General features: G+C 54.6%; 50 protein-coding genes (2 of these 50 cut by a window edge). 34 read left to right on the top strand and 16 right to left on the bottom strand.

All coding sequences use genetic code 11. The features are described from left to right. Together rplT and ACAW74_RS26670 are read left to right on the top strand one after the other, a co-directional pair. A protein-coding gene (gene rplT, locus ACAW74_RS26675) for a 50S ribosomal protein L20 (RefSeq protein WP_041258284.1) crosses the window boundary here: on the top strand, positions 1–66 show its 3' portion. It extends 276 nt beyond the left edge of the window; the window shows 66 of its 342 coding nt (coding positions 277–342); its start codon lies off the left edge, out of view; it ends in the stop codon at positions 64–66. 153 nt (positions 67–219) lie between these two features. Continuing rightward, on the top strand, positions 220–2,748 hold the full coding sequence (locus tag ACAW74_RS26670) for a fibronectin type III domain-containing protein (protein WP_370701316.1): 2,529 nt from the start codon (positions 220–222) through the stop codon (positions 2,746–2,748). A 22-nt stretch (positions 2,749–2,770) separates the two neighbouring features. Here the strand turns inward: ACAW74_RS26670 and ACAW74_RS26665 are convergent, their stop codons facing one another. Continuing rightward, a complete protein-coding gene (locus ACAW74_RS26665; protein ID WP_370701315.1) occupies positions 2,771–3,217 on the bottom strand; it encodes a nuclease A inhibitor family protein in 447 nt (148 codons plus the stop codon). 126 nt (positions 3,218–3,343) lie between these two features. On the opposite strand from ACAW74_RS26665, the gene ACAW74_RS26660 reads away from it, so the two are divergent. Then, positions 3,344–3,889 carry a hypothetical protein gene (locus tag ACAW74_RS26660; protein ID WP_370701314.1) on the top strand — a complete coding sequence of 182 codons (546 nt, stop codon included), beginning with the start codon at positions 3,344–3,346 and terminating at the stop codon, positions 3,887–3,889. 268 nt (positions 3,890–4,157) lie between these two features. After that, positions 4,158–6,095: a molecular chaperone DnaK gene (gene dnaK, locus ACAW74_RS26655; RefSeq protein WP_370701313.1), complete on the top strand. Its 1,938-nt coding sequence runs from the start codon at positions 4,158–4,160 to the stop codon at positions 6,093–6,095. 120 nt (positions 6,096–6,215) lie between these two features. Here dnaK and ACAW74_RS26650 read toward each other — a convergent pair whose 3' ends face one another. Both ACAW74_RS26650 and dnaG read right to left on the bottom strand, forming a co-directional pair. Then, positions 6,216–7,868, bottom strand: a complete 1,653-nt coding sequence (locus tag ACAW74_RS26650; protein WP_370701312.1) for an alpha-L-fucosidase — start codon at positions 7,866–7,868, stop codon at positions 6,216–6,218. A gap of 61 nt (positions 7,869–7,929) precedes the next feature. After that, positions 7,930–10,032: a DNA primase gene (gene dnaG, locus ACAW74_RS26645; RefSeq protein WP_370701311.1), complete on the bottom strand. Its 2,103-nt coding sequence runs from the start codon at positions 10,030–10,032 to the stop codon at positions 7,930–7,932. 278 nt (positions 10,033–10,310) lie between these two features. Here dnaG and ACAW74_RS26640 point away from each other — a divergent pair, with 278 nt between their 5' ends. The 3 genes from ACAW74_RS26640 (at position 10,311) to ACAW74_RS26630 (ending at position 12,264) form a co-directional block, all read left to right on the top strand. Continuing rightward, positions 10,311–10,835, top strand: coding sequence for a hypothetical protein (locus ACAW74_RS26640; protein WP_370701310.1), 525 nt, complete (start codon positions 10,311–10,313; stop codon positions 10,833–10,835). Between the two features lie 264 nt (positions 10,836–11,099). Beyond that, complete coding sequence (locus tag ACAW74_RS26635) at positions 11,100–11,549, top strand: hypothetical protein (protein WP_370701309.1); 450 nt, start codon at positions 11,100–11,102, stop codon at positions 11,547–11,549. A 277-nt stretch (positions 11,550–11,826) separates the two neighbouring features. Continuing rightward, positions 11,827–12,264: a DUF4259 domain-containing protein gene (locus ACAW74_RS26630; RefSeq protein ID WP_370701308.1), complete on the top strand. Its 438-nt coding sequence runs from the start codon at positions 11,827–11,829 to the stop codon at positions 12,262–12,264. A gap of 320 nt (positions 12,265–12,584) precedes the next feature. On the opposite strand, the gene ACAW74_RS26625 is transcribed toward ACAW74_RS26630, so the two are convergent. Continuing rightward, complete coding sequence (locus tag ACAW74_RS26625; protein ID WP_370701307.1) at positions 12,585–14,849, bottom strand: S9 family peptidase; 2,265 nt, start codon at positions 14,847–14,849, stop codon at positions 12,585–12,587. Positions 14,850–14,981: 132 nt separating this feature from the next. On the opposite strand from ACAW74_RS26625, the gene ACAW74_RS26620 reads away from it, so the two are divergent. Continuing rightward, a complete protein-coding gene (locus ACAW74_RS26620) occupies positions 14,982–15,689 on the top strand; it encodes a porin family protein (RefSeq protein WP_370701306.1) in 708 nt (235 codons plus the stop codon). Between the two features lie 77 nt (positions 15,690–15,766). Here ACAW74_RS26620 and ACAW74_RS26615 read toward each other — a convergent pair whose 3' ends face one another. Continuing rightward, entirely contained in the window at positions 15,767–16,789 is a 1,023-nt protein-coding gene (locus tag ACAW74_RS26615) for a hypothetical protein (RefSeq protein ID WP_370701305.1), read from the bottom strand. A gap of 117 nt (positions 16,790–16,906) precedes the next feature. Here ACAW74_RS26615 and ACAW74_RS26610 point away from each other — a divergent pair, with 117 nt between their 5' ends. The 3 genes from ACAW74_RS26610 (at position 16,907) to ACAW74_RS26600 (ending at position 19,213) form a co-directional block, all read left to right on the top strand. Then, positions 16,907–17,236, top strand: coding sequence for a low molecular weight protein tyrosine phosphatase family protein (locus ACAW74_RS26610; protein WP_370701304.1), 330 nt, complete (start codon positions 16,907–16,909; stop codon positions 17,234–17,236). A 13-nt stretch (positions 17,237–17,249) separates the two neighbouring features. After that, positions 17,250–17,756, top strand: a complete 507-nt coding sequence (locus ACAW74_RS26605; protein ID WP_370701303.1) for a GNAT family N-acetyltransferase — start codon at positions 17,250–17,252, stop codon at positions 17,754–17,756. 62 nt (positions 17,757–17,818) lie between these two features. Further along, a complete protein-coding gene (locus ACAW74_RS26600) occupies positions 17,819–19,213 on the top strand; it encodes a glycoside hydrolase family 140 protein (protein WP_370701302.1) in 1,395 nt (464 codons plus the stop codon). A gap of 97 nt (positions 19,214–19,310) precedes the next feature. Here the strand turns inward: ACAW74_RS26600 and creD are convergent, their stop codons facing one another. The 6 genes from creD to ACAW74_RS26570 all read right to left on the bottom strand — a co-directional run bounded on the left by creD (position 19,311) and on the right by ACAW74_RS26570 (position 25,496). Then, on the bottom strand, positions 19,311–20,693 hold the full coding sequence (gene creD / locus ACAW74_RS26595) for a cell envelope integrity protein CreD (protein WP_370701301.1): 1,383 nt from the start codon (positions 20,691–20,693) through the stop codon (positions 19,311–19,313). 90 nt (positions 20,694–20,783) lie between these two features. Further along, entirely contained in the window at positions 20,784–21,077 is a 294-nt protein-coding gene (locus ACAW74_RS26590; RefSeq protein WP_370701300.1) for a hypothetical protein, read from the bottom strand. Positions 21,078–21,091: 14 nt separating this feature from the next. Beyond that, entirely contained in the window at positions 21,092–22,048 is a 957-nt protein-coding gene (locus ACAW74_RS26585) for an ATP-grasp domain-containing protein (protein ID WP_370701299.1), read from the bottom strand. Next, on the bottom strand, positions 22,045–22,848 hold the full coding sequence (locus ACAW74_RS26580) for a hypothetical protein (RefSeq protein WP_370701298.1): 804 nt from the start codon (positions 22,846–22,848) through the stop codon (positions 22,045–22,047). The genes ACAW74_RS26585 and ACAW74_RS26580 overlap by 4 nt, the downstream gene beginning before the upstream one ends. A 66-nt stretch (positions 22,849–22,914) precedes the next feature. Beyond that, positions 22,915–24,783: a M6 family metalloprotease domain-containing protein gene (locus ACAW74_RS26575; protein WP_370701297.1), complete on the bottom strand. Its 1,869-nt coding sequence runs from the start codon at positions 24,781–24,783 to the stop codon at positions 22,915–22,917. A 176-nt stretch (positions 24,784–24,959) separates the two neighbouring features. Continuing rightward, positions 24,960–25,496: a DUF2306 domain-containing protein gene (locus tag ACAW74_RS26570; protein WP_370701296.1), complete on the bottom strand. Its 537-nt coding sequence runs from the start codon at positions 25,494–25,496 to the stop codon at positions 24,960–24,962. Between the two features lie 172 nt (positions 25,497–25,668). Between ACAW74_RS26570 and ACAW74_RS26565 the strand changes: the two genes are divergently transcribed. Next, positions 25,669–26,883, top strand: coding sequence for a helix-turn-helix domain-containing protein (locus ACAW74_RS26565; RefSeq protein WP_370701295.1), 1,215 nt, complete (start codon positions 25,669–25,671; stop codon positions 26,881–26,883). 100 nt (positions 26,884–26,983) lie between these two features. Continuing rightward, the gene (locus ACAW74_RS26560) at positions 26,984–28,177 is read left to right on the top strand and encodes an acyltransferase family protein (RefSeq protein WP_370701294.1); all 1,194 of its coding nucleotides are present in this window, start codon (positions 26,984–26,986) and stop codon (positions 28,175–28,177) included. 105 nt (positions 28,178–28,282) lie between these two features. Here the strand turns inward: ACAW74_RS26560 and ACAW74_RS26555 are convergent, their stop codons facing one another. Continuing rightward, positions 28,283–31,390, bottom strand: a complete 3,108-nt coding sequence (locus ACAW74_RS26555; RefSeq protein ID WP_370701293.1) for a cyclic nucleotide-binding domain-containing protein — start codon at positions 31,388–31,390, stop codon at positions 28,283–28,285. Between the two features lie 116 nt (positions 31,391–31,506). On the opposite strand from ACAW74_RS26555, the gene ACAW74_RS26550 reads away from it, so the two are divergent. From ACAW74_RS26550 to ACAW74_RS26530, 5 genes are all read left to right on the top strand, one after another. Further along, positions 31,507–32,355, top strand: a complete 849-nt coding sequence (locus ACAW74_RS26550; RefSeq protein ID WP_370701292.1) for a hypothetical protein — start codon at positions 31,507–31,509, stop codon at positions 32,353–32,355. A 149-nt stretch (positions 32,356–32,504) separates the two neighbouring features. Then, entirely contained in the window at positions 32,505–34,679 is a 2,175-nt protein-coding gene (locus tag ACAW74_RS26545) for a sensor histidine kinase (RefSeq protein WP_370701291.1), read from the top strand. A gap of 139 nt (positions 34,680–34,818) precedes the next feature. Next, positions 34,819–36,231, top strand: coding sequence for an ATP-binding protein (locus ACAW74_RS26540; RefSeq protein WP_370701290.1), 1,413 nt, complete (start codon positions 34,819–34,821; stop codon positions 36,229–36,231). Positions 36,232–36,363: 132 nt separating this feature from the next. Continuing rightward, on the top strand, positions 36,364–36,744 hold the full coding sequence (locus tag ACAW74_RS26535; RefSeq protein WP_015333329.1) for a response regulator: 381 nt from the start codon (positions 36,364–36,366) through the stop codon (positions 36,742–36,744). A gap of 121 nt (positions 36,745–36,865) precedes the next feature. After that, a complete protein-coding gene (locus tag ACAW74_RS26530) occupies positions 36,866–37,885 on the top strand; it encodes a zinc-binding alcohol dehydrogenase family protein (RefSeq protein WP_370701289.1) in 1,020 nt (339 codons plus the stop codon). Between the two features lie 132 nt (positions 37,886–38,017). Here the strand turns inward: ACAW74_RS26530 and ACAW74_RS26525 are convergent, their stop codons facing one another. Continuing rightward, the gene (locus tag ACAW74_RS26525) at positions 38,018–39,235 is read right to left on the bottom strand and encodes a PQQ-dependent sugar dehydrogenase (protein WP_370701288.1); all 1,218 of its coding nucleotides are present in this window, start codon (positions 39,233–39,235) and stop codon (positions 38,018–38,020) included. A gap of 300 nt (positions 39,236–39,535) precedes the next feature. Between ACAW74_RS26525 and ACAW74_RS26520 the strand changes: the two genes are divergently transcribed. Both ACAW74_RS26520 and ACAW74_RS26515 read left to right on the top strand, forming a co-directional pair. Then, positions 39,536–40,210: a response regulator transcription factor gene (locus ACAW74_RS26520; RefSeq protein ID WP_370701287.1), complete on the top strand. Its 675-nt coding sequence runs from the start codon at positions 39,536–39,538 to the stop codon at positions 40,208–40,210. 70 nt (positions 40,211–40,280) lie between these two features. After that, on the top strand, positions 40,281–41,090 hold the full coding sequence (locus ACAW74_RS26515) for a hypothetical protein (protein WP_370701286.1): 810 nt from the start codon (positions 40,281–40,283) through the stop codon (positions 41,088–41,090). A gap of 131 nt (positions 41,091–41,221) precedes the next feature. Here the strand turns inward: ACAW74_RS26515 and ACAW74_RS26510 are convergent, their stop codons facing one another. The 3 genes from ACAW74_RS26510 to ACAW74_RS26500 form a co-directional block, all read right to left on the bottom strand. Then, on the bottom strand, positions 41,222–41,959 hold the full coding sequence (locus tag ACAW74_RS26510) for an SDR family oxidoreductase (RefSeq protein ID WP_370701318.1): 738 nt from the start codon (positions 41,957–41,959) through the stop codon (positions 41,222–41,224). A 66-nt stretch (positions 41,960–42,025) separates the two neighbouring features. Next, positions 42,026–42,913: a helix-turn-helix domain-containing protein gene (locus tag ACAW74_RS26505; protein WP_370701285.1), complete on the bottom strand. Its 888-nt coding sequence runs from the start codon at positions 42,911–42,913 to the stop codon at positions 42,026–42,028. A gap of 90 nt (positions 42,914–43,003) precedes the next feature. Beyond that, positions 43,004–43,234, bottom strand: coding sequence for an aldo/keto reductase (locus ACAW74_RS26500; RefSeq protein WP_370701284.1), 231 nt, complete (start codon positions 43,232–43,234; stop codon positions 43,004–43,006). A 156-nt stretch (positions 43,235–43,390) separates the two neighbouring features. Between ACAW74_RS26500 and ACAW74_RS26495 the strand changes: the two genes are divergently transcribed. The 14 genes from ACAW74_RS26495 to ACAW74_RS26430 all read left to right on the top strand — a co-directional run. Then, positions 43,391–44,335 carry a helix-turn-helix domain-containing protein gene (locus tag ACAW74_RS26495; RefSeq protein WP_370701283.1) on the top strand — a complete coding sequence of 315 codons (945 nt, stop codon included), beginning with the start codon at positions 43,391–43,393 and terminating at the stop codon, positions 44,333–44,335. Between the two features lie 36 nt (positions 44,336–44,371). Further along, the gene (locus ACAW74_RS26490) at positions 44,372–46,390 is read left to right on the top strand and encodes a M13 family metallopeptidase (RefSeq protein WP_370701282.1); all 2,019 of its coding nucleotides are present in this window, start codon (positions 44,372–44,374) and stop codon (positions 46,388–46,390) included. A gap of 126 nt (positions 46,391–46,516) precedes the next feature. Continuing rightward, a complete protein-coding gene (locus tag ACAW74_RS26485) occupies positions 46,517–47,374 on the top strand; it encodes an SDR family NAD(P)-dependent oxidoreductase (RefSeq protein WP_370701281.1) in 858 nt (285 codons plus the stop codon). Positions 47,375–47,474: 100 nt separating this feature from the next. Then, entirely contained in the window at positions 47,475–48,395 is a 921-nt protein-coding gene (locus ACAW74_RS26480; protein WP_370701280.1) for a helix-turn-helix domain-containing protein, read from the top strand. A 243-nt stretch (positions 48,396–48,638) separates the two neighbouring features. After that, entirely contained in the window at positions 48,639–49,418 is a 780-nt protein-coding gene (locus ACAW74_RS26475; RefSeq protein ID WP_370701279.1) for a LytR/AlgR family response regulator transcription factor, read from the top strand. A 318-nt stretch (positions 49,419–49,736) separates the two neighbouring features. After that, positions 49,737–50,240, top strand: coding sequence for a RidA family protein (locus ACAW74_RS26470; RefSeq protein ID WP_370701278.1), 504 nt, complete (start codon positions 49,737–49,739; stop codon positions 50,238–50,240). A 43-nt stretch (positions 50,241–50,283) separates the two neighbouring features. Further along, a complete protein-coding gene (locus tag ACAW74_RS26465; protein WP_370701277.1) occupies positions 50,284–51,528 on the top strand; it encodes an acetyltransferase domain-containing protein in 1,245 nt (414 codons plus the stop codon). A gap of 737 nt (positions 51,529–52,265) precedes the next feature. After that, positions 52,266–53,003, top strand: coding sequence for a hypothetical protein (locus ACAW74_RS26460; RefSeq protein WP_370701276.1), 738 nt, complete (start codon positions 52,266–52,268; stop codon positions 53,001–53,003). A gap of 1,008 nt (positions 53,004–54,011) precedes the next feature. After that, entirely contained in the window at positions 54,012–54,554 is a 543-nt protein-coding gene (locus ACAW74_RS26455) for a GNAT family N-acetyltransferase (protein ID WP_370701275.1), read from the top strand. Continuing rightward, the gene (locus ACAW74_RS26450) at positions 54,551–55,111 is read left to right on the top strand and encodes a cupin domain-containing protein (RefSeq protein ID WP_370701274.1); all 561 of its coding nucleotides are present in this window, start codon (positions 54,551–54,553) and stop codon (positions 55,109–55,111) included. Before ACAW74_RS26455 ends, ACAW74_RS26450 begins: the two co-directional genes overlap by 4 nt. A 410-nt stretch (positions 55,112–55,521) precedes the next feature. Then, positions 55,522–55,926 (top strand): hypothetical protein, encoded by a 405-nt coding sequence (locus ACAW74_RS26445; protein ID WP_370701273.1) that lies wholly within the window; start codon positions 55,522–55,524, stop codon positions 55,924–55,926. 18 nt (positions 55,927–55,944) lie between these two features. Next, complete coding sequence (locus ACAW74_RS26440; RefSeq protein ID WP_370701272.1) at positions 55,945–56,481, top strand: YybH family protein; 537 nt, start codon at positions 55,945–55,947, stop codon at positions 56,479–56,481. Between the two features lie 20 nt (positions 56,482–56,501). Further along, on the top strand, positions 56,502–57,014 hold the full coding sequence (locus ACAW74_RS26435; protein ID WP_370701271.1) for a YybH family protein: 513 nt from the start codon (positions 56,502–56,504) through the stop codon (positions 57,012–57,014). Between the two features lie 28 nt (positions 57,015–57,042). After that, positions 57,043–57,671, top strand: the 5' end (the start) of a protein-coding gene (locus ACAW74_RS26430; RefSeq protein WP_370701270.1) for a histidine kinase dimerization/phosphoacceptor domain -containing protein. The gene runs 2,557 nt beyond the window's last position; only the first 629 of its 3,186 coding nucleotides appear in the window; it begins with the start codon at positions 57,043–57,045; its stop codon lies beyond the right edge, outside the window.

Raw genomic sequence — 57,671 nt, 5'->3', positions numbered from 1 at the left:
GTACTGGCCGATCTGGCTATGAACCACCCCGAAGCCTTCAAAGCCGTGGTGGATCAGATTAAATAAACAGACTCCCTTTTGTGAAAACGCCCCGGCTACATCAGTCGGGGCGTTTTTTTGTTTAGCAGAAAAAGGCCCCTGTAGTGCTGTAATCGATATGTATTTTGTTCTTCGAAAACAATTATCTTACTTGGTACACATTCACTCAAATTAGTAACCATGTTTAGGGTATTGCGGAAGCCAATTCTGTTTCTCCTCTTTGCAGCTATAGGAGTAGGTTTATCCCATACAGCCTTCTCAACTTGCTCTAACCCTGTTGCGCTTCAGGAATCGCGCCAAACATTCAACAGTATCTGGCTTAGTTTTCCGGCAGTGTCTGGTGCTACTGGTTATCAACTTGACTGGAAAGTTGCTACCGCCAGTACTTGGACATCCGTTTCACTGGTCACGACTGCTTCTAATCTCGTTGAGTACAACCTGGCGGCATTAACCTACCAGGCAACCTATCAGTGGCGGGTGCGAACTGTATGCACCGAAGGCATGTCAGCTTATTCTGTCACGCGCACGTTTACAGTATCGTGTCCTGTTCCCGATTCACTTCAACAGGCTGTGTCTCCGACAGCGGCCCAATTTTACTGGTCGGCACCGTCAGGGCTAAATCAATTTAGCTTGAACTGGCGACCTGTCGGTACGCCTACTTGGAGTACTGTGGCTGATATTGCCTCTTCGCCTTTCTCACTAACCGGCCTGACTCCGAATACAGGCTATGAGTGGCAACTGGTGAGTCAGTGTGCTGACGGAACAGTGTCTAGCGCTACAGTAGTCCGTTCATTCACCACATCTTGTTCTGTGCCGACCGAGTTGAGCGTTAGCTACGCAACGGCTTCTGCTGCCTCTGTGTATTGGCGACAGTTTTTAGGAATCAATATTCAGTTTCAGGCGCGTTATCGTCCAGTGGGGTCAACCCAGAACTGGATAGAAACAATAATTACCCCAAACTCATCTATAAATTTCACCGGCCTAGTAAACGGAACCACTTATGAGTGGGGCGTTCAGACGCTGTGCAGTGGAGTACCGTCGGGCTATATAAACGGACCACCCTTTACAACGGGATGTTACACACCCAAGCATGTAAATGTGCCTCAGATTACGGCCACCTCTGCAATTTTTACATGGGGCAACTATGGGAGTGGCGTGCAGTACGAATTGCAGTGGCGACTATCAGGACAAACCACTTGGCCGAATAGCAAACTAGTAGCAGGTTCTACGTATACACTCACTGGTCTGACACAAGGGACATCGTATGACTATCGGTTACGAATGGTTTGTGAAGATGGGAGCAACTCAGCTTTTACCACCACAAACAGCTTTCAGACGCAGAGCGCAGGCGGTAACTGCACTAATATTGACTCGTATTGGGAAATCGACCAGACTGGGACGGCTGTAGTTCTGGCATTTGGGGTCTCAGGAGCAACTTCAGCGAATGTGCGATGGCGAGAAGTCGGGAATCCGGCCTGGAATTCGTTGACTGTTGTTACGCCTTACACAACAAACGGAACGGAAACGGCTTTTGCCTCACTAACAGGTCTGACGGTAGGTGCTGCCTACGAATGGCAGGTTCAGGCAGTTTGTTCGCAAACGGCCACTTCCTCTTACACGCCAATTCGCTCATTTACTGCTTCGTGCGAAGCAGTAAACTATCAATATGAACAAGCAGTTTCGCTTAGTCAGGTTGGGCTGTGGTGGAGAGCAATTGGCGGTATCGCTTACCGGGTGCAATGGCGACCCTACAATACAACCCCTGTTGCCTGGACAACCATCAGCGTGGACGCGATCGAGGCTACAGGTATGAATTCCGTCGTACTGTCTAACCTGCAATCAGGTACACGTTACGAGTGGCGGATTCAAACGCTTTGTTCTGTTACGAATGCGTCTATTTACACGTCGCCGCGCTCCTTCTCCACGGCTTGTGCTTCTCCCAATTTCGTTTCAAAACTCTCTGTAACATCAGGGGCTGCTAAAATTGGATGGGATATGCCTATTGGTTGGGTGGCACCTTCTATCCCTCAATTTCGCGTTCGGTGGCGCCCTTCGGCGGGTGGTGACTGGACAGTGAGTACGTTGGTTAGCGGATTTGACTATGTCATACAGCCATTGTTGAATACAGGCTACGATGTTCAGGTTCAACAGGTTTGTAACGGACAGCCCGGTGACCCGACAAGTACCATTCTACTGCCTTACTGTTGGGCACCCGGCCCCGGCTACCCATACGGCAATATACCGTCTCCGCAAAGCAGCGCTATCAGTGCCAATACCGCCAGTTTGAGCTGGTATGAATTTGGCCTAGGGGCGCGTTATGAGGTGCAATGGCGCGTTCAGGGCGCTACTGCATGGCCTAACAGCACGACATCTGCTGTTGGCGTGTTATCACTCACAGGCTTAACGCCGAGCACTGCATATGAGTGGCGCGTCCGAACCTTATGCATAGACAATGGTGTATCTGACTTTACAACTACCTACAACTTCACGACAACTGCCTGCACAATCCTTCGAACCGTGAAGAACGGCGCATGGCTTGACCCCAGCGTGTGGTCCTGTAACCGAGTTCCTACCAGTACAGATTCAGTTGAAATCGCACATCGCTTGACCGTTGAGGGAACCCAAAATGCAGTTGCCAAGCAAATTCAATACAAAAATGAGGGTAAGGTGAGCGTGAGCCTCGGGTCTAAGCTCCAACTTAGCCAATAATGTTAAGATAGAAGAAGCTTCGCTACGTCTCCACCACCTTCGTTTTCAGACCTACGCGGGGTCCTTCGGCGGGTCTGCCAAGCAGGTAGACGTCGATCTCGGTATCGCCCACGCGGAATACCTGCCGGTTGGTGAGGTATTTCTCCAGCGCTTCTTTCAGTTGCTGAAACTGCTGGGCATGCGCTTTTTCGTCGTCGCCAAACCAGTCTTCAACCGTCGTAACGGGGGCCCAGAAGTCGGCCTCGGGCATCTCTTCCACATAGACGGATGGGGATAGCATAAGCCAGTCTTTGATATGGCTGGCCGTGAGCGGCTCGGCCATTTTCAGGTACGTATCGACGACTTCAATGGGCTCGTCGGATTCGCTTGGATAGAGCAGGTCGGTCAGGAGGGGCGTTACCTGCGTAGCGAAATCGGAGGCCGGTTTTTGGTCGTTGGGTATGTTACTATCGGCTGGTTGGTTCGTCATAGCAGTTGGTTAAACAGTAAGAATTAAAAAAGGTTGGGTACGTTAGGGCTGGCTTGATACCGCCCGAAACTTCTCTACATTTATCCGCTTAACCAAACCGAACGAACACATAATCCTTACTATCTCATGTTTGAAACCCTAATGAACCTGGTACAGCAGAACGCCGGCTCTGCGATCGTGAATAACCCCGCCATCCCGAATCAGCACAACAACACAGCCATGGAAACGGTGGTGCAAAGTATGCTGGGCGGCCTCACGCAACAGGCGCAGGGCGGTGGCCTGGGCAACCTGCTCGGCATGGTCGTGAATGGCGGCGGCAACATTCAGGACAACCCCGTCACCCACGGCGTACAGGAAAACGTACAGCAGGGCCTGATGGAAAAGCTGGGCATTTCGCCGCAGGTGGCTATGTCGATTGCCGGGGCACTGGTGCCGGTTGTGTTGAGCAAACTGATGAACAAAGCCGCTGACCCTAACGACAGCAGCGTAGATGGCAACACCATTCTGGGAGCCGCAACGGGTCAGCAGGGTACCGACTGGATGGGCATGGCTTCATCGGCTATGGCCGACGGCAAACTGGATATGAACGACCTGATGCGCGTAGCCGGTAGCCAAATGGGCGGTGGCGGCGGCCTCGGCGGCATGCTGGGCGGTCTCTTTGGCGGCAAATAAGCCATTCAGAAACATTACGGAAACGCCGGAGGAAACCCCTCCGGCGTTTTTTGTTGTAGGGTTGTCAGTACCACCTGCCAACTCGTGCATTGACTGGCCCACTAAGGCAAAAAACGCTGCCAATCTGGCATAAAAAAAGGCAAACAAACGAGCTGGCATTTGGCTTGATAGAGAGTGTGCAGACTGTCGAACTAAACGCTTGCAGGAATGATTCGGGTGTTGGTGTCGTCAGCAGACTGAACCTGTTCAACCCGAACGACAATACATTATGGGAAAGATTATTGGCATTGACTTAGGCACAACCAACTCGTGCGTGGCCGTTATGGAAGGTAACGAGCCGGTGGTAATTCCGAACAGCGAAGGCCGTCGCACAACGCCCTCAGTGGTGGCGTTTATGGACAACGGCAACGGCGAACGGAAAGTGGGCGATCCCGCCAAACGCCAGGCCATCACGAACCCGCAGAACACGATCTACTCGATCAAGCGGTTCATGGGTAAACGGTATAACGAAGTACAAAACGAGCTCGGTCAGATCTCGTACAACGTGGAGCGCGGTCCTAACGACACGCCCCGTGTAAAGATCGGTGACCGGCAATACACGCCTCAGGAGCTTTCAGCGCTGATTCTGCAAAAAATGAAGCAGACGGCCGAAGATTATCTGGGCCAAACTGTAACGGAAGCCGTTATCACGGTGCCCGCTTATTTTAACGACGCCGAACGGCAGGCCACTAAAGAGGCGGGCCAGATTGCCGGTCTCGATGTAAAACGGATTATCAACGAACCCACCGCTGCGGCGTTGGCCTACGGTCTCGACAAGACCGATAAGGACATGAAGATCGCCGTATTTGACCTGGGTGGCGGTACGTTCGATATCTCGATTCTGGAATTGGGTGATGGCGTATTCGAAGTAAAATCGACCGACGGTGACACGCACTTGGGTGGTGACGACTTTGATCAGGTAATCATCAACTGGTTGGCGCAGGAGTTCCTGAACGACGAGCGCATCGACTTGCGGAAAGATCCGATGGCACTCCAGCGCCTGAAAGAAGCCGCCGAAAAAGCAAAGATCGAGCTATCGAGCTCATCGTCGACGGAAATCAACCTGCCGTACATCATGCCGGTCGATGGTATTCCGAAGCACTTGGTTCGGACGCTGACCCGCGCGAAGTTTGAGCAACTGGCCGATTCGCTGATTCAGCGGAGCCTGGAGCCTTGCCGCCGTGCGCTGAAAAACTCAGGCCTGAGCGCCAGCCAGATCGACGAAGTGATCCTGGTGGGTGGTTCAACGCGGATTCCGAAAGTACAGGAAGAAGTAGAGAAACTCTTCGGCAAGAAACCGTCGAAAGCCGTTAACCCCGATGAAGCCGTAGCTATTGGCGCTGCTATTCAGGGTGGTGTCTTGACGGGTGAGGTGAAAGACGTGTTGCTGCTCGACGTGATTCCCCTGTCGCTGGGTATCGAAACGATGGGCGGCGTATTCACCAAAATGGTGGAATCGAACACGACGATCCCGAGCAAGAAAACGGAAACGTTCTCGACGGCATCCGATAACCAGCCAAGTGTAGAAATCAACGTGTTGCAGGGCGAGCGGCCGATGGCTGGTCAGAACCGCCAGTTGGGCCGGTTTATCCTGAGCGACATCCCGCCCGCACCGCGTGGTGTGCCCCAAATTGAGGTGACCTTCGACGTAGATGCCAACGGTATCCTCAACGTAACGGCCCGCGACAAAGGCACGGGTAAAGAGCAGAAAATTCGGATCGAAGCATCGAGCGGTTTGACCGACGCCGAGATCAACCGGATGCGTGAAGAGGCGAAAGCCAACGAAGCCGCCGATAAACTCGAGAAAGAGAAAATTGAGAAGGTCAACCAAGCCGACTCGATGATCTTCCAGACCGAGAAGCAACTGAAAGACTACGGCGACAAACTGTCGGCCGGTAATAAGCAGGCGATCGAAGACGCTCTTGCGCAGCTTCGCACCGCCCATGGTACCCGCGACGTAGCCGCTATTGAAACGGCACTCGCCAGCCTGACGACGGCCTGGAACAACGCCTCGCAGGAGATTTACGCCGCCACGCAGGGACAGCCCGACGGCGCCAACCCGATGGATGGTTTCGCCGGTGGTCAGCCGGGTGGTGGCCAGCCCAATGGCAACGGCCAACCCACCGACAGTGACGTGTCAGACGTGCCGTACGAAGAAGTGAAGTAAATACGAACGTATAAACCTATAAGGGCTGGGCGCCCCCGTTTAAAACCTTATAGGTTTAACAAAAAGCCCCTGCTGGTAACGGCAGGGGCTTTTTGCGTATTGACAAACGTACCCAGGCCACTAGCTGAGCTTCAGGCAGTAGGCATAATCGCCGGGTTTCTGAGTAGGCAGGCTAACGGTCAGGGCGTCAGCAGACTGGGCGAAACGCAACGGCTCGGTATGACCCAGCAGTTCCACGCGGGTGTAGGCGGGCGACTGAGCAGCGGCGGTTCCCAGGCTTTTGATACGTACCTGACCATCAGCGGGCCAGCCCATCACGATGGCGTAGAGCGTGTTTCCTTTGCGGGTGAAGCGAATGTCTTCGGCCCCGAACGGCTTGCCCTTGCCTTCGTTGAATCCCTGCGCACTCAGCGGAGCCGCTGACTCTATGGCTGGACCTTCGCCGAATACTCGCCAGGGGCGCGTACCGAAAATAGCCTCCTTGTTGATCGCCATCCAGCGGGCAATCCCCTCCACGATTGCCGTCTCTTTTTCGTCGATGCTGCCATCGGCGCGCACGGGTACGCTCAGCAGCAGGTTGCCGTTTTTGCTGACAACGTCGGCCAGTGTATGAACGACCGTCTGCGCCGATTTGTAACGGTTGTTGTCATACACGCGCCGGTCGTAGTGCCAGCTGCCGATGCAGGTGTCGGTCTGCCAGACAAACGGCTCAATCTGGTTCGACTGGCCCCGCTCAATGTCCCAAACCATGCATTTCTGCTGTTCGGGGGTTAGAATCTTGCCGTTGAGCACTGCTTCCAACTTGCCGCCGTGGCGTTTCATATTGCTATTGTAGAGGTGCGCGGCAATCCGCAAACCGGCGTCGCTGATGGGCCAGAGCGGGAGCGCCGTATCGTCGAAATAGACCACATCCGGACTGTATTTATTGATCAGGTCGACGGTGCGATTGTAGAATTTCTCGCAGTAGGCGGCCGGGGGTACGTTGGCACCGTTGCCCCATTCCCACTGCCGATGGATCGAACTGGTTTTCAAGCTATTTTCGCTCAGGGGGTGGTTTTGTGCGTACAGTTCCTGCGGGTCGTAGCCTTCCCACCAAGTGCCTTTACCATCGGCTTTCGTGAGCTTGCCGTCGTAGGGAACACCTGCCAGCGGGCCTTCCTTATCAGCGCGTTGGGCAGTTTCGTACCAGGTCCAGGCGTGGGCGGCGTGAACACTCACGCCAAACCGGAGGCCGTCTTGGCGGGCTGCCTTCGCCCAGCCACCGATGATGTCTTTCTTGGGGCCCAGGCGAGTGGCGTTCCATGTGTGGTACTTACTGTTGTAATTGTCGAAGTTATCGTGGTGGTTGGCCATCGCCATAAAATACTGGGCGCCAGCTCGTTTGTATAATGACAGCAACTGGTCGGGGTTCCAGTTTTCGGCTTTCCACTGGTGGATCACGTCCTTGAAGCCAGCTTTCGAGGGGTGGCCGTATTTTTCAACGTGGAATTTGTAATCATTACCACCTTCGTCATACATGTTGCGCGCATACCAGTCGCCATGTTCGGGCTGGCACTGCGCGCCCCAGTGAGCCCAGATGCCGAATTTGGCGTCGCGGTACCAGTCGGGTACGGAATATTGCTGTAGAGATTCCCAGGTTGGCTTGAATTTGCCCGTAGCCATGGGCTCGCCGCTCAGTTGGGGGCGGTAGGGGGCAGCCCAGCCCGGCAGGCGTGAAAGGGGGAGTGTGGCAGCCAGACCGGCTACGGTTTTCAGCAGCAATCGTCGATTCATGGTTGAGTACGCGAAGGAAGTATAACCCTCAAAAGGTCCTCAACCGGGCTATCTAACGCCTTTATCCCGAAATAACGGTGCCCAGCAGCTTGGCAATCTCCACGTCGACGCGCTTGAAGTGCATGTAATCGGCCATAAGCTGATCCGATTCGGCGGGGTCGGTGACGGTACGGATGCGTTGTAGCAGATCGTGCATGCGCTCTTCGGCCAGCAGCTTTTTCAGCCGCAGAATGTTGCCAAAGGCCGCCTCGGCCAGTACGCCCGTGTCTTCTTCCGAGGGTACAAAAATCTGGTGCTTCTCCTCCCAGTTTTCGCTGATTTCGTAGCGTAGCGTGGTCATGTTGATGGCCTCGTATTGCAGACTGTTGCGTTGCTCCAGCGGCAAATCGCCGAGGTGTGGCCGACCCGTTTGCAGAAAATCGTCGGCTGTCAGGATATCGCCCTGACTGAACGCCTGCCGGAAGATATTCAGAATCAGGTCGTAAGGCGTGTGCTGGAAGTCGATGTCGTTCAGCTCACTAAGCATGTAATGGCAAAGCGAAATGCCCGGCTCCAGTTCGCGGGTGCCGTAGTTCATCAACAGCCGAATGCACTCTTCTTCCTGATAGGCGAGGGGCGGACGTGTACCCGCCCCGGTTTGTTGGTTGAGGGTAGTGGGGCCGGTGGAAGGGGCTTCGGCGGGCGGCGCAATGCCGGCTTCGTCGAGCAGATCGTTGAAAAAATCGTCGGGCGGGAGGTCGGGAACGTACCCACTCGACTCTGGACCCGATGGGCGAGGGCGGTTGCCAGGCTCTCTGCTCTGGCGGGCATCTCGTTCCTGTTGCCGTTCATAATCCTTGATCTGCGTTTCCCGCTGTTTCCGAATCAAGCGGTTGCTTTCCGAAATCAGCGTCTGTTCATCGACCTTCAATTGCTGGGCGGTACTCTGGAAAAACACCTGCCGTTTGATAGGGTCGGGAATGCGTGAAATGCTGCCGACGATCTCCGTAATGACTTCGGCCCGTTTGAACGGATCGGCCCCGGCGTCGCGCAGCAGGGCCGCCGTTTTGAAGGCGATAAAATTCTGGGTGTTGCCCTTCAGGTACGTTCGGAACGCCTCGGCCCCCACCTTGCGGACGTAGCTGTCGGGGTCGTCGTTGTCGGGGAAAGTAGCCACGCTCACGTTCAGGCCTTCTTCGAGCACCATATCGAGCCCGCGCAGGGCGGCTTTGACCCCGGCGGCGTCGCCGTCATAGAGGATGGTTACGTTCTGCGTAAACCGGCTGATGAGCCGTATCTGCTCGATCGTTAGCGACGTACCCGACGAGGCCACCACGTTCTTGATGCCCGCCTGATGCAGCGAAATCACGTCGGTGTAGCCTTCGGTGAGGTAGCAGATGTCTTCCTGCCGAATGCTTTGCTTGGCCTGAAAAATGCCGTACAGGACCTGACTCTTGTGGTAGACATCCGTCTCCGGCGAGTTGAGGTACTTGGGCGCTTTGGGATCGGCTTTCAGAATCCGCGCCCCGAAGGCAATCACCCGCCCCGACACGTTGTGAATCGGAAACATGACCCGCCCGCGGAACCGGTCGAATACTTTTTTGGAATCCTCCCGCGTGACGGTCAGGCCGGCTTTCGAGAGCACCTCAGGATTGTAACCCTTGGCCTGCGCGTCGGTGAGCAGGGCGTCCCAACTGTCGGGGCTGTAGCCGAGGTCGAAGGCGGCAATGGTGGGGTCCGAAAAGCCCCGTTCGCGGAAGTAACTCAGGCCAATGCCGCGTCCTTCGTCGGTTTTGAGCAGGTGATCCTGGAAAAACGTCTTGGCGTAATTGAGGGCGATGTACAGGCTTTCGCGCTCGGTTTGGCGGTTTTGCTCTTCGGGCGTAACCTCCTGTTCCTCAATCTCGATGTTGTACTTCTTGGCCAGGTACCGCAGCGCTTCACCGTAGCCCAGGTTCTCCACGTCCATGACAAACCGGACGGGGTCACCGGCTTTGCCGCAGCCGAAACACTTGTAAATCTGTCGCGCCGGGTTGACGTTGAAGGAAGGCGTTTTCTCATTGTGGAACGGGCAGCAGGCAATGTAATTGCTACCGCGCCGCTTCAACGACACAAACTCGCCCACTACCTCCACAATATCGGCCGCCTGCCGAATCCGCTCAACTGTTTCCTCCGGGATACGCATAGAACAAAGATAAGGCGATGCGCACGTTCAGCCGGCGTATAAAGCTAACAGGATTGTAGCGTTGGCTTAGGCAAAAGCCGTTGCAAAACGATATAGTATTGGTTATGATTGCGAAGCGTAGGACTGGCAAAGGTCCATGAACAGTACGTCGAGGTACACTCAATGATAATTTAGTTGGCGGTAATTCTTATTCTTGTTGACAAACGTGGCTGTGGCGCGGCACCGTTCCGCTGATACACCAAATTTGACGTAATGCCTCTATCTGGGAAAATCGACCAATGGGCTTTATCTATCACTCATTCAAGTTTGCTCAAGGTTTACCAACCTTTAAGAGTATCAAGCAGCAGTTTGAGCGACAAACAGGACTAACGCTTGACCTAAAAGCGATTGTCCATCTGCCTGTTTTGTGCTCTTTAGAGGAAGTTAATCTTGTCCTCGGCCGCGATGCCGACAAGGTTACTCAATTGAGTCAAGAACTAAACGTCTTTCTTCAACAGCACAAATACCAAGAGGCGGCTCTTTTGCGGAACGAGCAGCTTCAACGGCTTCAACATTTAACACATGTCAGGGAGCTACAATTCGACATCGTCAAATTTTATACTGTGCCGATAGGCATTCATGACAACACCTTGAGCTTTACATCAACAACGACAAATGAGTATGGCATCGATTCATTGAGAAGCACACTGTTCGTGTTAGGTGGGCGTGGCGAAACAGGTGGTTCCGACCAAGATTATGACCCTGCTTGGCGTAAGCTGAAGCGGTGGGAAGAGTACCGATGGTATAACCGGCCACGAAAATAAGTAGCGTTGCAGGTGGCGATGAATGGACCGCAGGGGTTACTTGCCGAAAGAGTGTTAGAGTATCAAACCAGACGAGAATGTAGAGGAAACTGCTTCTGTATACTTGCTTGCCATACTTGATTGCCGCTCTATCACTAGAAGCCAAAAAAGAAAGCGTATTCGTGGATCGCGTCCGACAGGCCCAACTTCCGCCGACAGTACGTACTTGTATCAACGCCAACCAACCGCTGACAAACCTAACTTGCAGTCACAACTACGTGATCAATGAGCGTTTCTTTCAAACACCAGTTAGGCCAATTACTGCATGATACCCCTGAGTATCATCATCTGCATGGCTGCCTGGAGTTTAAAATCAATCAGGCTGTTGTGCCTTATATGGGGTATTTCGGCGTTTCTGATGTTTGCCTTAATATTTGGCTAGCTGAACTTTCAAAACTCATACTAGCCTATCGTCAGGGCGAGGATACCTACACCATTGATGAATGTGAGCAAGGCCAACCAGCGGTTCAGTTTGATTTCCAAGATGGAGTCGGCTACCTTTCTATTGTGGAGTCCATTACCGAAGCTGAAGGCGACGAGGACTGGCAGCGCATTGAGTTCAAGATGGCCGATCTAGTGGCCGCTTACAATCAATTGAAAACAGCCTTCTTATCTGATATAGCTCACACGGCGCCTCATCGAGTTGTATACTGGCAGCAGATACTCGAAGCTTAATTTTAGCTCCGCTACTCGGCATTTTCGGGCGACAGGAATCATCCTACATACACGCCCATCCTGCGCCCAACACGGCTGAGGGTGAAAAGGTTAGCCGGGTTAGGGCTTCACTTGCGCAGGTAGCGGCAAAATCATTAGCGCTCAGGGGCGTTGGGTGAACCAGCCAAAATTTGAGTGCAAGGTGTGTCACCGGCAACAGATGGCAGGCCACAGCAGTTAGGCTTTTTGGCACGTTGGGCGGGTTTTGTTCGGCAGACCATGTTTGAGGATTAACAACTTGTTTATCAAAAGATTAGTGATGGGAGCTTGGGGACACGGATACTTTGAAGATGATTCAGCACTGGATTTTATGGCAGATATTGAGGATGCTAAAAATCCTAAAAAGCTGATTAAGAATGCGTTTGAGAATGCCGTTAAAGCAGATTATTTGGAAGCTGACGAAGGCAATGCCGTTATAGTCGCTGCCGCTTATGTGGACAGACAACTAAATGGAACCATGTTTTCTAAGGTTAACCAAGATGAGCCTTTAGCTGTCGATACCTTCCCAGAACGCCATTCAAACGTAGACTTCTCTGACTTAAAGGAGAAGGCAGTTAAAGCATTAAATCGAGTTTTAGATGACGATTCGGAATTGAATGAATTGTGGGCAGAGAATGAGTCCGAATATCCTGCTTGGCGGCAGAGTATTGAAGACCTAATTGAGCGATTAAACTAGAAGTAAAGCCAAGTCGAGTTTTCTACGCGCAGGGCCGATTCCCTATGACGGTGAGCACATCCCAAAGGCGAGTTTGCAGCCTAATCTGACGAATGTGTAAAGATTCAGTGTTTTGTGTTCAGTGAAGTTGTCTCCTCTTCATCAACACTTATGGGCGCTGGGTGTGCCAGAACAGCGACAGCAATGCAGTAGCACCCAGCGTCAGCATAGAGCCACGCTTTTGAGCATGAACATTGCCAACTGACGTACCTGAACTTCCTGTGAAAAATAAGACCCATAAGGTTTTTGAAACCTTATGGGTCTATCCGTTCCAAAATCCGCTATTTCGCCTTGCCCGTATCGCCAACGAAGCGTTCGAAAAACTCGTAGATGCGCAGTAGCCGGTCGATGCGCTGCCGGACGTTGCCCGAGCGGCTCAGTTCGTGCGTGCCACCCGGCATCCGGACGTATTCGACGGGGCGGTTCAGGATTTTCAGGCTTTTGTATAGCATCTCCGACTGGATAACGCCCGTGCGCAGGTCGTTCTCGCCGTGTTTGATCAGCAGGGGTGTCTTGATGTTTTGTACGAACGAATACGGCGAATTGGCATCGAGCACAGCCTGTGCGCCCGGCTCCCATGGCAGACCGAAGTAGTTGGGTACCAGCGCCCAGGCGTTGCCTTCTCCCATGAAGGTAGTCAGGTCATAGACGCCCCGTTGCGCAAACGCGGCCTTGAACCGATTGTCGTGCGCCACGATCCAGGCCGTGAGGTAGCCCGCATAGGACCCGCCCGTGATCACCTGCCGCGACGTATCGACCCAGCTTTCGCGGGCGGCGGCGGTGGCAGCGGCCAGCACATCTTCGGCCGGGCCCGTACCCCAATCGCGGTAGTTGGCCCGCTGAAACGCCTGTCCGTATCCACCCGACCCACGCGGGTTGGCGTAGACGATGCCGTAGCCCTGCGCGCAGAGGTACTGAAACTCATGCCACGTCGATTGCTCGCCCGGCCCCCACATGGCCGTTGGGCCGCCATGCATGTTTAGGATGAGCGGGTACGTTCGGCCTGAGGGAGCTTGCCCCGCACCGGCAGGGTAGTTGGCCGGTTTCATGATCCAGTAGTCGACTGCCTGCCCTTTCGAGTTGGTGTAGACGTGCTTTTCGGGGCGGCTGAGCGTTTTGCCCGCCAGCCAGTCGGCGTTGGGCGCGTTGAGCAGGGCCGGGGTCGTGAAGTCGGACGTGGCGGTGTAGAGGGCGGCCGGGTCGTCGATGCTCGTTTGACTGTAAACCAGGTGGCCGTTGGCGATGTCGAAGCTGGTCAGGCCCAGCTCGAACGGACTAAGCCGCTCGGTGACACCCTCCCGATTGAGGCGGTAAATGGGGAAACCACCATCCGACGGGGCGGTGAAATACAGTGTGGTATAAGTCCATGTAGCGTTGGCCTTGCGTTTAGCGGTGCTGGGGCCAGGTACGTTGGTCCAGCGCAGGTTGCCTGCCGCCCGGTCGAAGACGATTTCTTTGGCATTACTGATCGAGGTATCGTTCAGGTCGGCTAGCATCAGCGGCGCAAAACCCACGCCGCGCGAGTTGCCGCCGAGGTACGCCAGCCGTTTGCCATCGGGCGAGGGAGTAGGGTTCGCAAACGATTTACCCGCTTCGCTCACCACGGGCGTTATCGTGGCCGACCCGTCGGTAGCAATAGCTACAATGGCGTTGTCGACTTCGCGGTCGGGGTGCTGGGCCGGGTTGCGGTCGGTAACGGCCAGCACCACCTGTCCGTTGGGGTGCCAGACCGCTGCCTGATACGACGCAAACCCGCGCGTGATGGCTTTGGGCGTCGGCATGGGGCCATCGGTTCGGAAATCGACCACGTAGAGGTGCTGGAAACTCATCATCGGCTCGGTGGTCGACTCGCCCTGGAAGTTAAGCCGGTTGATCACCTTTGCCTTTTTGTCGTCGACATCTTTGGCCAGGTACGCCCGTACCTCCGGCAGCGAGCCGTCGGGGTTAGGTTTGACCGTTTCTTTGGGGTTGGGTACGTACCCGGCGAGCCCTGGTTTTTCGAGCGACCACTGCGGTCCCTGCCGCGTCGGGTTCAGCAGTGTGTCGGTTTGTAATTCGGTAAAGGATGCCGTGCTCGAAAACAGAATGCGTTTGCCATCGGGCGATACCTGCGGGTTGCTGGCGCCGTAGGGCAGGTTGGTAAGCTGGTAGGCCTCACCGCCGCCGAGGGACATCACAAAAAGCTGGGCCTTGCCCTTCACGGCCCGCGAAAACACTACCGCCTGCCCGTCGGGCGACCACACGGGTTGCCGGGCGCTCTCGGTGCCGCGCGTCAGGGCCTTGGGTACGTTGCCGGGCGTAGTGCTGGTCAGGTAGATATGCGTGCGATAGTCGTATTCAAACGGCTGGTCAGCGGCTTCGATGCTGGTCAGGGTATAGAGCGCCTGTGTGCCGTTAGGCGACAGCCGGATCTCGCCGATCTGTTTAATGCGGGTAAGATCGGTTACGAGGATTTTGCTTGTTTGGGCGGAAGTAGTGGCAACGGGTGGAGTTTGGGCAGTGGCGAAGTAGGCCCAAAACAATAGGAGCGATGCAAGTCGAATCATACCTGCAAGATGCGAAAAGACCTGAATACTTACGTTCATGGGTTTGACCAGTATAGAGGTAGGTTTACTGACAAACCTTGCAGAACTCTGCCCAGAATGTATATATTTCCGTGTCCTTAATCTACAAACACTATGGCATCTTTTCTATCATTTTTGCTGGGGGGGGTGGTTTTGCTGGGATCAAACGCGCTTGGTCAGCCCCGATTTGGCATCAGATTTGGAATGCAGCAAAGCCGAGTTACATATCCCATTATTGAGAATAATACCTCGTTTAACTCGATCTACCGGTTCCAGGGTGGTGTGCTGGCTGACGTGCCGATAGGGCAGTTGGTGAGTATCCAACCTACACTAATGGCGAGTTTTAAAGGAGTCTATTTCAAAGGAGAAGTAGTCAACGGGAATACGGGTGTGGTCATCGGCAGCAACGAGAGCAAATTTCGGCCTTTATATCTGGAATTATCGGCACCGGTAGTCTATCGATTCGAATTCGCTAAGAATCGGCAAGTTTTTGTCGGGGCGGGGCCGTATGGAGCGGTTGGAATTATGGGAGATATACAGCGGTATGTCCTGTATCAGTCATATGATATTGACATTAAGTGGGTTAACAACGGCGCTAACCAGGGAGGGGCTAATCAGTATAACCGTTTCGACTACGGGTATACACTTATAGCAGGCCTCGAACTGAACCATTATCTAATTACCGCAAACTTCACAGAAGGGCTTATCAAGCCCACCAATTTTTTCTCCGCACAGACTCAACGAAACCAGACAACGGGCTTAACTGTCGGTTTTATATTGGGCGCCAAAAGAACCCCCCAAACCCTTTATTACGAGAAATAACCGCACTAACTGATTGTTCAACTGCCAAGATGACTTGTGATCATCCTGAAAATCCAGGTCATCCGCGTTCCAATCTCCTAATGCATGGCCAGGATTTCGAGGCTTTGCCAGACGAGGTCGCCCATGCTGCGGCCAGCGCTGAAACGAGTGGTCTGGTAATGGCGGTTGAGGGCGTCGGCCAGTTGCCGCACGTGGGAGGGCGGCGCGATTTCGTCGTGACGCATGGCGGCCATCAGATCACCAATGCGGCTTTGTTCCACCTTTAGCCGCCCGGCCATCAACGACCGTTCTTCAATCTGATACTGCCGCACACTCTCGGGGGTCAACGTCTTCGTGCCCAGGTCAATAATGGGTTGATTCTGCCGATAATACTGCGGCATATACACCGACTTGCGCCCCTCATACGACTGCTGATCGAAGTCGATGGCGCGGATGCGGTAATACACCTCGTCGAAGTCGGGCGTGAGGTCGACCACGAAATTGCTGCTGTGCATATCGCCCAGCAACCGCACAAAACAGCGTTCGTTAAACTTGACAAACTCCTTGCACAGCCGCACCGGGTTAAGGTCATCTTCGTTGATGCGCTGCTCGAAAAACATGTCGCCCGGAATGCCCGCAATGTGCTCTTCGATCAGCGTCTGTCCGCTCGTGAGGTAGCTGATCCGGTTAGGCGACAGAATGTGCTCCAGTTCGAGGCCATAAATGCGCGACGCATCGGCCTTCTTGAGGTAGAAATAATCGAAATTGTCGTTGACCTGATTGCGGATACGTACCCGAAACGGTGCCGTGTTGCCATACATGCAGAGGTCGACCCGGTCGATAGCCAGATGGCCCGTCACCGACATGTCGCCGTCGGCTTTCAGGATGGCATAAATCTGCTTAAGGGCCTGCAACATATCGTTTGACTCCGAAGCGGGGTAATAGACCGTCTCCCAAAGTGTATCACGGTTGCGCTTGTCGAACAGCGTCACCGAGTTGTCGAACCGAAGCAGATCGGCATACTGAATAGGCAGGTCGTGTTCGCGGTTGTAGTGCGTCAGGTAATGCCGCAGGGGCTGCCGGATCGAGTAAACCTGTTTCTTTCGGGAAATGATCGGCATGGGAAAAGGGATCGTACTGGTTTATTGATACGATTATCGGGCTAATCTTGATACGGTTAAAGCCCGAAGGCATAAATTAGACTGTGTGTGACGAATGCACCTTAGCTTGATCGCCTTTTGCAGAAACTCCTTTTTGTCTGTAGCCGGAATCGGCAACGCAGCCTGACCGCCGAACGCCTTTTTGAGCAGGAACCGGGCTATCAGGTACGTTCAGCTGGAACAGCGCCCGGCGCTCGCGTAAAGTTAACGCCGGGCCTGCTCGGCTGGGCCGACATTGTGTTTGTGATGGAACGCAAACACCGCGACTGGATTCAGGCACATTATGCCGATCTGGTTGATCAAAAACCGGTCGTTACGTTGCTCATTCCTGATGAATACGGTTACATGGACGATGAACTTGTCGACATACTGACCAATCGTGTTGCCGATTATCTTGCGGGCGACTAACCAACCGCCACCCATGATTGAAACACCCCGGCTTATGTTGCTACCGCTGTCGCTGGAGCAGGTGCGGCTACACATTGCGGGCGGCACCCTACTCGAAGAGGCGATGGGCGTTCGGCCGGGTCATCGGGAAGTGACCGAGCCGTTGCTGAGCATCCTGCGGCATTTTACGATCCCGTTTCTGCAAAATCCCGCTCGCCAGTCGATTTACGACACCCTCTGGATTGCACTCGACACCAGCCTGAATCAGTTTGTGGCCGACGTGAAGTTTAAAGGCATGCCCGACGAGGAACAGACCGTTGAACTGGGCTATGGGACGTACCCAGCCTTTCAGCGGCAAGGCTACATGACCGAAATTGTGGGAGCGATGACGACCTGGGCACTAAGCCAGCCCTATACCCGACGGGTGGTGGCCGAAACGGCCCTGCACAACACGGCCTCGCAAACGGTGCTGCTCAACAATGGATTCCGGCCGTTCGAGCAGGACGAGCGCGTCCGCTGGTGGGAACGGCTGGGTAACTAGCCATAAGGGACACGCTAGTAAAGCGGGTGGTGCTTTGCCCTTTATGGCTAAATCCTTCCGACATGAAACGACTCTTCTTGCTTCTGCTGCTTGGCTATGCGTGGTCTGCACACGCCCAACTGACGCCAACGCCCTGGACGGGCGGCCCGCTGCGGGTATCGGCCAACGGGCGGTATCTGGTTCATGCCGACCCGGCGACCGGCACCAATATGCCTTTTTTCTATCTGGGCGATACGGCCTGGGAGTTGTTTCATCGCCTCAACCGCGACGAAGCCGAGTACTACCTGCGCCGCCGGGCCGAACAGGGCTTCACGGTGGTGCAGGCGGTGGCGCTGGCCGAACTCAATGGCCTGAACGACCCGAACCCCTACGGCCAGAAACCGCTGCTCAACAACGACCCTACCACGCCTAATCCGGCCTATTTTGAACACGTCGACTGGATTATCGACAAGGCCCGGTCGCTGGGGATTGCGGTGGCGTTGCTGCCCACCTGGGGCGATAAACTCTTTAAAGATCGGTGGGGTGAGGGGCCGGAGGTTTTCAACGTCGATAACGCCCGCACTTATGGCCGCTGGATTGGCGACCGCTACAAAACCCGCGATAACATCATCTGGGTGCTGGGCGGCGACCGTACCCCCCGCGAGGGCTCGCCCGACGTGGCGGTGTGGCGGGCGATGGCCGAAGGCATTCAGCAGGGCGTAGGTGGGGCCGATAAAGCCCTGATGACCTTCCACCCCCAGCCTAATTCGGTAGCCGATGGCGGCGCGGGGCGTTGGTTTCAGGCCGACGCCTGGTTTGATTTCAACATGCACCAGACGGGCCACTGCCGCGATACGCCCGTCTATGATTACCTGACAACCAGCTATAACCGGCAGCCCACCAAACCCACGATGGACGCCGAGCCGATCTACGAGGACCATCCCGTCTGCTTCAATGCGAAGGCACTGGGTACGTCCAACGCGCTCGATGTGCGCAAATCGGTATATCTGTCCCTGTTTGCCGGTGCGCACGGCCAAACTTACGGCTGCCACGATGTCTGGCAGCTATTTGCGCCGGGCCGCACGCCGGTCAACGGGCCGCATATGAGCTGGAAAGAGGCGCTCGAACTGCCCGCTGCCAGCCAGATGCGTTTTGTGCGCCAACTGCTCACCAGCCGCCCCCTGCTCGAACGGGTGCCCGATCAGTCGCTGATTCGTGAAAACAACTACCCGCCCGCCGAGCGCATCCAGGCGACGCGGGGACGTACCTACGCTTTCGTTTACTCATCGGCGGGTCGCCCCTTCACGCTGTTATTGGGCAAAACCGAGGGCAAACAGCTTACCGCCGCCTGGTTCGACCCCCGCACGGGGCAGTCGACACCCATTGGCATGTACCCAAACACCGGCGAGCAGCGATTCACGCCCCCCACCAGCGGCTACGGCCAGGACTGGGTGTTGACAGTGGACAGTGGGCAGTGAACAGTATACAGTGGACAGTATGCAGTACACAATGAAGAGTAGACAGTGGTTAGTGCCATGTCTTACTGTTCACTGCATACTGTCCACTGTATACTGTTTACGCGTAGGCTCGGTACCAGTTGATGCGGCGGGTCAGGTACATGATCGTGCCGAGGATCAGCGCGAGGCCGAGCGTACCCAGCAGCAGGGAATAATCTTCAAGCTGAAGCAGCGAGAAATAGAAGCCGTAGAGCAAGGCCAGAATCCCGCTGAACAGCGCCGTCAGGCGGATGTTTTCGAAGACATAGCGGACATAGAACGTGATCATCGCCAGCACCGTCGCCGCGCTGATGAGGTACGCCATGTTGAACGACATATGCTCCGAAATGGCCAGCAGCAGAAGGTAAAACAGACAGATCGCAAAACCAACCAGCAGGTACTGAATGGGGTGGATGCGCCGTTTGTCGAGCACTTCGACAAAGAAAAAGGCCGTAAACGTGATCAGGATGAACATAACGGCATACTTGGCCGAGCGCATCGTTTTCTGGTACTCGTCCACGGGCGTAAGCAGCCGAACACCAAACTCCGTGCCCGTGGCGGCTGAGGTGGTGACTCCATCCTGCGCCGTTGAGCGATGAGTCAGGAAGGCACCAAGCCCCTGCTGCGGATAGTTGCGGTTGTATTGCAAAACCTTCCACTGCGCCCCAAAACCCGACCCGCTGACCGTGCGCTGATCGGGCAGCGAGGCACCCACAAAACTTGGCGTGGCCCAGGGTGAGGTCAGCGATACGGTCGTTTGCTTGCCAAAGGGCATGAAATACAGATCGGTACTGCCGTTCAGGTTCAACTCGCAGTCGAACCGCAGCGAGTCGCCTGCCTGAACGCGGGCGTTGATGCCCGATGCCAGCACGTCGTCGGTAGGCACGCCCGGCTCGACCGTCATGGCTGGCAGGGGGCTCCCCACGCCGCCTACGCGCAGTCGCACTTCGTCTTTAATGCCTTTCATGTCGCTGATGCCCACCGACACAAACGCCCGATTCCACTGAATAGCAGCGGGGTCGATGCCAAGTCGCTCCACATCGGGGCGCGGCAACGTACCCTGAAGGCGCAGGCGCGTGTTGTAAAGCATCACCTGAAACAGGCCCCGGTTGCGCTGTTCGGGTTGCAACGTACCCGTGATGCGCAGGTCGTCGGGCAGGACGTGCGCGTAGGCCGTATAGCGTGATTCTTTTCCTTTCTCGTCTTTCTCCACCACCGTGTACGGCACCGACAGAATAGGGCCGCTGACGGTCTGAACACCTCCCCATTTCCCGCTTACTTCCGCAACGGCCAGGTCGCGGGTGCTTTCCCGCTCCGAAATCAGGTTTTGAAGCATGGTTGTCGGGATAAGCAACAGCATGATGAGCAAACCGATGGTCGCCAGCTTGATGAGCGTAGACGTGCGTAACCACTGATTGAGCCGGTCGAATAACGAAGGCTGAGGCGATGAAAAAGGGTCCATGGTGATTGGTGTAAAAGTACTTTGTTTTGCAAAGTAAACGAGCAAAAAATGTAAGAGTCAATGACTTTGCGAAAAAAAGTTTACCCGGTCTCAACGGACGCGCCGAAGCGTACCGGGCTGGGCAAACAGGCGGTCGGGTGTAGCCAAGCGTACCACAACCTCTACCGTTTGTCCTGTGGCTAGAGCTGCGTTGGCAAGCTCGGCGAGGGGCACCAGTATCGTGAGGCTGTCGGGCTCGCGGGGAGACAGCAGGTCGGCGACATTGGCAACGGTGGACAGGTGCTGCACAAGCAGGTGGACGACTCCAAACTGAGCCACATCGCTTTGGGTGGACAAGTGCTGCACGACGCCCCGAACCTGCGTCCGATTTTCGATGATTTGCATAGGCTGCTAATGGATTAATGAACGGGCTGAAGAACGGCCGAACCTGTAGCCAGGTAACGGGCAATGGCGTCTGAAATGGGCAACCCGGCTTCGTGCTGAAAGTAGGTGTAGCCCGGCGACGGATTGACCTCGAAACAATAGTACGCACCCTGCTCGGTTTTAAACAGGTCGATTCCGCACAACGGCAGCGTTAACCGCTTAGATAGGTCGAAACAGGCTTTTTCGATGGCCCGGGGCAGCGTAACAGGTTGCATAGTGGTAGTGCCACCGCCCGACCCGGCGTAGCGATAATCCACGTCGGTGCTGTCGATAGAGGCGGCAAAGAGGGCATCGCCCACCACGTGAACGCGGATGTTATGCCCCTGCAACCGTTCCTGAAACTGCGTGGGCAGGGCCGTCAGGTTCGCGAGCCGGTCGCGGTATTCGCCGGTCAGCACCTTCACGATTGAGCGCGTCGAACTGATCGATTTGAAGATGAGCGCCTCCCGCTCGGCCTCAAACGCCCCCACGGCCCCGACCTGATTGGTCATCAGTGTGGCCGGGATCCCCAGCCCCACGGCGCGAATAGCCGCCAGTTGATAAGGCTTCGAAAAGTTTGATTCCATCGCTTCGTGGCGGTTGATGACCCGAATCGGCAGCAGATCGACCAGTTGCGTAAACAGCGTATTGATAAAATGCCGCCGTTGGTGCAGGGCCGGTGGCAGGCGTAGCGCTGTCCCCTTCACCTGCACGTCGGGGAAGGTGTCGGGCGGCATCAGGCGGGCATACAGGCCGTCGAGCGTCGTCAGGTCGATCCACTGGCCACCGATGCACAGTTCGGCCCGGAGGCTATTGGCCGTGATCGACGTGCGCAGGTCGTAGTGGCCGGCGTCGCGCTGATTAAACACGAGGTAGTCGATACCCAGCGAATCCGCGCTCTCGATGACCTGCGCGGTGGGTTCTTCGGAGGCAATGCCAGCAATCAGGATCATGGTAGGGCAGGTGTGAGGTGAGTCGCGGGTTCGGTAGGGGCGTGGGTACGTTGGATCAGGTACGTTGCCAGCGCGGCGAGTTGGGCTTCCGAATCGGGCTGCACGAGCGTCTGGTAGTTGGTGGCTTTCCAATGGCCACTGACGCTCTGGCAGAAATAAACCTGCAGCAGTTCGCAGTCGAGCTGAGCCTGTAGCTGCCGGATACCCGTGCGAAACACCCGCGCCAGGGAGCCCGTTAGCGTCTGACGCGTGGCCAGCACCGAGCTAAACTGGTGGTTGAGCGGCTCCTGTCGCCACTGCCCGCCTGTCGAAGTGGTCATGGTTGATAATCCCTGTTTCGGCGGTGTGGCCGTCACCCACAAATCCGTTACGGGTAGCCCAGCCTGCGCCAGTTGATGGATACGCAGCAGCGGATTGGCGGTGCCAACGGCCAGGGTAGTCGGGAACAACGTACCCAGCCGCCGGGTTGGTCCCAGATTTTGCAGCCAACCGGCCAGCAGCGCGTGCCATTCGGCCTGGGCGTAGGCGGTATCAGTGGCGTTGGCGAAGGGCGGCGGCGTCAGATAACCCAGCCGACTATACAGCGCATCGACGGTTTGGGCCGAAAAATGGCGTCCGTCGGCAAGGGTGAGCTTCCAGTCGGTAGTCGCGTTGCAGAGTTGTATCTGCCAGTTGGGTGCCGCCACCAACTCGGCGTCGGTGAGGCACTCGACCCGCGCCGATCCCCGTTCATGCAGCAGGCAGGATAGCGCGGGAATCGTGCTGTCGTGGGCATGCCCCAGGAGCAACAGTGTTTTCATGATAACGAACGGTTAATGGGCTGGTCGTTGGCGAGCGGAGGCCCACCAACGAACAACGCCAATGCCTTACACCGTATCGGGGGCTTTGCTGTCGAAACTCCGTTTACCATCGGCGTCGAGTTCCTGCGCCTCGCCACCCTGATCGGCTTCCTGCCGGTAGGCACCCGCTACCAGATCGGGCCGAAGCGACTGACTGATAAACGGCTCCAGCGCGTTGAGCCGGCTTTCGATTGCCGTCAGGCGCGACATCGGATCGGCTGCGCTACCGCCGCCAAAATCACCACCGAGGCCACCACCGCCCAGATCGCCCGGTCGCCCATCGGCCAGTTTACCGTCGCCCGGTTTTTCGAACATCTCTTTATCCTTGTCCTTTTCTTTGATGGGCTTATCGGGCTGGAAATCTTTGCGGATCTCTTTGTCCTTGATGAGGTCTTTGTGGATCTCCTTGTCCTTGATAAGCTCTTTGTGAATCTCCTTATCTTTGATGACGTCTTTACGAACCTCTTTGATCTCCTTAAACTCTTTAACCACCTTGCAACGTACCTGGAAGCGGGCCGTCATGGTGGCGGCCGGGTCGCCAATGTTGCTGATCGTCACGCAGGTAGCCGTACCCGCGTAGGAGTTGGAGTTGGGCGTACTCGAGGCGCTGAAGGTCCGTTTGTTGGCACTGCCGGGGAAGGGGTCGCCCGCATCGCCCCGGTTGTGGCTCTGTTCGAGGTCGCGCAGCCCGTCGGCCTGCATGAGTGCTACTTTGTAGTGTGCCTCGTTGGTGTTGCTGCCTACGGCGTCGTCGATATGCCACACCAGTAGCCCGCCGTTGGGCAGGTGGTCGTCGAAGCCCGTTTTTTGCCGGTTTTCGACCAGAAAATATTCCGATCCCGCCGCGCCATTTTTCCAGAGCCGGTGCACTTTGAAGCTGCTTTTTACATCGGGGAGGCTCACATTAGCGTTGGCCGTCTGGTTCACAACCGATACCCACCCCTGTTGCAGCTTGCACCAGGCCGAGGGGTGCGCCGGTCGGTCGCCGGGGGTTGCGCCGTTCCAGCTGCCGCCGCCCATGAGGCACCAGTTGCCGATACCCTCGCCCGTGCCGACGCCGTCGTACAGATCGGGGAAGCCAAACAGCAGGTGGCCCAGTTCGTGCGCACAGACGCCGATCCGGCAGTTTTCGGGCACCGTCAGGAAGGCATAGATCGTTTTGCCGTCGGCGGCAAACGGGCTGGGCAACACCCATTTCACCGACCAGATGTCGGAGGCCGCCCCACTCTGCTCGGCACCGGTGCCCGCGTGAATGACAATAAACGCATCGATGTACCCATCGCCATCGTTGTCGTAATTACCAAAATTGATGAGCGGGTTGGCCAGTTGGGCGGCTTCCTGCGCCATCGTGCGGGAGTTGGGCAGGGCATTCCCCATCCCGGATGCCCCGTTGGCGTAGTAAGCCATCGGGTGGGAGAGCGTAACCGGACCCACGATTTCACCCTGAATATCGATCCGGTTGTTCGATACTTCGCGGTAGTATTCCCGCACACTACCCGTTGGCATAGCACCCAGTGAGAAAAACAGCTTGTTGTAATGGCTGGCTGGGTGCGCAATCGCCTTGTCGCTGAAGTTGACCAGCACAATGGCTACCCGAACGGTGCCTTGCAGGGGTGCCCGGTCGGCGGCGGCATTCTGCGCAACAGAGGCGGTAGTGCCCAGCGGAAACAGGGTGCCGGGGTAGATCAGGCCATCATCGCGCCCAACGGCGGTTTGCTCCTGAAAGTTGAGGTGGGCCGCCATCGGGGTTTCGCGCTTGCGGAGCTTTTCCAGTTCTTTGACGAGCTTTTCGCGCAACTCAGGTGAAGGCGGAACGGGCAGGCAGGTAAGGTCGGTTTGGGCGGCAGACGGCAAGGGCGTCTGGCCCAGCGGAGCGGTTTTTTTTAGGCGTTGCATAGTCGTAAGGGTACTGGTTGTGAACAGATTGGTTTAGCCGGTAGGCCACTGCAAACCTAGCTAACCACCAGACACCGATAAACCGCTGAACTACGCCATTACGAACGGGTTAATACCCTCATGATTAAGCGGTAAGGCGTGCAACTACTTATTTTATTTAACTGATAGTCAATGTATTAAGTGGTCGTTGTTTTTAGGGTTCGTACTGTCTTTTTAGGCACTGGTCGGTTTTCCGGGGCTACGGTGAGGCCCGTTCGGTTGAGGTAGATTAGTCCGCCTGCCACAGCAAGCATCAGGGCGGCCGTGCCTGTGGTCGTCCACCAGAAATAGGCGGCCGGAAACAATCGGTAGGTGGCCTCAACGATAAACGTAGTGTAGAGGCCCGCCACAGATGCACTCAGGCCGAAATAATGCCAGCGTAGCCAGTCGCGCAGGTACGTTCGGAACCAGACGGCGGCCATACCCCAGGTCAGGGCGAGGCAGCAGGCCACCGCCCCCCAATGGACAATGCCCCACCGGCCAAACAGGTGATAGATGCCGAAAGCGGTGGTCAGTACCACCAGCATGCTGCCCACGTACACATAGCCGATGAGCCGGTGCCGGGCGGTTCCCTTTGGTGCCCAAAGGATATAGCTACCCGCTAATAGGGCCAATAACGCAAAGGCAATGTGCAGCCAGCTAACGGGCGAAAGGATAATGAACCAAGGTCGCATAGTCAATACATCGCGCAGCCCGATCAATTGTTGACATTACCGGCTAATTAGTATAGTTTTTTGGTAGATTTTTAGGGTGTGGCCGTTAACAAATGCCGAAAGAGGGTGTTGCGGGAAGGTGAGCAACTGCCTACTTTCCCCGTAGCTTTGTGCAGATCATTTTGCGCCCGTTATGACGGCACTACCCGTTCGGTTTGATGTGTTTGCCCTGGTGATGTTGCTCGGGATTGTGCAGGCCGGGTTACTAGGCTTGTTTTTTCTGACGGGATCGCGTCGGCGGTTGCCGGCCAATCGGTATCTGGGCTGGCTCATGCTGGGGCTTGTACTGATCACCGGCGACGTGCTGCTGGGTTACACCAACTACATGTTTCGGGTGCTGGCCCTCAACGACAGCACCGAGCCGATCAACCTGCTGCTATCGCCCCTGTTTTACGGGTACGTTGTCAGCCGGCTGACCAACCGACCCCTGGCCCGATTCGGGTGGCACACGCTCCCGGCGGTGGCCTGGGCCGTTTATTCGCTAACCTGGCTCACGCAACCGGAGGCCTGCCAGTATAATGCCTATCTCGGCGCATTTCACCCCGAACTCCCCCAAATCAAAGCCAATTACAACGCGTTGGCCGACTATGACTGGCTGCGCGACTGGATCAACGAGTTTACGGTGCTGAGTCTGCTCGTGTACAGCCTGCTGTCGCTGGTGGCTGTGAGGCGGGCCTTTCGGGCGGAAGGATTGCGATTTTGGGAAACGGCGCCCGACCCACTGTCGTCGCTGCGGTTTCTGGTTATACTGCTGCTGCTGTTTCCGTTTCTGATCATCTGTACCAAACGGCTTTTCCCCGACGATCTGGGCGACTACCTGCTGGCCTGTTACCTGACCCTGATCATCTATTGCACCACCTTCTGGACGCTGGTCAGCCCGTCGGCACACCCCGAACCCGTGGCCGGTCCGACTACCCTGCCGCCGCCGCCCGACGAACTCCCGACTCGGCGCAAATACGAAAAATCGGCCCTGAGCGCTGAGCAGGAAACGGCCCTGCTGACCCGGCTGGAGCAGTTAACCACCACCGAACGTACCCACCTGCTGGCCGATGTGTCGCTGTCGGCACTGGCGCGGCAACTCAACACCAGCCCGCACCACCTTTCCCAGGTACTGAACAACCGGCTGGGCGTCTCGTTTTTCGACTGGCTGGCGCAGCACCGGGTTGCCGAAGCCCAGCGCCTGCTCGCCGACCCTGCCACTGCCCGGCTCAAAATCGACGAAATTGCCGAGCGGGTGGGGTACAATTCGCCCTCGGCGTTTCACACCGCTTTCAAGCGGCTGACCAACCAGACACCCGCGCAATTTCGGGAAGCCTTGCCCGGACCCGAAGCGCCTTCGGATCGGTAAAAAACTGCGCGCCGACCGGGACGAACTGCGAAATCGTCGGCAGATAGGGCAAAACGAAGGCTACAGGCGTGTTTTGGGCATCAATCAACGCACAATGACCATGACGCCTACTCCGGCCCAGTCCTCCGTTTCCTCCGATCCCCCGTTGGCCAATACCGCCCGCCGCTACGACCTCGACTGGCTGCGTATCGGGGCCATTCTCATCCTGTTGTTCTACCATACAGGCATGATCTACGTGTCGTGGGGCTGGCACATCAAAAGCACCGAGCACAGCCAGCCGATGGAGGAGGTGATGCGGTGGCTGCACCGGTGGCGGATGCCGCTGCTGTTTTTTATCTCGGGGGGCGGCACCTGGTTTGCGCTGCGTAAACGTACCTACGGCCGCTATGCCGGTGAACGGTTTCGGCGGCTGTTCATCCCCCTGGTGTTCGGCATGTTTGTGGTGGTGCCACCACAGATCTACATCGAATGGCTGTTTCGGGGACGATTTGCAGGCAGCTATCTCGACTTCTACCCGGAGGTTTTCCGGTTTCAATCGTATCGGGATGGTGGGCAGGGTGGTGCGTTTAGCTGGCACCATCTGTGGTTTATCTGTTACCTGTTTTTCTATTCGGTGCTCAGCATTCCGGTCTTTCGCTGGCTGAAAACCGACGCCGGCCAACGCACGACCGACCGGCTGGCTCGCCTCCTTAGCCGCCCCGGCGGTGCGCTGGCGCTGGTGGTGCCGCTCTGGCTAAATGATCTCGCGCTGGGCGGTTTCTTTCCCAATGAAACCCACGCCCTGATCGACGACTGGGCTTATTTTATGAAAAATCTGCTGCTGTTCTGGTATGGCTATGTGCTGGTGAGCCGCGTGGCGTTCTGGCAACTGCTGACGGACCAACGGCGTATTTTTCTGGCGGCGACGGTAGTTTGCACCGTTGTACTGTATGGCTGGCGGGCGCTACAAACCGACGAAGCCATTGAGGCGTCAGCGCTGACCCGGACACTTTACAGTGTCAACAGCATCGCGCTGACCTGGTTTTCTGTGCTGGCTACGGTGGGGTATGGTTATCGCTACCTGAATGTGAATAAGCCCATCCTGCCTTACCTGACGGAAGCGGTTTATCCGTTCTACATTCTGCACCAGACCGCCATCGTCGTGATTGGTTACTGGGCGCTGAAAACGCTGAATCTGGGCGTTTGGGGCGGCTTCTGGTTTATCAGTCTGGCCTCGCTGGCCAGTTGTGCCGCCCTGTACGTCACCCTCATTCGCCCCCTGAAACCGCTGCGCGTTGTGTTTGGGTTGAAGTGAGTTCAAGGTCCAACGTCCCAGGTTCAACGTTGGCTGGCGCGTCTTACTTAGGCGTCTACCAACGTTGAACTTTGGACATTGGACTTTGAACCTTGGCCCTTGGACTCATTTTCCCTGATTCAGCGTGCGGATGCGGCGGCTGAGGAGGCCGATGATGTTGCGCAGCACCTCGGGGCGCTCTTCCATCAGGTCGTAAAAATCGTCCTGGTCGATGCGGAACGCCAGCACGTCGCCCTGTGCGGTTACGGTAGCCGAGCGGGGTTCGGCATCCAGCAGGGCCAGTTCACCGAAGACATCGCCCCGGCCCAGTTCGGCCAGCAGGGTATCGCCGGTATACACACCCACCTGCCCGTCGAAGAGCACAAACAGGCTGGTGCCGATGTCGCCCTGCTGCACAATTGCCTCGCCATCGGTGAAGGTGACTTCTTTCATGATCGGGGCAATACTGGCCAGCACGTTGGCGGGTGTGTCTGAGAACAGACGGCTGTTTTTGAGCAGAAAAACCCGCTCGATGGTCGAAACCGTGGCGGTGTCGGTCGCGTGGTGCATGGGCGTTGGTTGGGGCGAATCGGGCTGGGTTGCGGCCTGCGCCATCAGCACAGTCCAGGTCGTGAACGTCTGGGTACGTTCGGTCAGAATATCGTCGAGGAGGGGCGTGGGGCTGGCGTCTGCGTGTGGGGCCAGTAGTTTGAGCCGGTCGGGGAGGGGCAGGGCGGTATCGGTCAGGGCGAGCAATGTAGCATACACCGACCGCGGACTTTTGGCCGACAGAATGAGGTTTTCGAGCAATTCGAGCGAATTGGCGCGCCGTTCGGTGGTCTGATGATACAGGCTCTGGCGGGCGTTCTGCACCGTCTGCCGGTCGGTAAGACCCATCAGCAACAGCAGCAACCGGTCGGTGACCACGGTGATTTCGTAGGTAAGCGCGCTGGCCAGTTCAGGGTACGTCGTGTCGGTAAGTCCCTGCAACAGGCGTTGCGCCAGCCGGGTCTCATCGGCCATCAGGCGATGGTAGAGAGGGGCGTGGGTGGGGTCGGGCGCATATTCTTTAAGCGCATTCAGCAAGGTGCCCCGTAGCGCAAAGGGGGCGTCGGTCAGGTATGTTAGCAACCACTGCCGACCGGCTTCGGTACCGACCCGCCCTGCCACGGCTGCCATGCGCCGAACGAGGGTCGTGTCTGCCGCCGTAAGCGATAGCCGAGGCATCAGCGGCAGGGCGTCGTCGCTCAGGGCAATCAGCGCTTCACTGGCCGGCTGCCAATAGCGTCGGTTGGCCAGAAAGCTGGCCAGTTGCGGTCGGCTGGCGGCGTACTGGGCAGCAGCAGGCAGGGCCGCTTCCACCAGCGTCGCGTCGGCCAGTGCGCGTTGCACAAACACCTCCTGCCCGGCCAGTGGCGTCGCTGCCAGACAGTGAAGCGCCGTGATCTGCTCGGCCGGGTCAGGGCTGTTTATCAACTGGATGAGGCTGTCTATGGCGGCCTTGTGAGCAGGTTGGCCTCGCAACGCGCCGATGATGGCCCCTTCACGGGCCAATCGGTCAGTAGTCGTGAGCAGGTGTTGGGCCGCTTCTTTTGTCGAGGCTGACGCCGCACCGTCAGCGGCTGCCTGGTGGGCGAGTTGTTCGGCAGCGTACCGGCGCAGGCTGGGGTCGGGGTCATGCCGGGCCAGTTCGGCCAGAATCGGCAGGTGATCGGCGCTGGTGTGGGTAAGCGCCAGCGCCTGCTGACGTACCTGTGCATCGGGGTGGCGCAGCAACGTACCCACATGGCGCTGCTGCTCCTCTGGGGGCAGGGTAGGTACGTAGTCCATCGCGTTCAGCACGTCGAGGGCATTGGGGCTGGCCAGCGCGGTTTCGATAAAGGCGTTGGCGGCCTGCGGCATGGCCAGTGAGTCGGGGGCGACAAACCGTCGGCTCAGAGCATCCTGTAATGTCAGGACATACCGGCGGTAGGTGCGCCGGGTCAGCAGCAGCAGGGCCAGTACCAGCAGCCCACCGCCTGCCAGCAGCCAGCCGTAGGTACGTTCGCCCAGCAGCGCAACCAGATACAGCGCTACACCCGCGAGGGTCATGCCCAGCGGTTCATAGAAGCCTTTGCCCAGTGTGTGGCCTTTCAGGCGTTGCTGCGGGGGCAGGGGCTGAAACAGCACCAGCAGCACCGGGTCGAAAATGGCCCGGCGAACCACTTCAAACCCCACATAGAGCAGGCTGTAATAGACTAGTTGTGCCTGATCGTTTTGAGCCTGCCCGGTCAGCAGCCCGTAGGCCAGCAGCCCGATACCGGCTACGGCGGGGAGCAGCGTCAGCGTGGCGGGAATGCCGAACCGATCCAGCGCGCGGCGCGAGAACAGGGCTTTCACGCCCATCGCCAGCAGATACGTGGCAGCCAGCACCCGGCCCAGCGCGCCCATCACGTCGCCCTGATCGTGAAATTTATGCTTTACGTTGACGAAAAATTCGTATTCGATACCCGCTGCCAGCATGGCTACCGGCACGAGTGTGAGACACACGGCGAAGATCAGCTCACTACCGCCAAAGAGCTGGTTGACCAGCGCCTTGATCGGGCGTTGTGTCGTGCGAATCGGGCGGGCGGTGGCTTCGACGTCGTGCAGGCGCAGGGTCTGGTTGGTGATCAGAAGGGCGGTTCCGTAACAGGCAAACGCCAGCAGCAGTAGCCACAGCAGCGGCCCGTGCCCGTGAATGAGCGCCGCCAGCATGGCCCCCAGGGCTTTGGCGGGCATATCGCCCGAACTGATCACCCCAAACAGCCGCTTGCTCTGCCGCACGTCGAATACCAGCGCCGATACAGCCCAGAATTCCAGATTAGTGAGCAGGTAGATGGCCCGGTAGCCCACCATGATTGTGATGGCCGTAACGACCGAATGCCCAAAAGCAACCAGTGCCCCGATGACGCCCGTCAGGATAATGACCGACCACAGCACTCGCGTGACCAGTTGCCGCAGGGCCAGATGATGCTCGAAATGGGCGTAGATTTTCCCGACGGCCATCATGCCCAGCCCAGAGGCGATGTAGGCAAGGGGCAGGTTGGTTTCGGGGTGGTTTTCGAGCAGCAGCAGCGTGGCGGCTACGTAGACCAGCACCGTACCGATGCCCAGCAGAAAATTATGCCCAAAAAACAGTCGGACGGTCGCTCCTTCATCGGAGCGAATGCCCAACGACTGATTGACCCGGTTTCGGGCGCGTGTCGTCACCATACGGCAAAGAAAACCAAAACCGGCTGATTCTGGGCCGTTTCATCAATTGGTAATAACCGAGTGACTTACCTTTTTGGGCAATCCCAAATAGAACGCGCAACTACAACACATCGATTATGAAAATACTGCGCCTGATCTGGGCAGTCTTACTGCCCGCCTCGCTGCTATTAAGCTGTGACCACCGCCTCGACGATCCCAGTCCGCTTGGGCAGTTCCGTTTGAAATCGGTTAGTTACAATGCGCGTACCGTGAACGGCATACCCCGCCAGCAACGGGGCTATCAGCTGACATACAATTCGAAGGGGTCAGTGATCAGTTATACGTTCAGTTATACGCAGGGAAACGGGTTGTTCTTTCAGCAATATCGTGTAGAACGGGATGCACAGGATCGGCCTGTGCAGGTGGTAACGGATTTATCAAACTCATTTATTGGCGAGTTTATGACGTACACGCATTCGCCCGACGCGCCGGTTAGTCAGATCACAACCTGGAACCGCGGGATAGACCCCACCGATCCCACCAAAAGAACCGATCAGGTGCTGCGTCGCTATGGGTACGTGTATACCGCACAGCAGGGTGTACTGGTGCCGCAGCCTGTAAAGCGGTTGTATCTGGAGTCGCAGCTCACCATCAACAATGCCCAGGAAGACTACACGTTTGTCAATGGCAATGCCGTCACCATCAATGGAACGACCTACACCTATGACGACAAGCCTAATCCCTATTATGGGTTACTGGGCTTCAACGGATTCATGGTCTTCTCTGAAAACCCACAACTGGCCCGCCCGGCCAATACGCCATTCGATAACAGCGACTACTTTGCCGATATACAGGTGAAGCTATTTAACCGAAATAATATCACCAACAATACCAAACAAATCACCTACAATGCCGATGGTCTGGTAACGCGCATCGAGTACACCAACGGCAACGTAGAGGAGTTTATTTACGAGCGGAAACCCTGAGCCTGCTCTCCAATATCAAGCGAAACAGTTGCGCCATTCCGTCGACGGAATGGCGCAACTGTTTACAAGCTACAGCGACCTTCCAGCCGCATCGGCTTGCGGCTTTGGGCCGAATGGCGTTTCTTTAGCCATTGATCCCCTTGCCACCTATGCCCCGTATCTGTTTTGTTTTGATTGGCTGGTTACTTTGCCGGTTGGCGGTTGCGCAGACCGTGACGGTCGAAAGCCTGCCCGACTCGGGGATATCGCTGCGAACAACCTGGGCGTTCCGGGCGGGCGATGACCCGGCCTGGAGCCAGCCCAGCCTGAACGACCGCGACTGGAAACCGATCGATCCGGCTCAACTGGTGGCCGATCTGCTCCCCCAACTGCCCGACCGGGTGGGCTGGCTTCGGCTCCGCGTGCGCGTTCCCAAGTCGATTCGTCCGCAGTCGTTTACCCTGCGGTGGCAACAAATGGCGGCGTCGGATCTGTTTGTCAATGGGCAGCTCCGGCGTCGAACAGGCGTATTCCCCACAGACGGCCAACCCATTCAGGCAACTAATCCGTTTCGTCGGCAGACGCTGGTCGTTACGCCCGACTCGACCGGGACACTAACGCTGGCCTTCCGATTTGCCGTGCAGGAAAGCGACCTGAGCGTTGGGCAGTATACGGCCCCAGACAGCCACCTGCTGCTAGCCCGGCTCTACCCGGCCGACGCCGACCTCACCGACTCGTTCAATATTCGCTGGCAACCCATTGCGGGGGCGTTTACGGCGGGGCTGTTTTTCGTGCTGTTTCTGTTGCACATGCTCTTCCGGTTCTATAACGCCGCCGACCGCACCAACGGCGCCACGGCGCTCGCCTGCTTTTGCTTCGGCATTGCGTTTCTGGCCATCGCCCAGTTGTTTACGCTGGTCGATTCGCAAACGGCCTATGCCCGCTGGACCCTGCTGGGTACGTTGGCCTACCCGGTTGGGTACGTTGCCCTGCTGACGGCCATCTACGCTATTTTCGAGAAGAAAATGAGCCTCAACTACGGCGTGGTGGTGGGGCTGGTGGGTTTGTGCGTGGTGCTGTTTTTTATGCGGCACGATAGTAATCTACTCTGGATCGAGTTTGGTCCGGCGTTGCTGGTAACGGCCGAATGCAGCCGGGTCATGCTCAAGGCGCGGCGGCAGTGGGGCGGCGAGTTCATCACGGCGGGTATGGTGGCCGCGCTGGTGCTGTTCTTCGTCTATTGCCTCTACAGCGTCGACGAACTGGCTTTTGTCCGGCCCATCGCGCTGACCCGTTTTCAGGTACAGATCATTTACAATACCGCGGTACTGTGCATTCCCCTGTCGATTTCGCTGTACGTAGCGCGGTCGTTTATTTACACCCAACGCCGGATGGCCGGGCAACTGCTCGAAGTGCAGCGGCTGTCGAAGCAGTCGTTTGAGCAGGAAAAAGAGCGGCAGCACCTGCTGGCGAGCCAGAAACAACGCCTCGAGCAACAGGTGGCCGAGCGCACGGCCCAACTCCAGCAGTCGCTCGATGAGTTGCGCACGACCCAGAATCAACTGGTGCAGAAAGAGAAAATGGCGTCGCTGGGTGAGTTGACGGCGGGCATCGCCCACGAGATCCAGAACCCGCTCAACTTCGTCAACAACTTCTCGGAGGTGTCGGTGGATCTGCTCCATGAGTTGCAGGAAGAACGCACCCGCCCCGCCCCCCAGCGCGACGCCGGGCTGGAAGAGGAGCTGCTGAGCGATCTGGTGCAGAACCTGAGCAAGATTCAGCACCACGGCCAGCGGGCCTCGGGCATCGTGCGCTCGATGTTGCAGCACTCGCGCAGCTCGACGGGTCAGCGGGAGCCTACCGATCTGAACGCGCTGGCCGAGGAGTACCTGCGGCTCTCTTACCACGGGCTTCGGGCCAAAGACAAGGCCTTCAACGCCAGCTTCGAGGCGGTGCTGGACCCGGGTCTGCCGCTGGTATCGGTGGTGGGTCAGGACATTGGTCGGGTGCTGCTGAACCTGTTCAACAACGCCTTCTATGCCGTCCAGCAGCGCAAACAGCAGGATGAACCCGGCTACCAGCCCGCCGTTCGGGTACGTACCCAGCGGCTTGGGTCGTCGGTAGAGATTCGGGTGCGCGACAATGGCACGGGTATCCCGCAGGCGGTACAGCAGAAAATTTTCCAGCCGTTTTTTACCACCAAACCCACCGGCAGCGGCACGGGGCTGGGACTGAGCTTGAGTTACGATATTATTACCAAAGCGCATGCCGGTACGTTACGCGTGGAGTCGTCTGACGAACGCCCTGATGCTTTTACCGAATTCGTGATTACGTTACCGATTTGATGAGTCTTCTGTTTTCTGTTCACTGTCCTCTGTTCACTGTCTTCTGTTGGCTGGCGCCAGATCAACTTGCGTAAGCCAACAGAAGACAGTGAACAGAGGACAGTGAACAGAAAACTGTATACAGCAAACCCATTGGTTCATGAACTTTCCTGTCCTTGGCGTCACGTTGTTTTTACTGTTTCAGGTACGTCAGTTCCTCAATACGAAGGAGCGGAAACCGACCTGGGACCGTTGGCTGACTTGGTCGGCCTACGGGCTGATTGGCCTGTTTGTGCTGGATCAGATTGGGGAAGCCAACGGTAAGTTTGAAGTTCGGGCTACCTGGGTGGCCTATGTGGTGCAGGCCTGGATCATTTACCTCACCTACATCGGATCGCGCCGTTACCCGCCTGCCCGTACCCTGCTGCTGGCGATGGTGCCGTTCTGGCTGGTGCTGGTGACCTACTCGCTGGTGAAACTGGCACTGCCAACGTCGGTTTTCAAGCCCTACAGTAACTTCTTCGAAAGCGCCTTGGGGTTTGGGTACGTATGGGTTTTCTCCATTTTCTTCTTCGCCTCCAAGCAACGAAAAACGTATCGTAAGGAAGTTGAAGAGCGCAAGGAAAAGGAAGAACAGGAACGTCGCGAACGGCATTTACTGGAAGAACTGGTGCAGGAACGTACCCAGGAGCTGACCCAGCAAAAAGCGGAACTGAGTCGCCAGAAAGAAGAACTTCAGGCCGCCCTCAACGAACTCCGCGCCACGCAGGACCAACTCGTGCAGCGCGAAAAGCTGGCGTCGCTGGGTGAGCTGACGGCGGGCATCGCCCACGAGATCCAGAACCCGCTCAACTTCGTCAACAACTTCTCGGAGGTGTCGGTGGACTTGCTCCACGAGTTGCAGGAAGAACGCACCCGCCCCGCCCCCCAGCGCGACGCCGGGCTGGAAGAGGAGCTGCTGAGCGATCTGGTGCAGAACCTGAGCAAGATTCAGCACCACGGCCAGCGGGCCTCGGGCATTGTGCGCTCGATGTTGCAGCACTCGCGCAGCTCGACGGGTCAGCGGGAGCCTACCGACCTGAACGCGCTGGCCGAGGAGTACCTGCGGCTTTCTTACCACGGTCTGCGGGCCAAAGACAAGGCCTTCAACGCCAGCTTCGAGGCGGTGCTGGACCCGGGTCTGCCGCTGGTGTCGGTGGTGGGTCAGGACATTGGCCGGGTGCTGCTGAACCTCTTCAACAACGCCTTCTACGCCGTCCAGCAGCGGCAGCAGGCCGAGCGCGAAAAAGACACGCTGGTGGGCCTGGCTTACCGGCCTTTTGTGAAAATTACGACCCAGCAAACACCGGTTGGCGTTGAGATTAAAGTTGCCGACAATGGCACCGGCGTGCCCGAAGACCTGCAACAGAAGATTTTTCAGCCGTTCTTTACCACCAAGCCCAGTGGCAGCGGTACCGGGCTGGGCCTGAGTTTGAGTTACGATATCATTACCAAAGGCCATAACGGCACCATGCAGGTCGAGAGCATCGAAGGCAAAGGCACTACCTTTACCATCCTGTTACCGGCGGTTTGACTGAGTTTTTAGTTTCGAGTTTGGCGTTTTCAGTTTGGCGTTGGCTGGCGAAAGCCTATCCCGGCATCAGCTAACTCCAAACTGAAAACGCCAAACTCGAAACTAAAAACTGAAAACACGAAACGATACCCCATGACGCATATCCTTGTTGTTGACGACGAAGCGGATGTTCAGCCGCTATTTGAGCAGCGGTTCCGGCGCGAAATCCGGAGTGGTGCCGTACACATGACCTTTGCCTCGTCGGGTGAAGAAGCCCTGACCATTTTCAACGAACGCCCCCACGAGGCCGTCCTGATCCTGTCGGACATCAATATGCCGGGCATGAGCGGACTGGAGCTGCTGCGGCACATCCGGCAGGTAAAGCCCGACCGCCCTCCCGTCGTGATGATGATCACGGCCTATGGCGACGAAGAAAGCAAGGAACAGGCGATGACGCTGGGTGCCGATGATTTTCTGGCTAAACCCCTCGATTTTGTCTCGCTGAAAGAAAAGCTGACGCAACTGGCTGTCTGATACCGGGCGGCGGTAGGTTGAGGCCCACAGGTAGGGATTACGGCCGGGTCGGCGGGGTAAATCAAGCCCACTGACCCGCTTTGTACGGTAGCGTTGTCCGCGCTTTCAGGATTTCCTTCTTATGAATGCCATTATTCTCGATAAGCCCGGTGCGTTCAGACGCATCGAAAAAGAACATCCCGGCAAGCCTGCCGCCGGCGAAGTGCTGCTGAAAATTAAGGCGTTGGGTGTTTGCGGAACCGACCTGCATGCCTACAAAGGACGCCAGCCCTTTTTCTCGTATCCCCGCATTCTGGGCCACGAAATTGCCGCCGAGGTCGTCGAACTGGGCGAGGGGGTGACCCATCTGTCGGTAGGGGATTTGTGCGCCGTCATGCCCTACCGGAACATCTCGACCGATCAGGCCGTGCAACTGGGCAAAACCCACTGCGGTCCCAATGTGCGGGTGCTGGGCGTTCATGAAGACGGGGCCATGCAGGAATACCTCATCTACCGGGCCAGTCAGGTATTTCCGGCCAACGGGCTGGCGCTGGAGCAAATCGCGGTGATCGAGCCGCTGGCCATTGGTAGCCACGCCATCGACCGCGGCATGGTGCAACCCAACGACATTGTGCTGGTAGTCGGCGCGGGCCCCATTGGCATTGCCGCCGTGATGATGGGGCAGCTGACCGCCGCCCGGATTGTGGCGCTCGACGTAAATCAGGCGAGGCTCGATTTTATCCGGCAAACGCTTCCCGGCGTCGATACGTTGGTGGTCAGCGATTCAGTCGTCGATGAGTTACAGGCCTTGCTGGGTGGTAAACTGCCAACGGTGGTGATCGACGCCACCGGTAACAAACAGTCGATGGAGCGGTGCGTGGAGTATGTCGCGCCGGGCGGTACGGTGGTGTATGTGGGGCTGTTTATCGGCGACCTGACGTTCCACGACCCGTATATCCAGATGAAAGAACTGACCATCCGGACCTCGCGGAACGCTTATCCCACCGACTTTACCAAGATTGTCCGGCTGCTCAGAGCAGGCTTGGTACGTGTGGACGGGTACGTTACCCACCGGCTGACCTTCGATACTCTGACCGACCAATTTACCTCGCTTTATGACCCTGATCAACAGGTGATCAAGGCCGTCGTGGCCTATGAGTAGAGAGGCTATAACTGCCCGGTGAACTGGGCGGGTGCGCGTGAGGTGTTGTCGCTAATAAACGCAGAGACGGGGTTCGGCAAAGGATGTTAAAACGCCTCTTTGCCGAACCCCGTCTCTGTGTTTATACCGCTCTTATTTCTTGCTGATGCGATACAGGCGACCCTGATCGGTGATGGCGTAGAGGGCACCATCTTTGCCCTGGGTGATGTCGCGGAACCGCTGTAGTTCGTCGGACAGCAGGCGTTCTTCACCCACCACCTTGTTGTTCTCGATCACCAGGCGAACCACGTGCATCCCGCTCAGCGAGCCGATAAACAGGTTGTTTTTCCATTCGGGGATCACGTCGCTCGAATAAAAGGTCATGCCACTGGGCGACACGCTTGGGTCCCAGTAATAAACCGGCTGTTCCAGGCCCTCTTTTTGCTGAATGGCGTCGCCAACTTTATCCCCGCTGTATTCGATGCCGTAGGTAATGGTGGGCCAGCCGTAGTTTTTGCCGGGTTTGATCAGGTTAAGCTCGTCGCCGCCGCGGGGGCCAAACTCGTTCTCCCACAGATCGCCCGTAACCGGGTGCAAGGCCAGTCCCTGCACGTTCCGGTGGCCATATGAATACAGTTCCGGGCGGGCGTCGGCTTGCCCCGCAAATGGGTTACCCGGTGCCGGTTTACCGTCTTTGGTGATCCGGATCACCTTGCCCAGTCCCGAATTAAGCTGTTGTGCCTGCGGGCGGGTAACCTTGTCGGAGCGTTCGCCGGTGCTGATCAGCAGGTTACCGTCGGGCGCAATCAGGATACGGCCGCCGTAGTGGAGTGTGCCTTTGTAGCCGGGTGTCGCGCGGTAAATCACCGTGGCTCCTTCGATGCTTTTATCGTTGGCAGCGAGTTTACCCTTGGCTACGGCCGTCAGGTTGCCTTCCGGGGTGGCATCTGAAAAGACCCAATAAACCATCCGGTTTTTGGCGAAATCAGGATCAACCCGAACACCCAGCAGACCACCCTGTCCGGCCGGGTTCACCTTCGGGAGGCCCGTAATGGCCTCGCTGACCTTGCCATCGGTGGTAACAAGGCGCATGGTGCCTTCCTTTTCAGTAACCAGCAGGCGACCGTCGGGTAGGGAGGTGATCCCCCACGGACTCTTGAGGGCTTCGGTCAGGACGGCGCTCTGGTAGCCGACCTTGGATTTAACGCCCGCTACACGCGTTTGACCAGCGAAGGCGGATTGGTAGGCCGAGTTGGGGTTTTTGGTTTCGACCGGTGCCAGTCCGCTGCCGGTTTGCGTCGACGCGGTTTGGCCACAGGCCGTAAAGGCCAGCGACGAGCCGGCCAGCATCATAAAAAGTCGATTTTTCATCGGTGTTTGCAGATAAACCGCTAAGGTAACGGCAAAACAAAAGAGTTGGACGAAGGGCTGCATTATAGCCTGTTCTGTAGCCCTGCCTGACCAGGCTACCTGCCAATCGCACACGTACCTGCTGATAATTATTCTAACTAACTATGATCTTACAAACATATATTAGTATAAAAAAGAGATCGTATTCAGGTAAACGACGGCAAGGTCTGCATTGACACTGTCGTTCTGGATCAGTAAACGCCACACATACAGTGATATACATTCATTCGGCACAAATAGCTTTACTATCAATTGCACGTTATGAAAAAGGGAATTCCGCAAACGGTGGCTTACTGGCTGCCAGCCAAGAGTGCTTTGTTTAACTGCTTCACCAACCAACCTGATTTCTATACCTTCATCAATGCAGCAGACTATGGCGATGACATTTTGCAAACCCTCTGCCAGCTTACCCCCAACTTTCTGCTGGTTGAGCCCGACCCGCGCTGCCATGAGTCGAGCATTGAGCTGGTCAGGCGCATACGTACCTGGCCTAAGCTGCCTGTTAAATGCGTAGTGCTGCTACCGAGCAGGGCGAGCTGGCTCAACGCCTTCGACGACCTGGATATTAGCGGTAAAGTGTGTTCCGACCACGTGAACGACGAACTGGTGAACTGCCTGAGCAAGGTTGCGGCCGGCTATCGGTTCCTGTCGCCCCAGTTCGGCGAACGAACTAAGACGAATACAAGTACGCTGGGGCTAACCGAGGGGAGGCTGACGAGCCGCGAGTCTGACATTATAGAACTGATTGAACTGGGCTACACCAACAAGGAGATTGCCGAGCGGCTGTTTATCAGTGTCAAGACGGTTGAGACCCACAAATTCAACGTGCTGCAAAAACTGGAGCTGCGGTCGATGGGGGAGTTGAGGCAATGGATGCGGGGAAAAGAGCCGCTGTCTAGGGGAATTCCCGTAGCCCGGTCGGCACAAAATCAGTGAAAGCCTGTATTGTACTATCTGTAGACTAGATAGACTTTTGTTGAGTAGTCAAACACTTAACGTATCGTCTATGAACATCTACAAAACAGGCCTGATCCGAGTGGGGGCCTATCTACTCCTTGGCGGGATGCTGACCATCCCCGTAAGCTGTGACCGCAACACCGATAACCCGGTCAGGCCCACGGCCACCACGAGCCGCAGCGGACGGCTGGATCAGGCGGGGTGCGGTGGTTTTACGAATGGTAAATTTCTGGGAACCTGGACGGTTACAGGCAGCCGGTTGCAGGTATTGATCAACGACAACAAGCAGTACGTTGCTCAGATCTTCGGAGAGAATGAGTTCTATATCCGGGGCCGGGAGTTCTTGCGGCGGGGCGATATCGCGGGAAAAGCGTACAGTGAAAGTGAGATCGCGTGTTTTGAAGGTGACCCCGGCGATCAGCAGGGCTTTAGCGTCAGCAGCTTCCAGCCGCCAGCGGGGTTTGAAGCCGGTCCGTCGCAAAACTCGTACCGGGTTAGCTGTAGCCCCCGTTTCAACCCGAATGCCAACAGTGGCGATCGCGTGGCTATTGCCTACTGGACATCGGGCAACGATCCGGTTGAGGCGCGCTTTTTCAGAGGGCGCTGGTGGGTCGTTCAGAATGTAAGCGATCAGTTTTATCGCGATGCGTTTATCATCCGCGGCCGGAATATGCTCATCCGCTCCGACGTGATCAACTTCAATGATCCGTGGGACATCGGCCGCCGTTACTGTTTCGGGGGGGAAGATACCGGCACCGGTGGGCTGGAGTCGCCCAGCAATTCGCCGTTTGAGTTAGTACCGGAAGGCTACACGAAAGGTACCTTCCCCGACGGGTCGCCTTATTTCGTGCACAACTAACCGACGAATCGGTACCCACAAAAAAGCCAGCTTTTCAACCGAAAAGCTGGCTTTTTTGTGGGTGGAAACCACCCCATCTGACCGGTTGGGGACGCCAGGTACGTTCCAGGTACGTTGCCTGCAAGCACTGTTTACCAAGGGCTTATTCCCGTCTCGGGATTGTTGTCGTCGCTGTAGAACTGCCCCGTTGGGCCATCGGCGTCCAGGGTAGCGGCTTTCATGACGCGGGCGGCGGCATCGGGGATGGTGCCGGGACCCGAATGATTGTTGAAATCGGTAGCCGTGTAGCCCGGATCGACGGCATTGACTTTAAAGGGCGTATCGCGCAGGTCATAAGCCAGCACAATGGTGTAGGCATTGAGGGCTGCTTTCGAGGCGACGTAGCTCGTCGGCTTCACCGCATGGTATTTCCAGGTCGGGTCGCTGTGCAGGGTGAGTGAACCCAGACCTGAAGTAACGTTGACGATACGCGGCTCCGGCGATTGCCTCAGCAGGTCCATAAAGGCCTGGGTTACGTCGATGACGCCAAAAAAGTTGGTGTCGAATACCTGTCGGAACACGTCGCTATCCGTCTCCAGTGACGTTTGTGGCATGGCGCCGTGAATACCGGCATTGTTGATCAGCACATCCAGAACCGGTGTTTTCTGGCCGATTACGTCGCGGGCGGTGTTGATCGAGGCCCTATCATCGACGTCGATCACGATGGCTTCCACCTGATCGAACCCGTCGGCCTGTAGCTGACTCACCGCCTGCTGTCCGTTTTGCGCATCCCGGCTACCCAGATACACGTAATAGCCCTGTTGCAACAATTGCCGGGCGGTTTCAAAGCCAATGCTTTTGTTGGCTCCTGTTATCAATACTGTTTTCATCATTGAGTGATTAACAGGACAAAGCTAGTGGGTACGTTACGCCCGGCTGGTACACATTCTACGGCATTACTGGTACATTTTACGGCTGGAATTGCGGTAGTCGGCGGGCGTCAGGCCGGTTTCACGTTTGAAGAAACGGTTGAAATACGAGGCATCGGCAAAGCCGAGATCAAAGGCGATTTCTTTCAGCGAATCATTGGTATGAAAGAGCAGGCGACGGGCCTCCAGCACGATCCGGTCATGAATATGCTTGATGGCTGGCTTGCCGCTCTGCTGTTTGACCACCTCGCTCAAATGCCCGGCCGACAGATGCAGCAGCGCGGCATAGTCGCTGACCTCATGCTGTTCGCGAAACCCTTCGTCAATTTTTGCCTGAAACGTCTTCAGCAGGAGCGTATCGGCCGACGGGGGCATATCCATACACTGCGTGGTGTACAGGCGACTCAGGTACGTTAGCAATACCGTGAGGTAGGCCGACAGCATGCGTTGCTGCCATTCGCCGGGGTGTTGGTATTCGGCGGTGATGTTGGTCAGCAGTGCTTCGACAACCGACACGTCGGCTTCCGAGAGCAAGAGTTCGTGAACGTTATAGGGGTTCTGAAGCAACGGCAGCTTGGTCAGCGACGCATTTTCCTGCAACGACAGAAATTCACGCGTGAAGGCAAGGCCTGTGCTCCACAGCTGTTTCATGCCCTCCTTGACAATGACCTGACTGGGGCCGGTAAAGTACACTGCGTTATCCCTGAGTACGTAGGGCGTCGTATCAATCCACTGACGACTGCCGGCCCGGCGAATAAAAACCAGCAAATAATGATCCTTGCGGTGCGGGATAAGCAGGTCGGCCTGATCGGGTAAACTACCCTGATAGGTATAGACACGAAACTGCGTACTGCCGGTTGCATCGGGCAGTAAGGGATAAACCGGTATGGGAGGGCGGAGACTAATGGCAGCCATTGGGTAAAGCTACAAGGATTTCGAGTTGACTACCCTATACGACAACCGGGCGTGATTGCCATACCGACAATTGACAGTTGAGGCCGCAACTCAGCAGTTCGGGTCTTCTCTGGGTACCGCACCGGCGGACCGGGTGCTCTTTTTGATGGCCCGTCCAACGGCTTCTTCATTGCCGTAGGACGCCGCGGTGTCGATCAGTCGATAGCCGGTAGCGATGGCATCCAGTACGCTGCGTTCGCACTCGGCAGGGTCGGGTACCTGAAATACCCCGAATCCCAGAATGGGCATTTCCACGCCATTGTTCAATACTACGTGTTGCATGTGTTGGGTACGTTGATGAAGCAAAGGTCAGGGCATTTCACCGCCCGAACGGTATATGGATTACGGGGATTACTACCAATATTCCGGATAGGAAGCGACTGCCGATTGGCAGGCTGGTAAAAGGGGTACTTTTGAGGTAGTTAACTGACGAATGATATGGATACCCTGCGGCGGTTCGAGACAATCAGCGATTACAACGTATTCAACAATCACGAGACGTTACACCCGCTCATCAGTGTCATTGACTTCTCGAAAGCAGCCCCTCGTACAGGCTCCGGCATGTATTTTGGCTTCTACGCCATTCTGCTGAAAGACGTCAAATGCGGGGATCTGGTCTATGGCCGACATACCTATGATTATCAGGAAGGCACGCTGGTGTTTCTGGCGCCGGGGCAGGTAGCAGGTATGAACAGCAACGGAGAAGTGTATCAGCCTAAAGGCCACGGGCTGGTCTTCCATGCCGATCTGATCCACGGCACCGCCCTGGGGCGGCATATGCAGGACTACACCTTTTTCAGTTACCAATCCAACGAAGCGCTGCACGTATCCAAACGGGAGCGGGAATTGGTGCTGGATTTCTTTGCGAAAATCGACTACGAATTGCAGCACGCCATCGACAAGCACAGCAAGAAGTTGATCGTCAATAGTATCGAGCTGTTTTTAAATTATTGCACCCGCTTTTATGATCGACAGTTCATTACCCGGAACCATGTCCATCAGGGTATTCTGGAGCGGTTTGAGCACTTGTTGAACGCCTACTTTCAAACCGATAGGCCCCAGGCGATCGGCTTGCCGTCGGTAGCGTACTGTGCGGGCGAAATGAATCTGTCGGCCAATTATTTTGGCGACCTGATCAAGAAAGAAACCGGCAAAACCGCGCAGGAGTACATCCAGGCGAAAGTGATCGATGTGGCTAAAGAACGCATCTTCGACCAGCGCAAATCGGTCAGTCAGATCGCGTATGAGTTAGGCTTTAAATACCCCCAGCATTTTATTCGGTCATTCAAACAACGGGTTGGCCAGTCGCCCAACGAATACCGCCGGGCTGCTGCCGACGGCCTCCCGGCTGAACTGAGTAGCGGGGTTCAGCACCCAAATTGACTACCTTTGGCTGTACGTATTCTGTAAGCCGAAGCTATGCAAAAACTGGTCTATTTCTCTGTGGTACTCTTGTTGGCAGGTGCCTGCCAGCGAGCGGCCGTTCCCACAAAAAAACGCGTTGTCATCACGGGCATCGACGCTGCTAAAAAGCCCGGCGATGACTTTTTTATGTACGCCAATGGCATCTGGAACGACACCGCCCAGATACCCGCCAGTCAGGCTGGCGTCGGAGCGTATTCGTTCATGAACTACCCACAGCGCATCCGGCTGCAAGCCATTCTGGATAGCGTATCGGCGGGGACGTACCCAGCCGGAAGTATCGAACAAAAAGTAGGCGATTTTTATGCGTCGGGCATGGATACCGTCGCGATCAACAAACGTGGGTATGAACCCATCCGGCCGTTACTTACCCGCATCGATGCCGTGGCGGATGTACAGTCGTTGCTGAAGTTAGTCGCCGACGAACAGAAAGTGGGCAACCGGTCGATCATCGGCTTCTACGTCGGGCCCGACAGTCGGCGCAGTTCGGTCAACATTGCGCAGTTTTCGCAAACCGGCATTGGCCTGCCCGAGCGTGACTATTATGTCAAGACCGATTCGTCGACCGCCTCGATTCAGCGGGCGTACCGCACCTACCTCACGCGCCTGTTTGAACTGACCGGGACGGACGCAACGACCGCCCAGAAAAACGCCGCCGTCGCCTATGCGATTGAAAAACAGCTGGCCGCTGCCCACAAAACAAACATCGAACGCCGCGACGTGAAGGCCAATTACAACAAACTGGCGGTTGCTGAGCTGGCGCAAAAACAGCCTACGCTGAACTGGCCAACGTTGATGACCAACCTGGGTGTAACGGCCGATTCGGTCAACGTGGCGCAACTGGGCTATTACGATAAGCTGAACACGATGCTGACGTCGGTGCCGCTCGACGAGTGGAAGGTGTATCTGAAAGCCCGCGCGCTCACCAACTACGCCACGTACCTGAGCCAGCCGTTTGTGGATGCCTCGTTTGCGTATGGCAAGATGCTGACCGGGCAGGCCGTTAAGAAGCCACGGGCCGAAGACATGACGCAGGCCGTCGACGGCTCGCTGGGCGAGGCACTGGCGCAGTTGTACGTGAAAAAGTATTTCCCGGAAGCCGCCAAGAAACGGATGGCCGTGCTGGTCGATAACCTCAAAAAAGCCTTCGAAGCCCGGATCAACAAACTGGAGTGGATGAGTGATTCGACCAAAAACCGGGCGAAAGAAAAGCTGTATGCGTTCAGCCAGAAAATTGGCTACCCCGATAAATGGCGGGACTACTCGCAGGTGACGGTCAACAGAAACACGTACTTCGAAAACCAGTTGTCGGCCAATAAGAACGATTACGTGCAAAGCGTGGCGAAAGTCGGCAAGCCGGTCGACCGGACGGAATGGCGCACCACGCCGCCCACGGTGACGGCCTACAACAATCCGCCGCTCAACGAGATTGTGTTTCCGGCGGGGATCCTGCAACCGCCCTACTTCGATGTCAACGCCGACGATGCGCTGAACTACGGGGGCATCGGCATGGTGATTGGCCACGAAATCACGCACTCGTTCGACGATCAGGGCGCGCAGTATGATAAAAATGGCAACGTAACCAACTGGTGGACTAAAGCCGATTACGCCAAGTTCAAGACACGTACCCAGCAGGTGATCGACCAGTACAACCAGTTTACCGTGCTGGATTCGGTGCACGTCAAAGGCGCGCTGACGGTGGGCGAAAACACGGCCGACATTGCCGGGGTCGCCATTGCCTACGACGCCTTTAAGTTGACTGAGCAGGGCAAAAGCACCGCGAAGCTGGACGGTTTCACGCCCGACCAGCGGTTCTTTATCTCGATTGCCCGGATCTGGCGCGTGAAAACCCGCAATGCCTACATGGGCATGTACGTCAACACGAACCCGCACTCACCGGCCAAGTGGCGCGTCAACGGCCCGCTGATGAACTTCACGCCGTTCTACAACGCCTTCAATGTGCAGCCTGGCGACAAGATGTACAAACCCGTACCAGACCGTATCACCGTCTGGTAAAGTGAGCGGCGGCTGTGTCTGGTCTGAGCGGTACTCGTTTTGACTACAAACCCCCTCAATTCGGCTACAGGTGGCTGATTGGGTAGCCTGACCTTTGAGGTATCATTTAACGCTACGTAAAACGCTATGATACCTCAAGAAAAGGCAGGCAATGGGCCTGTATCGTCATCAAAAGTCTGGTTCATCACAGGTACGTCCCGGGGGTTTGGCCGCGTTTGGGCCGAGGCCGCGCTCAAACGCGGCGATAAGGTGGCCGCTACCGCTCGCAATCTGGACAGTATTGCCGATCTAGCCGACACCTATGGCGAAAATGTACTGACGCTGGCGCTCGACGTAACCAAGCCTGAGCAGGTGAAATCCGCTGTAGAACAGGCCCACGCGCACTTTGGCCGGCTTGATATTGTGTTTAATAATGCCGGGTACTCCCTGGTTGGCACCATTGAAGAAGCCAGCGCGGAGGACATTCGCGCCTTATACGAAACCAACGTCATTGGCCCGGTTTCGGTGATTCAGGCGGCTTTGCCGTTGTTGAGAGCGCAGGGCGGCGGTCATATTCTGGGTACGTCGAGCAACCTGGGTCATGTAACGCTACCCGTGATCGGCTATTACTGTTCGTCGAAATGGGCCTTCGAAGCCATTCACGAAAGCCTGGCTACGGAAGTCAAGCCGTTTGGCATCAAGGTAACCATCATTGAACCGGGAGCCTATGCCACCGAGTTTGGCAGTCAGGAATCGCTGAAGTTTGCCAGCGGACTTGACGTCTACACGGACTTCAAAAATCAGTTCTTCGGGGATTTGCGATCTTTTGAGCGGGGTGACCCACAGGCAACACCCGACGCGCTTTTTGCCGTAGTCGACGCCGAACAGCCACCGCTCCGGTTCTTTCTGGGCAGCCACAATCTGCCCTGGGTACGTACCGCCTACGCGGAGCGAATGGCAACCTGGGAAGCCTGGGAAGCCGTCTCTAATGCCGCACAGGGGTAAGCCAACTGAAGAACCACAAGCGCAGAAAATCTGTAATTAAAGCAGCCACGATAACCGATAGGTAGTCTGCTATCGGTTATCCTTTTTTACGTGATGATCGATGAAAAAAGAGGAGAACGGCCCACATAAAATCGAATCGCTGGCCGATGCGCACCGGGCCTTTGGTTTACCGAAACCCAAGCATCCGTTGATCAGCCTGATCAATGGGGCCAATGACCCCGTAGCCATGAATGCATTACCCGGCTCGCATGTGCTGGGTTTCTACAAGATTTCGTACAAACCAAAACTGAGCGGCAAATTAAAGTACGGCCAGAGTTACTATGATTTTGACGAAGGTGGTTTATTGTTCGCGTCTCCGGGGCAGGTAATCGGCAGCAGTCAGGACGACGGCAGTATCTGTTCGCAGTATACGCTACTTATTCATCCCGATTTCTTTTTGGGCTACTCGCTGGCGAAAACCATAAAGCACTACGGCTTTTTTTCGTATTCGACCAACGAGACGCTACACCTGTCGGAAGAGGAAAAAGTGACGATCATTGACCTCTTCCACATGATCGAGAAGGAGTTGAACAGCCGGATCGACGATTTCAGCCAGAGTGTACTTATTGCTCAGATTGAGTTGCTGATGAGCTACGCCGATCGGTTTTACAAACGCCAGTTCCTTACCCGCAAAGCTGTAAACCACGATCTGTTACAAAAGCTGGAAAGCGTACTGGATCACTATTTCAACAATCAGGCGTCTCTAAGCCAAGGATTGCCAACGGTTAGCTACCTGGCCGAACACGTAAACCTGTCGCCCAGTTATCTGAGTGATATGCTGCGGTCACTGATCGGACAAAACGCCCAGCAGTACATTCATGACAAACTGATTGCTGCCGCGAAAGAAAAACTGTCGACCACTACGTTATCCGTCAGCGAAGTGGCCTATGAGCTGGGGTTTGAGCACTCGCAGTCGTTCAGCAAACTGTTCAAAACGAAAACAGCCCTCTCGCCCCTTGAATTCAGACGGTCGTTTAATTAAACCAACTGTCACCAATTCGTCCTGACTCGTTTCTATAGGAGCTGTTCGCAATCCAACGTGCAGGCTCGACCCTTTTAGTTTGCCGCTCAGCCTGACCCTCACCGTCGCGCTCGACTGCTGGCGCAGCAACGAAGGATTGTGGCACGCCAACCCACCGAGGAAAAGATAGAGATGAGTTCGTCAATATAGCTACCCCAAATGAAGCTATATTGACGAACTCGTTCGCTACTGATCTACCAAGCAATGCCCTTTCAGCCATCCAACCCCGATGAGTCGCCCGTAAGACTGCTCGTCGTGGAGGATGATATGATTATTGGGGCCAAAATCGCCCTGCTGTTGACCAGCCTGGGCTATGAGGTAACAGGAATAGTGGCGCGGGGCGAAGAGGCGCTGCACCATGCCGAAGCCAACCGCCCCGATATTGTATTGCTTGACGTGCAGTTGCGGGGCACGACCGATGGCATCGAAACGGCGCAGGCATTACATGAGCTTGGCGCCATTCCGGTCATCTTCGTGACGGCCAACACCGACGAGGCGACCTTCAATCGGGCAAAAGCCACTCATCCCTATGCCTTCATCGGCAAGCCCATCAACAACCTCGACTTGCAACGGGCGATTGAACTCACGCTGAGTTTACTGCCTGAACGTACCCAGCCGCCCACGGCCGACGTCTCCACGTCGCTGGAACAGAGCGAGGCCCCTTATGTATTGAACGACCGGATTTTTGTGCGTCACAAAGATCGCATGGTGCGTATCGCACTGGCCGATATTCTCTACCTTGAAGCCGATCGGAACTACTGCCATCTGTTCACTGCCGGGCAGCAGTATACCCTTACGACTCCACTCAAACTACTGGAAGCGAGCCTCCCTACGCAGCAGTTTCTTCGGGTGCACCGGTCGTATATGGTCAACCTGCTGCGGGTGGATGAGGTAGCTGAAAACCGCCTTACGGTAGGGGGCAAAACTGTTCCATTAGGCCACATCTACCGCGACGAACTGCTCCGCCGCATCCGCATGGTGTGACCGCTCAGTTACTCGTACAAATCGGCAAGGGGTTGGGATAACAAAACGGGACGTTCGTCCCGGCGGGGTTGCCTGCCAAAAATCTTTAAGGTTGGTTTACAGGGCTGCTCCGCTGGAGTAGCCTTTTTTTATCCAGACCCTTCTATGCCTATCCTGTCGCTCAAACCGCCCGCAGCCGAAGCCACACTTGTTTACAGCGACACCTAGGTGACCAATGACCTCGGCGTAGCGTTCAGGCCGGCGCGGGAAACGCTAGAGCAGGCCGTGTAAAAGGCTGGCTCAGGAATTTACCCAATCAATCCACATATATATACCCCAATGAAAACCCAACCCGCTCCGCCCACCCTGGCCCTTTTTGCCGCCCTTCTCCTATTTGCCGCCGGTTGCACTACCGCTCCCCAAAAAGCAGATGGGAAACCAGCGGCTCAATCCGATATACCGGAATATTTTCTGTTACGGCCCGACCTCGAGAAAGCGTATGGCTATTCCCATGCCGTTCGGATTGGCAATGAACTGAAAATATCGGGTGCGGTCAGTATGGACGAGAAAGGAAACCTGACGGCTAAAGGTGATCTGGGACAACAAATGAAAAATTGCTACGCCGATCTGGACAAAATTCTGAAGCACTATGGCTACACCTGGGACGACGTTGTGGTGGAGAATATTCTGACCACGAATATGCCCGAATTTGTGGAACAGTCGGCTTACCGAAATACGATCTACAAAAAGCAGTTTCCGACCGGGTCGTGGTTTGGCGTGAAGGAATTAGCACTGCCCGGCCAGTTGATTGAGATTGAGTTAGAAGCCTACAAGGTTAGGTAAACCCTTCCAGAACACATAGACGAGTTTTAGCCACTATGCCAAGATGACCTTTCCGCTTCCCTATACATCGGCAACCGCTGGCTCCCTCAGTTCAGCGCCTTCACTAATCAAAAGCCGCATCGAGTCCATCGACGTACTGCGGGGCCTGATTATGGTCATTATGGCGCTGGACCATACGCGCGATTTCTTTCACGCTCAGGCCAATGTCGACGACCCGCTCAATCTTGATACCACCACGCCGGTCCTATACGCCACCCGCTGGATTACCCATTTCTGCGCCCCTACGTTTGCCTTGCTATCGGGTACGTCCATCTACCTGCAGGGTTTACGAAAATCGCGCAGCGAGTTGAGTGTGTTCCTGCTGAAACGGGGTCTATGGCTCATTGTAGCCGAGGTACTCCTGATTGCACCAGCGTATACGTTTACCCTGTTTAATCCCATTACGCTGGTCGTTTTCTGGTCGCTGGGCATCAGCATGATGTTCATGGCCGGGCTGACGTGGCTACCGTTCCGGGCCATACTGGGCATTGGGTTAGTGATCGTTTTAGGCCATAATCTGCTGGATGCGGTGGAACAGGCACCGGGCTTTACGTCGGGTTTTTGGTGGGCGCTGTTTCACGGCGGCAGTCACCGTGTGTTTGACTACGCGCCTGGTCGGGTCATTGTGGTACTGTATCCGTTTCTTCCCTGGCTGGGGCTCATGATGCTGGGCTATTGCCTGGGCCGTTTGTTTGAGCCAGCGGTTGCCCCCACGAAGCGTCAACAGTGGCTGTTTTATCTCGGTGTCGGAGCCATTGGACTATTTGTGGGGCTGCGTTTGCTGAATGAATACGGCGACCCATTCCCCTGGAGCATCCAGAAAGACGGCCTTACCACGGTCTTCGTGTTCATGAAGGTGCATAAATACCCGCCATCGCTGCTGTACATGTGCATTACGGTAGGGCCGGGGCTGCTGGGACTGGCGTTGCTGGAGAAGGTACACAACCGCGTTACGGGTGTGCTGCGTACCTACGGACGAACGGCCTTTTTTTATTACACGCTCCATTTTTATGTGTTGCATACCCTACGCATGCTAGTCTTTTTTGCCGCTGGCCATACCATGACGGAGGCCGATAAAGCGTTTCAAACCATACCGATGCGGTTCGTGCTACCCGGCGATGGAGGCTACAATCTTGGGGTAGTTTATCTCATCTGGATAGCCGTTGTCGCGTCGTTGTATCCTTTATGTCTCTGGTTTGATGCCTACAAGACAACGCACAAAGAGCAGTGGTGGCTGAGCTATCTGTGATCAATCCATTCGGGATAAAACAACAGGAATTCGGGCGTAAAATCTGAACCCGTATGGCCCCGTTCCCCAATTCCGGATGATATAAGGAGGCAATTGGCGAGATAGCGGCAATATCCCAGCATTCCGCAAGACAAACAACGTGTAACCAAATAAGTCAATATGGCAGCAATCACAAAAAAAATACGCTTCGACAAATCAGGTTACTATTTTATCGGACTGCCAATATTGGTTTTATTATGATTTTGGAGCAGCTATTTTTCAAAACCATTTCCCGGAACAAACGACTATGACCTTTATTTTCATTTTCACGCTGTGATAATGACTTTATGGATTTTAGCATTATCGATCCGTGAATTAGTCCGTAAAGTCATTTCACTTGTGCCTAGCCAATAGACTCTATAACGGCATTAGTTACCCTGCTTGGCTTTACAGAATTACTCACGGATCAATATCAGTGAAATCCTGATCACATATAGTATTCGTGCGGTAGTAACATAGGGACTAGGGTAGCAAATCATTAGCCATCTGCCGCCATTTGCAACCATTTTTGGTCAAGTACAGCAGTATATTTAGAACCGGACGAAAGAAGTACTTGTGTTTGTGCTTGTCAGCCAAAAATGTTCAATAATTTGCTAAGCGGAAATTGACATTTGATATGTGCCTTTAGTGCTATATAATCAAATAGCATTCAAAATAGATTTTGTTTGTTTCATCCATTTCAAATTAATAAAAAACTCATGAAATATCCCCCAATTCAATCGCAAAACATTTATTTGGAATTTATTGATTCTGGTTACGTAAGCGGCGAGAAAATTACAAACTCGCTTAGCCATGTCTCCGAAATTAATACACAGTATTTTACGTCATTTCGTGAGCTACTCAAGGTTGGCATGAATGGCAGTATACAAGGCATGGGTTATAAACTTAGCGCTTACGCAAGTTCCGAAACAGAATTTGAAAATAATTATGCTAAGCAAACCAAAGATGAAGTAACTTCTGTTACGAACACAACTTATTCTGTTCCGCCAGGAGGAAAACTAGGAACCATCTTATACAAGATGAATTTTAAATTTGGAGGCAAAGTCGTCCCAGTTGTTGCTGAGTCTGTAACCGATTTTTGGACTAAGGATAATATTGTTGAATTCAAAAATAGGTTAGTTTCTCCGAGTTTTTTTGATTTATTGAAAAGACTTGACAGTAAAACATTTACTGACGAAATGGAAGCGATAATGTGTGCCGCTCCTCAACCTGTTCTCGCATTACCTGTAATAGGGAAGACATGTCATCATGTCAAATTTCTCGAAGAGCACGACGATAATTGCTCTGTTGATTCATCAAACTGTGTTAATTTAGATGGTACTAGTTACGTAGTTTGCTACCACCACGACTTTCAATGGATAGGTGGAGAAGGGTGTGATTGTAATCATATTGATAATGTTAATGTGCTTATTGTTCCTGAAAAAGAATTTGCTTAGGCTTATTATTGACCCGTGAATTAGTCTGTAAGCCTATGTCGCCTCCACACTGACGTTGGGCTGCCAGAAACCTATATTTTACCACTTGACTTTACATACTTACTCACGGATTAAAAAGCTTCGGTAGTTTTTGCGGTGTGTTATTTATCCGTGAATAAGTATGTAAAGTAGCCTGATTGTAAGTGCAAGCAGTTCAGCAAGGTATCAATAGCCACTATTGTCTTTACGAACTTATTCACGGATCAATAATCATTCAGCCGATTTTAATCAGAAAAAAGAAATTTTCTATTCATAAATTCATTAGCAAACTGAGTTACATATTAATGCCGCTATTGTTTCTTTCCGTTATTCTATTGAAGTATTTTCAACTTCAAAAACAGATGGAAATTGCAAATGAAGAAATTTCTTTGAGCAGACCTTTACCACATTTATTGCTACCGTTTAAAGACCTCTTAATTTTGGGTACCATGTATACCATTGCTATTGTGAATCGTCGATAAATTAACATCCACGCACGAGCAATGATAGCAACGGCATTGTATTTATAGAACCTGCTCTTTCTCGATTTTTTATTAAAATTACCGATAGTGTTCCTGTTGGATTCCTTACAACAATCGGGCTTATCTATACAATTTTAATCGCTTTAATGATTAACGAACGAAAACAGGAAAAAGGCAGATGGATTTTTCGCTTGTTCTTATCTTTTGTATTGTTATGCATTCCCTAATTATTTTTCAGGTACAAATCGAATTTTGAGAAACATTTGCAAAGTGGTTTGCAGGTTTACCTTTGACATAATTGTAGGTGAGAAAACTGCCGCTAACAGTGTATTGCCAAAAGCGGGGCTAAAGTGCTTTGATTGACCATTTGTGAAAATTCAACAGCTGTAATTCTATTGAATCGCTCGGGCGACCCCGTTTTGTGCTAAAAATCCCCGCCTTCGGCAATACCCAAACTGGTAGCTGCAAAGTTTCCACAGAATGTAAACAACCAAAACCTAGCCAGGAAATGGACACAAGTGAAAAAGTAAAAACAAGAGCTGTTGTCATTCCTGACGACTTGGAAGCCGTTAAAAAATTATGGTTTGATTATCTGGTTTGGGGTAACGACAAAATGCAGGAACTCTATGGCATCCATCCTCATAATCCCAAAGAAGCTGTTGAACAAGACATCCAACAGATTAATAAGTTTCAACCACCTTACGGACAGCTAATACTTGCTATTGATAAAGGTAACGTATGCGGGCTTGGCAGCCTAAAACGGATTAACCCCGACATCGGTGAAATAAAACGGATGTTCGTTGATCCAGGCAGTAGACGAATTGGGGCTGGGCGAGCTATCCTTGACCGACTTTTACTTGAAGCAAAAAAAGTCGGTTATAAAAAAATTCGGCTTGACAGTCCGAAGTTTATGGAAGCCGCTCACGCTTTATATAGAAGTTTTGGATTTCGTGATATTGACGCGTATCCGGAAATGGAAATCTCCGCGGAATTTAAAGACTACTTGTTGTTTATGGAATTAGATTTAACGATGAAAATCGACTCAATATGAAAAGGCGAAAATTAATTCAGTTGTTTCTTTCGATAGTACCGATTACAACGATCACGCCTTTTCTTACAAAGGCGCAAAAGAAACTCAGATTATTAAAAGGAGGATTTAAAGTAGAAGCGGATAAAGACCGATGGGATGAAAACACGATTTTTGGAAAGGAAAAAAATATGAAGTGTAAAGTTTCAGGTAAAGACACTAACAATAGTCTATATGTCGTAGAGGAAAATGACCCCGTAGATGTTGGCCCACCTTTACATATTCATCCTAATCAAGATGAAGTGTTCTTTATCACAAAAGGAAATTACCTTGTAAAAATTGGGGATGATGTATTTAATCTTAAAAGAGGCGACACTGCGTTTGCACCAAGAAATATCCCTCATTGTTTTCTTACAATTGGAGAAGGTCCTCACCAAATGATTCTCACCTACCAACCTGCGGGTAAAATGGAAGAGTTTTTTTACAATAGAAAAAATCCAGCATATACGGACGGAAAAACTATCGAGCAGCAATTTAAGGAACATGATATGGAGATTGTCGGCCCTAAACTCACTAAATAAAAACGACGCTTGACTTCTCGTTTCCAATGCTACTTTTTTCTGAAGAACAATAAAATCAATGCACCCACAAAACGTTGGGTTATCTAAGCTTGGATGAATTGGCTCAGAACAAGCTTTATGCACTGCAAATGTAAATCCGCGTTGTGCTTTGAAAAAGGAAGACTGAAAGTGGAAATTATTCAGGGACATTTTTTAAGTCAAACTTACCTGATTCAATACCTGAATAACTAATCGCTAAGTAGCTTTCTTTCGATTTAAATTAATAAATAAATTGAAAAAGAAATTATATTCTCTTTGCCCTTTTGTCAGCAACCTTGTTGGCGCCTGATTCATAGTCGAGTAAAACAAATAAGCCCAGCATATAATGCTGGGGATCGATCTCAAAACAGTCAAACCATCCAATCAAATCCATGAAACAACTCCTGATTTCGCTAGCTGCACTTTGGCTACTGGTTAGCCTCGGCCTGTCAGCCTCTGCACAGGCTCAGCAAACGTCAACGCCCCAACTCAAAAGTATTCACCTGTTCGATATGCCGGCCGGTGTAACGGAGGCCCAACTGTCGGCGTTGATTGGCGAGTTGAACACGATCATTACACGTCTGGGGTACAGTAACGCCGGATACACACTCTACAAAGTAGAGGGAGAAGGAGCCGACAAATACCGCTACTACTTCGAGGGTAATTGGCCCAATGCCGAAGCGTACCAGAAAATCCACGACGACAAATCGTTTCAGGACGCAGATAAAAAATTAGGTACAGTGTACGAGAAAATAAAAGCCGTTGAACTCTACCGTCGCTTAGTGAGAGTGCCCTAAATCAGTTAAACCAAACCCATGAAAATAAACCCATTTGCCCCCGTTCTGGCTCTTTTTGCCGCTCTGTTCCTGTCTGTTTGCACCATTGGCTGCAACCCAACTAAGCAGGAAACGACCACCGACGTACCTGTCATGACCGCCGGGAAGAAGCAGGCTATAGAGCAGGAAATTTCTGGCCTTGTGAAAGCATTCTTCCAACAGGTCGAAAAACTGGACATCGAAACGTGCATGACCTACTTTGAAAATACACCTGATTTTCAAGCCGTCAATCCCGATGGTACTCTGGGCGACTATGACGCGCTAAAAAAACTGAACGCGGACGGATTTAGCCAGATGAAGACGTTGAGGGTTGTACCACAGAAGGAAGTGATCCGGGTGTTGACCGACTCGCTGGTGCTTTATACGTTCTCGATGGAACAGGATGCAACGCTCAAAACCGGCCAGAAAATAAAGTTTGAACACGTAGCGGGAACGATGCTCTTCACCAAAATAAACGGCGCGTGGAAGGCGACATTCTACCACGAGTCTGCCGCTCCGCCTGTACTAGTAAAATAAGGACTGCTAAACATAAAATTATGAAAATCAATCTATTTACTACAATCCTGGCTGTTGCTGCCGTTTTGTCTGTCTGCGTTACCGGTTGCAACACTGCCGCCAAAACAACAGAAGCCACCACTGAGCAGGCAGCAGTTAAACCCGATATGGCCGCCATCAAAACGGAAATACAGGCCATCGAAACCGAATGGGCCAGCGCCACAACAGCCAGAGACATTGACAAAGTAATGGCTCTTTATGCAGACGATGCCATAGAAATGGCCGATGACGAACCCATGTGTGTGGGAAAGGCTGCTATCCGGCAGGTGTTGCTCAACAGTATGAAAGCGCGCAAGGCCGGGACCACGGTTTCGTACGAGACGATGGACGTGTACGGCGATGGCAACCTAGTGACCGAAGTCGGCAAGACAACGATTAAAGACACGGCTGGCAACGTAGTGAGTACCGGCAAATACATGGGTGTTTTTGAAAAACGTGATGGAAAATTCATCTGTATCCGCGATATCAACAACGAGGATCAGAAAGACAAGTGAAGTAGCTTAGGCCACTAAACAGGTCAACATGAATGGATACGTTGGTTTTGGGTGGCTCCTCCTCCTGCTATTGTGCCTGTCTGCACCAGACGGGCAGGCACAATCGACGGTGCTTTATTTCAACGAACCACCCAAAGAGACGCTGGGCCGCAACCGAAATCAACTAACCATTAACCGATTCTTTACCGATCGAGACGATTTTCTCTGGTTCGTCAGTTCGAATGGCATAAGCCGCTACGACGGCCATGAAATTGAGTCGATCCACTCGAATCCAATCGATCTGAATTCGTTATCGTCGGCACACGCGGTCGATATGATTCAGGATGAGCAGGGTAACTTCTGGATTACCACCCGCGATGGTGGCCTGAATGCCTATAATCCGCAAACCGGAACGATCACCCATTTCCGGCACGTACCCACCGATAAGGCCAGTCTGTCGTCCGACAATCTGCGGTTTCTGCAACGGGATGCGTCGGGGCAACTCTGGATCGGGAGCGATTGGGGCATGAATCGGTTCGACCCCAAAACAGGCCGTACTGTTCGGTTTTTGCCCAAACCTGGCCAGGCCGGGGAGCTACAGGGCAACCCGCTTTCACTTATCGTGGTTACGTCCAGCCAAATTTACGTCAGCACCACAGCCGGATTTGAGTATTATGA

The sequence above is a fragment of the Fibrella musci genome, from assembly GCF_041321105.1.
Classification (GTDB): domain Bacteria; phylum Bacteroidota; class Bacteroidia; order Cytophagales; family Spirosomataceae; genus Fibrella; species Fibrella musci.
This window is presented reverse-complemented; position numbering and strand designations above follow the sequence as displayed.

Excerpts from the sequence above, each read along its gene's own strand:
- ACAW74_RS26670 (WP_370701316.1), top strand. The coding sequence starts at position 220 with ATGTTTAGGGTATTGCGGAAGCCAATTCTGTTTCTCCTCTTTGCAGCT.
- ACAW74_RS26665 (WP_370701315.1), bottom strand. The coding sequence starts at position 3,217 with ATGACGAACCAACCAGCCGATAGTAACATACCCAACGACCAAAAACCG.
- ACAW74_RS26660 (WP_370701314.1), top strand. The coding sequence starts at position 3,344 with ATGTTTGAAACCCTAATGAACCTGGTACAGCAGAACGCCGGCTCTGCG.
- dnaK (WP_370701313.1), top strand. The coding sequence starts at position 4,158 with ATGGGAAAGATTATTGGCATTGACTTAGGCACAACCAACTCGTGCGTG.
- ACAW74_RS26650 (WP_370701312.1), bottom strand. The coding sequence starts at position 7,868 with ATGAATCGACGATTGCTGCTGAAAACCGTAGCCGGTCTGGCTGCCACA.
- dnaG (WP_370701311.1), bottom strand. The coding sequence starts at position 10,032 with ATGCGTATCCCGGAGGAAACAGTTGAGCGGATTCGGCAGGCGGCCGAT.
- ACAW74_RS26640 (WP_370701310.1), top strand. The coding sequence starts at position 10,311 with ATGGGCTTTATCTATCACTCATTCAAGTTTGCTCAAGGTTTACCAACC.
- ACAW74_RS26635 (WP_370701309.1), top strand. The coding sequence starts at position 11,100 with ATGAGCGTTTCTTTCAAACACCAGTTAGGCCAATTACTGCATGATACC.
- ACAW74_RS26625 (WP_370701307.1), bottom strand. The coding sequence starts at position 14,849 with ATGATTCGACTTGCATCGCTCCTATTGTTTTGGGCCTACTTCGCCACT.
- ACAW74_RS26620 (WP_370701306.1), top strand. The coding sequence starts at position 14,982 with ATGGCATCTTTTCTATCATTTTTGCTGGGGGGGGTGGTTTTGCTGGGA.
- ACAW74_RS26615 (WP_370701305.1), bottom strand. The coding sequence starts at position 16,789 with ATGCCGATCATTTCCCGAAAGAAACAGGTTTACTCGATCCGGCAGCCC.
- ACAW74_RS26605 (WP_370701303.1), top strand. The coding sequence starts at position 17,250 with ATGATTGAAACACCCCGGCTTATGTTGCTACCGCTGTCGCTGGAGCAG.
- ACAW74_RS26600 (WP_370701302.1), top strand. The coding sequence starts at position 17,819 with ATGAAACGACTCTTCTTGCTTCTGCTGCTTGGCTATGCGTGGTCTGCA.
- creD (WP_370701301.1), bottom strand. The coding sequence starts at position 20,693 with ATGGACCCTTTTTCATCGCCTCAGCCTTCGTTATTCGACCGGCTCAAT.
- ACAW74_RS26590 (WP_370701300.1), bottom strand. The coding sequence starts at position 21,077 with ATGCAAATCATCGAAAATCGGACGCAGGTTCGGGGCGTCGTGCAGCAC.
- ACAW74_RS26585 (WP_370701299.1), bottom strand. The coding sequence starts at position 22,048 with ATGATCCTGATTGCTGGCATTGCCTCCGAAGAACCCACCGCGCAGGTC.
- ACAW74_RS26580 (WP_370701298.1), bottom strand. The coding sequence starts at position 22,848 with ATGAAAACACTGTTGCTCCTGGGGCATGCCCACGACAGCACGATTCCC.
- ACAW74_RS26575 (WP_370701297.1), bottom strand. The coding sequence starts at position 24,783 with ATGCAACGCCTAAAAAAAACCGCTCCGCTGGGCCAGACGCCCTTGCCG.
- ACAW74_RS26570 (WP_370701296.1), bottom strand. The coding sequence starts at position 25,496 with ATGCGACCTTGGTTCATTATCCTTTCGCCCGTTAGCTGGCTGCACATT.
- ACAW74_RS26565 (WP_370701295.1), top strand. The coding sequence starts at position 25,669 with ATGACGGCACTACCCGTTCGGTTTGATGTGTTTGCCCTGGTGATGTTG.
- ACAW74_RS26560 (WP_370701294.1), top strand. The coding sequence starts at position 26,984 with ATGACGCCTACTCCGGCCCAGTCCTCCGTTTCCTCCGATCCCCCGTTG.
- ACAW74_RS26555 (WP_370701293.1), bottom strand. The coding sequence starts at position 31,390 with ATGGTGACGACACGCGCCCGAAACCGGGTCAATCAGTCGTTGGGCATT.
- ACAW74_RS26550 (WP_370701292.1), top strand. The coding sequence starts at position 31,507 with ATGAAAATACTGCGCCTGATCTGGGCAGTCTTACTGCCCGCCTCGCTG.
- ACAW74_RS26545 (WP_370701291.1), top strand. The coding sequence starts at position 32,505 with ATGCCCCGTATCTGTTTTGTTTTGATTGGCTGGTTACTTTGCCGGTTG.
- ACAW74_RS26540 (WP_370701290.1), top strand. The coding sequence starts at position 34,819 with ATGAACTTTCCTGTCCTTGGCGTCACGTTGTTTTTACTGTTTCAGGTA.
- ACAW74_RS26535 (WP_015333329.1), top strand. The coding sequence starts at position 36,364 with ATGACGCATATCCTTGTTGTTGACGACGAAGCGGATGTTCAGCCGCTA.
- ACAW74_RS26530 (WP_370701289.1), top strand. The coding sequence starts at position 36,866 with ATGAATGCCATTATTCTCGATAAGCCCGGTGCGTTCAGACGCATCGAA.
- ACAW74_RS26525 (WP_370701288.1), bottom strand. The coding sequence starts at position 39,235 with ATGAAAAATCGACTTTTTATGATGCTGGCCGGCTCGTCGCTGGCCTTT.
- ACAW74_RS26520 (WP_370701287.1), top strand. The coding sequence starts at position 39,536 with ATGAAAAAGGGAATTCCGCAAACGGTGGCTTACTGGCTGCCAGCCAAG.
- ACAW74_RS26515 (WP_370701286.1), top strand. The coding sequence starts at position 40,281 with ATGAACATCTACAAAACAGGCCTGATCCGAGTGGGGGCCTATCTACTC.
- ACAW74_RS26510 (WP_370701318.1), bottom strand. The coding sequence starts at position 41,959 with ATGAAAACAGTATTGATAACAGGAGCCAACAAAAGCATTGGCTTTGAA.
- ACAW74_RS26505 (WP_370701285.1), bottom strand. The coding sequence starts at position 42,913 with ATGGCTGCCATTAGTCTCCGCCCTCCCATACCGGTTTATCCCTTACTG.
- ACAW74_RS26500 (WP_370701284.1), bottom strand. The coding sequence starts at position 43,234 with ATGCAACACGTAGTATTGAACAATGGCGTGGAAATGCCCATTCTGGGA.
- ACAW74_RS26495 (WP_370701283.1), top strand. The coding sequence starts at position 43,391 with ATGGATACCCTGCGGCGGTTCGAGACAATCAGCGATTACAACGTATTC.
- ACAW74_RS26490 (WP_370701282.1), top strand. The coding sequence starts at position 44,372 with ATGCAAAAACTGGTCTATTTCTCTGTGGTACTCTTGTTGGCAGGTGCC.
- ACAW74_RS26485 (WP_370701281.1), top strand. The coding sequence starts at position 46,517 with ATGATACCTCAAGAAAAGGCAGGCAATGGGCCTGTATCGTCATCAAAA.
- ACAW74_RS26480 (WP_370701280.1), top strand. The coding sequence starts at position 47,475 with ATGAAAAAAGAGGAGAACGGCCCACATAAAATCGAATCGCTGGCCGAT.
- ACAW74_RS26475 (WP_370701279.1), top strand. The coding sequence starts at position 48,639 with ATGCCCTTTCAGCCATCCAACCCCGATGAGTCGCCCGTAAGACTGCTC.
- ACAW74_RS26470 (WP_370701278.1), top strand. The coding sequence starts at position 49,737 with ATGAAAACCCAACCCGCTCCGCCCACCCTGGCCCTTTTTGCCGCCCTT.
- ACAW74_RS26465 (WP_370701277.1), top strand. The coding sequence starts at position 50,284 with ATGACCTTTCCGCTTCCCTATACATCGGCAACCGCTGGCTCCCTCAGT.
- ACAW74_RS26460 (WP_370701276.1), top strand. The coding sequence starts at position 52,266 with ATGAAATATCCCCCAATTCAATCGCAAAACATTTATTTGGAATTTATT.
- ACAW74_RS26455 (WP_370701275.1), top strand. The coding sequence starts at position 54,012 with ATGGACACAAGTGAAAAAGTAAAAACAAGAGCTGTTGTCATTCCTGAC.
- ACAW74_RS26450 (WP_370701274.1), top strand. The coding sequence starts at position 54,551 with ATGAAAAGGCGAAAATTAATTCAGTTGTTTCTTTCGATAGTACCGATT.
- ACAW74_RS26445 (WP_370701273.1), top strand. The coding sequence starts at position 55,522 with ATGAAACAACTCCTGATTTCGCTAGCTGCACTTTGGCTACTGGTTAGC.
- ACAW74_RS26440 (WP_370701272.1), top strand. The coding sequence starts at position 55,945 with ATGAAAATAAACCCATTTGCCCCCGTTCTGGCTCTTTTTGCCGCTCTG.
- ACAW74_RS26435 (WP_370701271.1), top strand. The coding sequence starts at position 56,502 with ATGAAAATCAATCTATTTACTACAATCCTGGCTGTTGCTGCCGTTTTG.